The organism is Rubellimicrobium sp. CFH 75288 (assembly GCF_009904055.1).
Lineage (GTDB): Bacteria > Pseudomonadota > Alphaproteobacteria > Rhodobacterales > Rhodobacteraceae > Rubellimicrobium.
Window position 1 is genome coordinate 1 of sequence record NZ_WYDP01000015.1, and the last position, 54,719, is coordinate 54,719.

A 54,719-nucleotide genomic window follows, 5' to 3' on the forward strand; every position below is an offset into this window, starting at 1 on the left:
ACACGATTTGTGCAACAGAGCCCGTCACGATGTCGATGCCGTTGCGGACGATGCGGCCCACGATCAGGTCGCCGCGCATCTCGATGGAGGGCTCGGCCAGCTTCTTGGGCTGCCCGTGGATCTCGCGCCCGTGCGCCACCCCCACCTCCGAGGACAGGAACAGGTAGGGCGAATAGGCGCCCGCCTCGCCGCCGGGCAGCGCAGCGCCGACCATGACGTTGGCCTCGCGATAGGGGCCGAGCCAGTCGGTGTCGTTCATGCGGTAGAGGTGGATCATCACCGCATCGCCCGTGGGCACGAGCGGCTCGGGCAGGAGCGCGGCCACGGCCTCCCGATCGGTGCGGTAGCAGAGCGTGAGCACGTCCACGTCGCGGAACGAGAACGGGAAGCGCGGGATCGTGGGGGCATCGAGCGGTGTGGAGAAGCCGCCCCTGACGATGTCCTCGCGCCGGTTGCCCTGTCGCGGCATGCCGTTCCTCCTCAGGCGCCCGTCGCGTCGCGCAGGGCGGCGCGGACGTTGCGCATGTGCTCGCGCATGGCCTCCTCCGCGCCGGCGGCATCGCGGGCGGCGAGCGCCGCCACGAGACGCTGGTGATCCGCGATGCTGCGCAGGCGCACCGCCTTGCGCTTCTGGAAGGCCTTGCGGCCCTGATCCCCCAAGACCTGCAGGAGGCGCCCGAAGCGGGTCAGGAAGGGATTGCCGGCCGCCTCCAGGATGGTCTTGTGCAGCTCCACATCCGTGTCCGAGAAGAGCTCGGCATCCTCCGGCGCGCCGAGCTGGAGCGCGACGAGGTCGTCGAGCCGCGCGATCTCCCGATCGGTCAGCCGCGGGGCCGCCAGACGGGCGAGCAGGGGTTCGTATTCGATGCGCGCCTCGAAGAGCGTGGCCATGTCCCCCGCGCCGAGGGTCACAAAGAGGTCGAGCGGCCGCAGCGGCCCCTCGGGATCGGGGGTGGTGACGACGGCGCCGGCACCGTGGCGGATCTCCAGCACGCCGAGGATGGCGAGGGCGCGCAGCGCCTCCCGCAGGGTGGGTCGGCTCACGGCGAGAAGGCTGGCCAGTTCGCGCTCGGGCGGCAGGCGGTCGCCGGGCCTGAGCTGGCCCGACCGCATCAGGTCGAGCACGCGCGAGACGACAAGGTCCGGCGTCGTCCGGCGCGGCAGGGGCGCGGTGAGTGCCTCGCGCGGGGAGAGGGCAGTCATGACACGGCCTCGGGCCGGTGGAGGACCCGCTGGAACCAGCCGCGGAACACGGGAACCATGACCGACAGGATCAGCAGGACCCCGAGGACGCCGGACTGGATGTGCCCCGTCAGGTTGGCGAGCGCCATCCCGTTGCGCAGGCTGAGGACGATCAGGATGGCGAGGACCGTTCCCGTGACCGAGCCCACGCCCCCGAAGATCGAGACGCCGCCGAGCAGCACGATGGTGATGATGTCGAGTTCGAAGCCCAGCGCAACATCGCCCCGCACCGCACCGACGCGGGCGGCGAACAGAAGGCCCGCCAGCGCCGCGACGCCGGAGGAGGCGACCAGCACCGCCGTCTTGACCCGTCCCACATCCACGCCGGAATACTCGGCCACAGCCCGGCTGGCGCCGATCACCGTGACCTGGCGGCCGAACACCGTCCTGTGGAGCAGGACCCAGGCCAGGGCCGCCATGGCGAAGAACAGGAGGATGGCAAACGGAAAGGGGCCGATCAGCGGCTTCTGTCCCAGGGCGTTGAACCAGGCCGGAAAGCCCCCGATGCCGCGATCCTCCACGAGGACGCGGGCGAGACCGCGGAAGGCGATCATGGTGGCCAGCGTCACCACCAGCGAGGGCAGGCCCACCCGGACGACCCAGAAGGCGTTGAATCCGCCGCAGGCCAGCCCCAGGAGCAGCACGAGCGGGATCGCGGCGGCGGCCGGAACGCCGGCCCCGTGGAGCCAGCCGAAGCTGCAGGCGGCCAGCCCCATCACGGAGGCCACGGACAGGTCGATCTCGCCGTTGATGATGACAAAGGTCATGGCGAGCGCGACGATGACCTTCTCGATGGACAGCTGGAACAGGTTGACCTGATTGCCCAGCGTCAGGAAGACGGGCGAGGCGAGCGCGTTCCAGGCGTAGAGCAGCACCAGCACGAGGAGGAGGAATCCCTCCCAGCTTGTCAGGCGCTCGCGCAGGGCGGTCATGGCCGGGCCTCGCCCGAGGGGGCCAGGGCGGGGCGGGCTCCGGGAAGGCTGCGCCGGGCCCGGCGGCGCAGCAGACGACGGGTCAGCAGCGCGTCGAGGGCCACCGCGCCCAGGATCAGGAAGCCCAGGACGGCTTCCCGCCAGAATTCGGAAACCAGCGCCCAGCGCACGAGGGAGGTGTCGATCAGGTCGATCAGGGTTGCCCCGATCAGCACGCCCAGGACCGAGCCCGACCCGCCGAAGATGTTGACCCCTCCCACGACCACCGCGCCGACCGAGCGCAGCTCCCATGACAGTCCCGCGACCACCGTGATGTTGCCGAAGCGGCTCAGGAACAGGAAGCCCGCCAGACCCGCCAGAGCGCCGGAGATCACGAAGGCCCGGAACACGGTCGCGCGCAGGTCGATCCCGGCAAAGGCGGCGGCGTCGGGGTTGGAGCCCACGGCGTAGAACTGGCGCCCCGCGCGCGTCCGCGCCAGCACGACATGCGCCACGATCACGACGGCCAGGGCGAGAAGCACCATCCAGCGCAGCTGGATGCCTTCCCAGCTCAGCGCGTTGGCTTGGGCGAAGGCCGGCACCCAGGCGGGCAGGGAGGCCATGGTGATCGAGGCGCCGCCCGAGAACTGGACCAGAAGCGACCGGAAGATGGCCAGCGTGCCCAGCGTCACGATGATCGAGGGCAGGGCGAAGCGGGAGACGAGAAAGCCGTTCACGGCTCCGAGGCAGCCCCCCATTGCCATTGCCACCAGGGGAACGAGGAGCGGCGGCAGGTCCGGAAACGCTCCGAGCAGCCCCCCGGTGGCGTAGGCCGTCGCCCCCACGATGGAGCCCACCGACAGGTCGATGTTGCGCGTGAGGACCACGAAGGCCTGTCCCACAGCGACGGGCAGGATGACGGCGACAGAGGTGGAGATGCGGTTGAAGAGGCGCGCATCCAGATAGTTGGGGATCTGGGTGGCGAAGAAGACCACCGTCAGCGCCAGCACGGCCAGAAGGACCAGCAGCCGGAGCGCGGGTGCGGAGAGCGGGGTCATGCTGCGGCCTCTCCGGCGCCGACGGCCAGGCGCATGACGGCTTCTTCCGAGGTCCGGGCGCCGGGCAGGTCTCCCACGAGACGACCTTCGCGCATCACGAGCACGCGGTCGGCCAGCGACAGGACCTCGGGCAGATCGGACGAGATCACGAGGATCGCCACCCCCTCGCCGGCCAGGTCGCGGAGGATGCGGTGCACCTCGGCCTTGGCGCCGATGTCGATGCCGCGGGTGGGTTCGTCCACGATCAGGATGCGCGGCGCGGTGTTGAGCCACTTGGCCAGCATCACCTTCTGCTGGTTGCCGCCCGACAGCGTGCCCACCGGCACCTCCGGCCCGGCGGCCTTGATGCGCATCGCATCGCGGAAGCGCAGGGCATCGGCCCGTTCGCGCGCGCGGTCGAGCAGCCCCCGGCCATCGCGATAGGCCTCGAGCCGGGGCAGGGTGATGTTGGCTTCGACAGACAGGCCGAGGGCCAGCCCGAGCTTGCGCCGGTCCTCCGGGACATAGGCGAGGCCCAGACGCATGGCGTCGCGGGGCGACCGGATGATGGCGGGTCTGCCCTCGATCTCGACCGTGCCCCGATCGGCCGGCGCGACTCCGAACAGGGCCAGCGCGACGTCCGTGCGCCGCGCCCCGACCAGCCCTGCCAGGCAGACGATCTCGCCTGCGGCCAGTTCGAAGGAGATGTCCTCGAAAACCCCGGTGCGACCCAGCCGCCGGACGGCAAGGACACGTTGCCCGGTCGCGCGGGACGGAGTCCGGGCGAAGCGGCCTTCCATGTCGCGGCCCACCATCTCGGAGACGAGGCCCGCCTGGGTCACTTCGGATCGCGGGCGGGTCGAGACGTGGCGGCCGTCGCGCATCACCGTCACCATGTCGGCCAGGGCGAAGACCTCCTCGAGCCGGTGGGAGATGTAGAGGACGGCCACCCCTTCGGCCCGCAGGGCGCGCGCGATGCCGTGCAGGCGGCCCACCTCGTGTTCGGACAGCGCGGCCGAGGGCTCGTCCATGATGAGGACGCGCACGCGCAGTCCGATGGCACGCGCGATCTCGACGGTCTGCTGCTCGGCCAGCGTCAGCTCGCCGGCCGGGCGCGAGGGGTCGAGCGCCACGCCGAGCCGGGCGATCAGGGCGGCGGCCTCGCGCTCGAGGCCGGCCCAGTCGATCCATGGCGGCCGGTCTTGGTGGGAGATGAAGATGTTCTCGGCCACCGAGAGGTCGGGAAAGACCATCGGTTCCTGGTAGATCGCCGCGATTCCCGCACGCTGGGCCTCCGCGGTGGAGCGGAAGCGGACCTCCTGCCCGTCCACGAGGATGCTGCCCGACGAGGGCGGATGGAGGCCCGTCACCGTCTTGATGAGGGTGGACTTGCCCGCGCCGTTCTCGCCGACAAGCGCGTGGATCGTGCCCGCCCGCAGGGCGAAGGAGACGTCGTCGAGCGCGCGTGTCGGCCCGAACGTCTTGCTGACGCGGCGCAGCTCCAGGAGGGGTGCATCCATGACTGGCTGTCCCGGTGCGGCAGGAGCAGGCCGGCACCCTTCCGGAGCCGGCCCGCCCGAGGCCATTCTGCTATTGCGCGGCAGCCTCGACATTCTCGGCCGTATAGACCGTGAAGGGTCCCATCAGGACGCGCAAACCGTTGTCGCGAGTGGGATCGCGCTCGATCGTGTAGGTTCCCATCCGGCCGGCCTCGAAGGTCTGTCCCTCCGCCGCCTCGATGGCCCCCGTCGCCAGAAGGTAGCCGACATAATAGGCGAGGTAGCCGAGATCCACGAAGCTCCAGAGCGCGAATTGCGGCGCGCAGCCGTTGAGGGTGTAAGACACCATCTCGGCGGGCACGCCGAGGCCAGACACCTTGACGCGGTCGCACAACCCCTCGTCCTGCATCGCCTTGGCGGCCGCCACAATGCCGACGGAGGTCGGCGCCATGATGAGCTCGAGATCGGGATGGGCGTCCACGAGCGCAAGGGCGCGGTTATAGCTCACCTCCGACTGGTCGTCGCCATAGACGGTGTCCACGAGTTCGAGCCCGGCATATTTCTCGTCGGCGGCGAGGGCGGCCTGCATCGCAGCGATCCAGGCGTTCTGGTTGGCCGCGTCGGGCGTGGCCGAAAGGATCGCGAACTGCCCCTCGCCGTCCATGATCGAATGGGCCATGTCGGCCATCACGACGCCGATCTCGGCGAAGTCCACTTGCGCCACGAACAGGCTTTCGCCCTCGCCCGACGGGATCGGGCTGTCCCAGGTCACCACCCGGGTCCCCGCCTCCTGCGCGGCCTGCGCCGCGGGCACGATCTGGTCGCCGGCATTGTTGCTGAGAAGGACCACATCGCGCCCCTGCGAGGCGGCAGTGGTGAGGATCTCGATCTGCCCGGCGACCGAGTTCTCCGGGGTGGGGCCGGTATAGAGCAGCTCGCCCGGATTGCCGAGTTCGGCATGGGCCTCCTGGGCGCCGCGATGGGCCTGATCGAACGGCAGGATGCCGAGGAACTTCGGCAGCAGGACCATGTCCACCGCCTGGCCGGGCCCGGCCGTCGCGGCGTCCTGGGCGATCGCGGGGGCGCCGCAGAACGCGGCCACAGCCAGCGCGGAAAGGGTGAGATGACGCATCGGTGCTCCTCCCTGATCGAGCGTCCGGGCAGGTTCTGACGACCCGCCTCCTCCGGCATAGTGGTCTGACCAATTACCTTGTGTCAACGGATTGCGTCGCGCTTGCCGCGCGTGCCGCCCTGCGCCACCTCTGAGGAGCACCGAGGGAGGACCGCCGTGCCGAGCGACCGCAAGAACCAGCATCTGGACATCGTGCTGGCCGGACAGGCCGCCGGAGGAGGCGAAACGGGTCTCGACGCGGTCCGGTTCGTCCATGTGGCGCTGCCCGAACTCCATCTCGACGAGGTGGACCTGTCCACGACCTTTCTCGGCCGGCGCCTGGACGCCCCGCTTCTGGTCAGCTCCATGACGGGCGGGCCCGAAAGGGCCGAGACGATCAACCGCCATCTCGCCGAGGCCTGCGAGGCCCTGCGCCTGCCGCTCGCCGTGGGAAGCCAGCGCGTGGCGCTCGAAGGGAAGGGAGCGGGCGGTCTGGGCCGCGGCCTGCGCCGTCTGGCCCCTTCCGTCCCGATCCTCGCCAACTGGGGAGCGGCGCAGCTCAATACCGGCTTCGGCCCGGACGAGGCGCGCCGCGCCATCGACATGATCGAGGCCGATGCCCTGATCCTGCATCTCAATCCCCTGCAGGAGGCCGTCCAGCCCGAAGGCGACCGGGACTGGCGGGGGCTTCTGGGGCGGATCGAGGCGCTGGCGCGCACCCTGCCGGTGCCGCTGGTGGTCAAGGAGGTGGGGGCCGGCCTGTCGGGCCCGGTGGCCCGGCAATTGTGGGAGGCGGGGGTCGGCGTGCTGGACGTGGCCGGGGCCGGCGGCACGAGCTGGGCCCTGGTCGAGTCCGAGCGTGCCGCGGATGTCCGGGGCGCCGCCGTGGCCCGGGCCTTCGCCCGGTGGGGCATTCCCACCGCCGAGGCGATCGTCGCCGTTCGGGCGGCCTGCCCCGAGGCGGTGGTGATCGGCTCGGGCGGGATCCGCGACGGGGTGGATGCCGCGCGCGCCATCCGCCTCGGGGCCGATCTCGTGGGGCAGGCGGCGGGCCTGCTGGAGGCGGCTCTCCGGTCGGCCGAGGCGGTGGCCGACCATCTGGGCACGATGATCGCCCAGTTGCGCGTGGCCTGCTTCTGCACGGGCTCCCGGGACCTGTCGGCCCTGCGGCAGGCGGCCCTTCTAGCCTAGCAGGATCTGCGCCGCCCGGCGGCCCGACAGGACCGCTCCCTCCAGCGTCGCCGGCAGGCCGGTGGCGACGTGATCGCCCGCCAGCACGAGGTTGCGCAGCGCGGTCCGGCCCGCCGCGCGGCGCGCCGCTCCGGCGGGCGACTGGTCGAAGGTCGCCCAGCGCTCCCGCAGGAGGCGCGCGGCGAGGGGCGGCTCCTGCAGGCCGAGCGCCCGGGCCGTCTCGTCCCAGAGCCGCGCCAGGGCCTCCTTGCGGCCCAGCGACCAGGCCGGGCCGGCTTCCGCGGCCGAGATCGTCACGGACACCACGTCGTCGCGCAGGAACAGCCACTGGGCGGCTCCCCCCAGGAGCCCCAGGATGGGCGGCGCCCCCTCGGCCGCTCCCGCAGGAAGCCGGAAATGCGCGTTCAGGATGGCATGGCCCGGCTTCGGCAAGACGAGGCCGGGCAGGAGCGCGGCCAGCGCCTGCGGCGGCAAGGCCAGGACGACCCCGTCCCCGGGACCGAGCGGGACCCGCTCGCCCGCGATCCGAAGGACCGTCGCCCGGGTGCCGTCGGTCTCCACCGCCTCGAGCGGACGGCGGAACCGGATCGCGCTTCCCTTCTGCAAGAGCCGCGCGAGCGCCGGATCGACCAGCGCCGCGCCGAGCCCCTCCGGGGCGAGGACCGGCCGGGCCGCTGCGGCCCCGCGGCCGATCGACCGGATCAACGCCGCGCGCAAGAGGCTAGCCGAGGCGCGCTCGGGCGGCGTGTTGAGGACGGCGAGGCAGAGCGGCTCCCAGAAGCCGCGCCAGAGCGGCCCCCGGTCGCGCACGGCACCGGCGACGGTGGCGCGCGGCCCCGCGGTCAGAAGGCCGACCGCCCCGCGCAGGATCTCGCTCGCCCCCGCCCCCGGAGGGCGGCTTGCGGACCCGAGCGCACCAAGCGGCGACCGGGGCAGCCGGATGGTCCAGCGCCTGCCGGTGTCCAGATCGACAAACGGGAACGCGGCCTCGGACAGGGGCCGGAGGCGGTCGGCAGCGCCGATCCGTTCGGCATGGGAGAGCACCGCGCTGTTGGCCGTCAGGATGAGGTGGCTGCCGTTGTCTACCCGACGGCCCAGAACCTCGTCGAAATAGCTGCGACAGCGACCCCCCGCCTTGGGGGACGCTTCGTGCAGGTGGACCTCCACGCCCGCATCGGCCAGGTCGAGCGCGGCGGCCAGCCCGGCGAGCCCTGCACCCACCACATGAACGCGCCTCACGCCCCGACGCTCCGTCCGATCAGGCCACGCGCGGCGCAGGCCAGACCGTCGGCAGCCTTGCGCCAGCCGGGACGGACGGGTGGCGCCGCGCTCCAGTCGGTTTCCATGATCCGCAGAAGCCGCTCGTAGGGGCCCATCATCGCCAGGGCGGGGAGGATCGACCGCCAGCGATGGAGGCGGCCGAGCTGCTCGGCACGGAGGAACTGGCTGCGGGCGAGCCGGCCGAGCCGCGCCCGGGCCTCCGGCAGCGCGGGATGCCGCACCGCCAGACCCGGATCGGGAGGAATCCCGCACGAGGCCAGAAGGGGCGCCGGCAGGTAGAGGCGGCCGCGCGCCGCGTCCTCCTCCACGTCGCGCAGGATGTTGACAAGCTGCATCCCGCGCGCGAGCGCCAGCGCGAAGCAGGTGGATTCGGGACCGCGCCAGGCCCCGAACACCCGCATCGACAGCATCCCCGCAGCACCCGCCACGCAGCGGATGTAGCGGTCCAGCACGGCCGGTTCGGGAGCGACGATGGTGGCCGCGTCCATCCGCATCCCCTCCACCATCAGGTCGAACTCGGCGCGCGGCAGGTCATGGGCGGGAATCGCCCTGGCCAGCAGCCGGCCCACGGCGGTGCGGACGGGGCGGCCCTCGTAGAGGCTGGCGATCTCCTCGGCCCAGGCGTCCAGCGCCGCCTCGCGCGAGGCGGCTGGCAGACACCCGTCGGCAATGTCGTCCACGGAGCGGCAGAAGGCATAGACCGCGAGCATCGCCTCGCGCCGGGACCGCGGCAGAAGCCGCATGCCGATCACGAAGGACGACCCCGACGCCGCCACGAGACGACGCACCTCGGCAACCGGATCGCCAGCAGGCCCGACCGGCTCGCCCCTCGTCAGCAGCAGCCGGCCGGGGGCCGTCATGCGGCGCTCCGCGCTCCGGACGTGGCAGGCCGCAGCGCCGCAACCGCAAGACCCCTCAGACCGGCCCAGGCGAAGGCGGCCCGCGAGGGGGCGATGCGGTCCGCGAGCGGGTCGCCCCGCCGCAGGGCGTAGGCCAGCCCCCGCGCCAGCGTCAGCATCGCCGCGGCCTCGCCGGCCAGCCGGCGGGCGCACAGCCGCGCAGGCAGCGGCTCGGCAGCCGCCAGCAGCGCCTCGGCGCCCGCCAGCGTCCGTGCGATCACCCGTCCCAGAGCGGGCGTGGCGCGCGCGGCCGCCAGATCGGCGGGCCCCACCCCTTCGGCCGCAAGCCAGTCCCCCGGCAGGTAGCACCGGCCGAGCCGAACCTCGTCGTCGCGGATGTCCTGGACATGGTTGAGGATCTGAAGGGCTGCGCAGAGGGCGTCGGCCGGGCCCCGCGTCTCGGCGCCCTCGCCGTGCAGGTCGAGAAGGAAGCGCCCGACAGGCACGGCCGAATGACGGCAATATTCCATCAGGTCCTTCCAATCGGCCGCACGGATTCCCCCGGCATCGCGCCGGAAGGCCACAAGGAGCGCGCGCGCATGGCGGACGGCCTGCTCCGCCCCGAGCGGTCGGAGGGCAGCGAGGAGGGCCGCACCCTGGGCGGCGCCGCCCGGCCTCCCGTCGAGCCCGTCTTCGAAGGATTGCAGCCGGCGCAGCCGCTCCTCGGGCCGCAGACGGGGATCGTCGGCCGCATCGTCGGCAGCCCGGGCCCAGGCATAGAAGGCATGGACGGCAGGCCGCAGATCGGATCGGATCAGCACGGAGCCGACAGGGAAGTTCTCCCCCCGGCTCACCGGTTCCGGTCTCCGCCGCGTCTGTTCGCCACTTTTTTCCCGCTGCGACTGCACCGCATGGCCCTGTGTTCCGTAGAAAGGGGATAATGGTCAACCGGGCAAGGCCCCCCAGGGAAAGATGGAGCATGAGGGAGGTTTGGCAAAGCGGTCTCCGTCTGGCGGCGGCGGCAATGGCTCTCGGACCGGCTGCCGCGGCGGCGGCGGACCTGCGCATCGAGGTGGCGGGCCTGCGCAACACGGACGGGACGATCTTCGTGGCCGTCTGCACCGAAGCCGAGTTCCTGCGGCCCTTCTGTGCGCATGTGGGGGAGGCTCCGGCCGCGGCAGGCGTAGTGACCGTGACGGGAATTCCGCCGGGCACCTACGCCGTGCAGGTCGTCCACGACGAGAACGGCAACCGCCAGCTCGACCGCCCCGGTTTCCTGCCGCTGGAGGGGCTGGGCTTCTCGCGCGACGCGCCCATGCGCATGGGACCGCCACGCTGGGAGGATGCAGCCTTCGACCTGCCTTCCGAAGGCGCGGTCGTGCGGCTGACGATGCGCTACTTCCAATAAGGCGGCAACGGTGATCCAAAGGGGACGACGCGGCGGCGCGCCGCGGGGGACGGGACGGATGATGGGACGGAAGCGGAGCGTGGCCTCCAACAGACCGGCGCGGGTGATCGTGGTCGGCGCAGGGCCCGGAGGCCTCGCCGCGGCCATTCTTCTCGTGCAGGCGGGGGCGCGCGTCACGGTGCTGGAGGCGGCCGCGCGCGTGGGCGGGCGCAGCGCGGCCATCATGGCCGCAACGGAGGCCGGCACCTACCGGTTCGATACCGGCCCGACCTTCTTCCTCTATCCCGAGATCCTGCGCGAGATCTTCGCCGCGGTGGGCCGCGACCTCCACGAGGAGGTGCCCATGGTCCGGCTCGACCCCATGTACCGGCTGCTCTTCGAGGGAGGCGGACGCTTCGACGCCTCGGCCGAGGTGGAGCGCCTGCGCGCCGAGGTCGCCCGCATCCATCCGCCCGATGCGGCCGGCGTGGATCTCTGGCTTGCGGATAACGCCCGCAAGTTCGCGGCCTTCCGCCCGGTTCTGCAGAAGCCGTTCCTGGGCCTCGGCGCCTTCGCCGACCCCAAGCTCGCCCGCGCGCTGCCGCATCTGCGGCCCTGGGCGACCGTGGACGCGGATCTGGGGCGCTTCTTCCGCCACCCGCTCGTGCGGCTCGCCTTCTCGTTCCAGTCCAAGTATCTGGGCATGTCGCCCTTCAAGTGCCCGTCTCTGTTCACCATCCTCGCGCATCTGGAATATGCGCACGGGGTCTGGCACCCCTTGGGCGGGTGCAATGCCGTGGTCGAGGCCATGGCCCGCATCGCCGGTCAGATGGGGGTGGAGATCCGCCTCAACGAGCCGGCCGAGGCGATCCGGTTCGAGGGACGCCGCGCCACCGGCGTGCGGACCGCGCGCGGGTCCGAGCCCGCCGATGCCGTGGTGGTCAATGCCGACTTCGCCCATGCCATCCGCCGCCTCGTGCCCAATGCGCTGCGGCGGCGCTGGACCGACGAGCGGATCGACGCCAAGGCCTTCTCCTGCTCGACCTTCATGCTTTATCTCGGGCTCGACACCGTGCTCGAAGGCGTCGCTCATCACACGATCGCGCTGAGCCGCGACTATGCCGGCAACCTGCGCGCCATCGAGGAGGGCCGCGCGCCCGAGGCGCCCTCCATCTACGTCCAGAACGCGAGCCCCACGGACCCCTCGCTCGCGCCTCCCGGCCACTCGGCGCTCTATGTGCTGGTCCCTGTAGGCAACCTGTCGGGCGGCGAGGATTGGGGCCGGATCGCCCCAGCCTATCGCGAGGCCGTGCTCGACCGTCTGGCGGGCTTTCTCGGCCGCGACCTGCGGCCCCATATCCGGTGGGAGCGGATGGTGACGCCCGCCGACTGGGCCGCGCAGGGCATCCATCTGGGTGCGACCTTCAACCTCGCCCACAATCTGGGCCAGATGCTGCATCGTCGGCCGCGCAACCGGTTCGAGGACGTGGCCGGGGTCTATCTCACCGGCGGGGGGACGCATCCGGGCAGCGGCCTGCCCACCATCTTCGAGAGCGCGCGCATCGCCAGCCGGCTGATCGCGGGCGATCTCGGGCTCGATGCGGGCACCTGGGCGGCGCGGCAGACGGCTTGGCAGGAGGCGGCGGAATGAGCACGGTCGGCATCATCGGAGGAGGGCTCGGCGGCCTCGCGGCGGCCTGCACGCTGGCCGCGCGCGGCCACAGGGTCACGCTTCTGGAAAAGAACGCCTGGCTGGGCGGCAAGGCTGCGCTGCTGGAGGAGGGGGGCTTCCGCTTCGACATGGGGCCCACGATCCTGACCATGCCGCGCGTTCTCGAGCGCGTCTTCGCCGAGGCCGGCCGGCGCCTCGGGGATTATCTCGACCTCGTGCGCCTCGATCCGCAATGGCGCTGCTTCTACGACGACGGCACCGTGCTCGACCTGCGCGGGGAGGAGCGGGCCGCGCGCGAGGCGATCGCCGCGATCAGCCCCCACGACTCGAAGGGCTTCGACGACTTCATGGCCGTCGCGCGGCGCCTCGCCGACGTCTCGGACCGCTTCTTCTTCTGGAAGTCCGTCGAGGACCTGCGCGACACAATGAATGTTCGCGCCAACATGAACCTCTCCACCCTCGCGGACGTGCTCTCGCTGCGGATGCACCGGACAGTGGCTGGCCAGATCAAGCGCAACATCGCCGATGCCCGCGTGCGCCAGATGCTCGAGCATTTCATCCAGTATGTGGGCAGCAGCCCCCTCGGCGCCCCGGCCGTGCTCTGCGGCATCGCGCAGATGCAGATGGGCGAAGGGGTCTGGTACCCGATGGGCGGCACCCGCGCCGTGCCTCTCGCGCTCACCCGTCTGGCCGAGGAGCTGGGCGTGGACCTGCGTCCCGGCACGGATGTGAGCCGCATCGAGACCGAAGGCGGCCGTGCCGTCGCGATCCGCACCGCATCCGGCGAGCGCCTCGCCTTCGACCGGATCGTGTCCAACATGGATTCGGTGCGCACCTACCGCGAACTGGTCGGCGGGGCCGCGTGGGAGAGCTTCCGCAAGGGCCGCCGGCGCGAGCCCGCCTGCTCGGGCGTGGTGCTCTATCTGGGTCTCGACCGGGCCTACGACCACCTCGCGCACCACAATTTCGTCTTCTCGCGCGATCCCGAGGAGGAATTCGGCGCCATCTACGACCGGGGCGAGCCCGCGCCCGACCCGACCGCCTATATCGCCGCTCCCGCCCGCACCGAGCCTGCCGTCGCCCCTCCGGGCGGCGAGGCTCTCTATGTGCTGGTCCATACGCCCTATCTGCGGCCGCATCACGACTGGGCGCGGATGCTGCCCGCCTATCGCCGCGTGATCCTCGACAAGCTCGCGCGGACGGCCGGCATGGCCGACCTGGAGGAGCGCATCGTCGTGGAACGCGTCCTGACCCCGCAGGACATCCATGACCGCTACCGCGTGCTCGACGGCGCGATCTACGGACTGGCTTCGCACGGCAAGGTTCTGGGGGCGTTCAAGCCGGGCAACCGGTCGCGGCAGGTCGCGGGCCTCTATCTCGCCGGGGGCTCGGCCCATCCTGGTCCGGGCATGCCCATGGCGCTGATGTCGGGCTGGATCGCGGCCGACACGCTTCACGCGGACGCCACGCGCAACGCCCCTGCGGAGAGCCATGCCGCCGAGTGACGACCCCGTCGCGCTGCGCTCGGCCCCCGTCGCGGCCTTCTTCGCCCGGATCATGACCCACCAGATGCGCGGCGCCTTTCGCGCCGTGCGCCTGCTGCGGCCGGGCCTGCCGGACCTGCCTGCCGGGCGCCCCCTCGTCGTGGTCGCCAACCATCCCTCCTGGTGGGACCCCGCCTTCTTCATCGTGCTTCATGCACGCCTGTTCGCCGCGCGCGAAGGGTATGGCCCGATGGAGGCGGCGATGCTCGCCCGCTACGGCTTCTTCCGCCGCATCGGGACCTTCGGCGTGCCCGACGGGCGCGCGGGCGCTGCGGCCTTCCTGCGCATCGGCGAACATGTCCTGGCCAGCCCCCGCCGGATGCTTTGGGTGCCCGCCCAAGGGCGTTTCGCCGACCCGCGCGAGCGCCCGCTGGGCCTGCGCCCCGGCGCGGCCCATCTGCTCGCGCGCGTGCCGGAGGCCGTCGCCCTGCCGCTCGCGCTCGAATATCCGTTCTGGACCGAACGCCGCCCCGAGGCCCTCGCCGCCTTCGGGACCCCCCTCGTCGAGCAGGACGATGCCCGCGGCTGGGCTCGACGGCTCGAAGAGGCGGCCACGGCCGCCGCCGACCGTCTGGCCGAGGCCGCCATCGCCAGGGATCCGGCACTGTTCGTCACCCTGCTGGGCGGCCGACGCGGGCCGGGCGGCGTCTGGGGCGGCTGGGAGCGACTGCGCGCGGCCTGGCGCGGCGAGCGCCACAGGCCCGATCACCGACCGGAGGAGCCGTGACCCTGATCGTCCTGTCCGCCGCCTCGCTGGCGCTCGCGACCCTGTTCGCCGTCATGGTGGCGCTCAACCTGCGCCTCTACCGTCCGCCGCCGCGGGCCGCGGCGGCGCCTGCGCGGCTCTCCGTGCTGATCCCTGCCCGCGACGAGGCGGCCAACATCCCCCCGCTTCTCGCATCCGTGCTCGCCTCGCGCGGGGTGGAGATGGAGGTGCTGGTGCTGGACGACGGCTCGTCGGACGGGACGGCCGATCTGGTGGAGGCGGCGGCTGCGCGAGACGGGCGCGTCCGGCTGCTCCGCGGCGCGCCGCTGCCGCCGGGCTGGGTCGGCAAGCCCCATGCCTGCTGGCAGCTCGCCCGCGCCGCGCGCGAGCCGCTGCTCGTGTTTCTCGATGCCGACGTGCGGGTGCATCCGGACGCGCTCGCGCGCCTTGCGGCCTTTGTCGATTCCGAGGGCCTGGGCTTGGCGTCGGGCTTTCCGCGACAGATCACCCGCACCTGGGGCGAGCGGCTCGTCGTGCCGCAGATCATGACCGTGCTTCTGGGCTATCTGCCGATGTTCGCGGCCCGGGGCCGCCCCTCCGATCCGCGCTTTGCCGCCGCATGCGGGCAGATCATGGCCGTGCGGCGTGACGCCTACGAGGCCGCCGGCGGACACCGGGCGGTCGGCGCCCTGCTGCATGACGGGATCGCCCTCGCCCGGGCGGTGCGGCGGGCGGGGTTCGCCACCGACCTGTGCGATCTCTCGCCGCTCGCATCCTGCCGCATGTACGAGGATTGGCGCTCCGTCTGGTCGGGCTTCAGCAAGAACGCGCGCGAGGGCATGGCGACCCCTGCGGGATTGCCCCTCTGGACGCTGCTTCTGGGCGGAGGCCACGTTCTGCCGCTGCTGCTCATCCCCTGGGGCATCGTGGCGCAGGACTGGGCCGCGGCCGGTCTTGCAACGGCGGCGGCGGCCCTGTCCTGGCTGGCGGCCGCCGCGGCGGGACGGCGGACCGGGGCGGACGGCTGGGGCATGGCGCTGCACCCGCTCGGCGTGCTCGTCACGCTGGCGATCCAGTGGAACGCGCTCCTGCGCCGCCCGCGCGCCGTCTGGAGAGGCCGCGCCTACGAGGCCTAGCGGATGAGCCAGCGCAGGAGGCGGTCCATCGCCCGCCCGTAGGGCGGTCGCGCCATCGCCGCGGGCATCCATCGCCCGGCCACCATCACGCTGCGCGGCCGGGTGAGCGCCAGAAACCCCTCCTCGCCATGATAGGCTCCCATGCCCGACTCCCCGGCGCCTCCGAAGGGCAGCGAATGGGCCGCCACATGCAGAAGCGTGTCGTTGACCATGGCACCGCCCGATCGGACCCGCGCCACCACCCCTTCGGCCGCAGCCGTGTCCCGCCCGAAGACATAAAGGGCAAGCGGACAGGGCCGCGCATTGGCAAAGGCCTCGGCCTCGGCCGGATCGTCATAGGGCACGAGCGGCAGGATGGGGCCGAAGATCTCCTCGCGCATCAGGCGCGAATCGGGATCGGGATCGAGGACCGCAAAGGGCCCGAGCCGCGGCGCCTCCGGCATCGGATCCATCAGCGGCACGGTCTGGTAACCCTCGAGCAGCCCGAGCAGCCGGTCGCGGTCGCCGGCGCGCGCCAGGGCGGCATAGTCGGGCCGCGCCGGATCGGGATGGAGCCGAGCCGCGGCGCGGCGCAGCGCCTCCACCATCTCCCCGACCCGGCGGCGCGGCACCAGCGCGTAATCCGGCGCCACGCAGGTCTGGCCGGCCGAAAAGAGCTTGCCCGCCATGATCGACAGGGCGGCGGCATCCATGTCCGCGTCCGGCAGGATGATCGCCGGCGACTTGCCGCCCAGTTCGAGGACCAGCGGCACGAGGTTCTCGGCCGCTGCACGGGCGACCTTGCGGCCCGTCGCCGTGGACCCCGTGAAGAACAGACCGTCGAGCGGCAGGCTCGAGACGGCTGCCGCCACCTCGGGCCCCCCCGTGACCACGCGCACCACGTCGCCGGGCAGGGCCCCCTCGATCAGACGGGCGAGCGCCTCGGCCGTCCGCGGCGTGAACTCGGACGGCTTCACGAGCGCCCGGTTGCCCCCCGCCAGGGCGGTGGCAAGCGGCAGCAGCGCAAGCTGCACGGGATAGTTCCAAGGCGCGAGGATGCCCACCCGCCCCAGCGGCACCCGCTCGACCCGGGCACGGGCCGACAGGAATTCGGGGGGCAGGCGCGGGCGGCGCGGTCGCATCCAACGGCCCAGCCGCCGCGCCGTCCAGTCGATGGAGGACAGGACCAGCCCGACCTCCGCCACCAGCGTCTCGGCCCGGGGCCGGCCGCCGAAATCCGCATCCACCGCCCGTGCCAGATCCTCGGCCGCGCGGCGGGTGGCCGCACGCAGGGCCATGAGCCACGCGCGCCGTTCGGCCAGCGGCGGCACCCTGGGAGAGGCATCGAGCGCATCGAAGGCCGTCCGCACCACCTGGCGGATCTCCGGTCGCGTGTCGGCAACGTCGGGCCCTGCACCGTCCATGCCCGCACCTCCCTTCGGCCTCCTCTCCAATCTGGGGCCGGGGCAGAGCCGCGTCCAGCGGCACCCTTGCCCGGGACGCGGGCCTGCGCCACATCCCTCCCATGCGCGTCTTTGTCGCCATCGACATCCCCGACGCGGTTCAGGATGCGCTGCTGCCGCTCCTGGCCGCCCTGCCCTTCGGCCGGGCTGTCGAGCCGGATGCGCTTCACCTCACGCTCGCCTTTCTGGGCGAGCGGCCCCTGCCGGAGGTCGAGGCCGCGCACGAGGCGCTGGAAACCGTGACCGCCCCGCCTTTCGCCCTTCAGCTCGGGGGGCTCGGCGTTTTCGACGAACGGCGGCCGACCGCCCTCTGGGCAGGTCTGCGCGAGGAAGACGGAGTGCGCCGGCTTCAGGCGCGCGTGCTGTCGGCCCTCCATGGCGCCGGCCTGCGGATGGAGCGGCGACGCTTCCGCCCGCACGTCACCCTGGCCCGCCTGGGCAGTCTGGCCGCGGGCGAGGCCGAGCGGCTGGCGGGTTTTCTCGCGCGTTGGCATGCCTTCCCTTCGCCGGCCTTCACCGTCCGCGACTTCGCGCTCTGGCGTTCGACCCTGCGCCCGGACGGTGCCATCCACGAGGAACTCGCCCGGTATCCGCTCGCCGCTTGAGCCCGCAGCCGGAACCTTCTAGACCGGCAGAGATGACACGGCGCGCGACCCTGCTGGGCTGTCTGGCGGTTCTCCTGTGGGCCCTGCTGGCGCTCCTGACGGTGCGTACGGCACCCGTGCCGCCGCTTCTGCTCAATGCGCTGTGCTTCGGACTGGCCACGGCGGTGGGGTTGATCTGGGGAAGCCTGACGGGAACGCTGGGCCTGCTGCGGACCATCCCGCTCCGGGTCCACGTCTTCGGGATCGCGGGCCTGTTCGGCTACCATCTGCTCTATTTCTCGGCACTGCGTCTGGCGCCCCCGGCCGAGGCAGGGCTGGTCGCCTATCTCTGGCCGCTCCTCATCGTGCTGCTGTCGGGCCTGCTGCCGGGCGAGCGGCTGCGGCCCGGCCACCTGGCGGGCGCGGCCCTCGCCTTCGGCGGTGCGGCCCTGGTCGCCGCGGGGGGGGTGGGCGGCGGCTCCGCGGGGCCGGATCGGGTCTGGGGCCTCGTGCTCGCCTTCGGCTGCGCCCTGACCTGGGCCATCTACTCGGTGGGCTCGCGCGCGCTCGGCCGCTGGCCGACGATCGGCGTGACCGTCTCCTGCGCCGGCACCGCCCTGCTGTCGCTGCTGGCGCATCTGCTCTGGGAGGATCGGGCCTGGCCGGCCGACGGCGCGGGCTGGATCGCGGTCGTCCTGCTGGGCCTCGGGCCGGTGGGAGCGGCCTTCTTCCTGTGGGATGCCGGCGTCAAGCGGGGCAACATCCAGCTTCTGGGCACGGCGTCCTATGCGGCGCCCGTGCTTTCGACGCTCGCCCTGGTCGCCGCCGGCGAGGCGGTCGCGGCCTGGCCCCTGGCGCTGGCCGCGATGCTGGTGGCCGGAGGGGCGATCCTCGCCGCCCGTGCGGGGCGCGGAGCGGAAGCCGACAGGCCCGCGGGCCCCTCCCGCCGGATGCGTCCGCTCAGTGACGGGTGAGGCGGACGATCTCCTCCTTGAGGTGGAGCTTCTGCTTCTTGAGGCGCGCAATCTCGAGGTCGTCGGAGCCGGGGCGTTTCTGCGCGGCCTCCACCGCCTGCGACAGGGCCTCGTGCTTGCGGCGCAGCTCCTCGAGATGGGTCTCCAGGCTCATGGGCTCCCTCCTTGGCTGATCTGGGGTCAGTCGATCACAGATGGGGGCGCGTGTCACGCGGCGGAAGGCCACACCCGCACTGGCCCGCTCCCTGTGCCTGCGCCGCAAGCCGGATCGGCACGGGTCTGCTCAGTCCGGGGGCGGACCCCACGGAAGCGCCGCGCCGTCGCGCAGGACCGCTCGCGCCCAGGGGGTCAGATCCTCGCCGTCGCGCAGATGCCGGGGCGCCGCATGGAGCGCGAGCGGCGCCAGAAGGGCAAAGGGCGCCCGCCCGCCCTTGACCGCGCGGACGAGCACGCTGCGGGGTGGGCGTCCCGGGCGCGGCGCGAGCGGCAGGACGGCGACCGAGCCCAGCGTGCCCGGCAGCGCGCCGAGGAGCGCCGGCAGAGCCTCCACACGGTGGATCGCGCTCAGCGTGCCGCCGGGCCGCAGCCGCCGCGCGGCGAGGGCGAGCCAGGCCGAGATCGGCGCACGCGCACCCTGCGCCGCCTCGCGGCCGGGATCCGCAGCCCGGACGGACGCTCTCCGGTCGAAGAAGGGCGGATTCATCAGCACGCGATCGAAGGCGCGCCCTCCGAGCCCTGGCGGCGGCATCGCCACATCGCCCTCCCAGACCTCCAGCCCGAGCCCGTTGAGCAGGGCATTGCGGCGCGCCAGCGCGGCATAGGCGGGCTGCACCTCGAGTCCCGCCAGCCCGAGCCCCCGGACCCGCACCCCCAGCGCCAGGACCGCCGCCCCCGCGCCGCAGCCCAGATCGAGCGCGCTGTCGCCCTCCCGGGCCGGCACCGAGGCCGCCAGCAGCAGCGAATCCATGCCCGCCCGGAAGCCCCGCCGCGGCTGGATCAGGCGCAGCCGCCCGCCCAGAAGCGCGTCGCAGCTCTCGGCCGAGGGATCAAAGCCCGCGGTCGATGCCGTTGTCCTCAAGGATGGCCACCGCGTCCGCCAGATCCGCCTCCCGCACCATCAGCCGGCTCGGCAACACGCCGAGCGAGCCCTGCAGGACGCTCATGTTGTGGTCGAGCGGGAAGCAGTCTATACCCTCGCCCCGCAAGAGGGCGGTCGCAAAGGCCATCACCGTCGGATCGGTGGTGCGCAGAAGTTCCCGCATGGGGGCAGGCTAGAGCCTCCGCCCCCCCCATGTCGAGAAGGCGCCATGAGCCTCGATCAGCCGAGCCCGTCCCCGCGCACCGCGCCGCACGACCGTCTGGCCAGCGCGCTGGAGGAGGATCTCGCCGCCGTCGGCGCGATCATCCGCGAGCGGATGCAGTCCGAGGCCGCACCGCGCATTCCGGCCGTCAGCGCCCATCTCGTCGAGGCCGGCGGCAAGCGGCTGCGGCCCATGCTGGTGCTCGCGGCCGCGGGTCTTCTGGGCGGCGGGGGAGAGGCGGCCCGACGGCTCGCGGCCGTGGTCGAGTTCATCCATACGGCCACGCTCCTGCACGACGACGTGGTGGACGCCTCCACCCAGCGGCGCGGCCGGCCCACGGCGAATCTCCTGTGGGACAACCAGTCCTCCGTCCTGGTGGGCGACTACCTCTTTGCCCGCGCCTTCGAGCTGATGGTCGAGGTGGGCAGCCTGCCGGTCCTCGGCATCCTCGCGCGCGCCTCGGCCACGATCGCCGAAGGCGAGGTGCTCCAGCTCTCCTCCGCGCGCGACCTGTCCACCACGGAGGACACCTACCTGCGCATCGTCCGCGGCAAGACGGCAGCGCTCTTTGCCGCGGCCACGGAGACCGGCGCGCTGGTGGCCGGGGCCGATGCCGCCGCGGCCGAGCGGATGCGCCGCTACGGCGACGCGCTGGGCATCGCCTTCCAGATCGCCGACGACCTGCTCGACATCGAGGGCGATGCCGGCATCGGCAAGAACCGCGGGGACGACCTGCGCGAGGGCAAGCTGACCCTTCCGGTGATCCGCGCCATCGCCGCCGCCGACGAGGGCGAGCGCGCCTTCTGGCGTCGGGTCCTCGGCCGGGCCGAGGTTGCGGAGGGCGACGTGGACGAGGCCCGCACCCTGATGCGGCGTCACGGCACCCTCGCCTCCGCCCGGGCCGAGGCGGACGCCTGGGCCGCCCGGGCGCGCGACGCCCTGGACGGCCTGCCCGACCATCCGCTACGCGAGATGCTTCTCGACCTCGCCGATTACGTGGTCACGCGCGCGGCCTGAGCCGTCACGCCGCGCGGCACCGGCGCCCCCTCCGACAGGAGCGGAGCCGGCGCCACCCACCAGCCCTGCCGCGCGAGCTGGATCGTGCGGGCGGCCCGCCGCGCCGCGCCCATGTCCGCGGCCAGACCGATGCAGGTCGCGCCGGAGCCCGACATGCAGGCGGCAAGAATGCCGGGGGCCCGCCGCAGGAGCGCGAGCGCCTCGGCCACCGGTGGCGCCAGCGCCTCGGCCGGCGCCTGCAGGTCGTTGCGCGCCGACATCATCCATCCGGCCAGATCCTCCGCGCCCGCCAGCGCGGGCAGGGCCGGCAGCGGCGTGCGCTCGCGCGGCTCGAGCGCGGCAAAGACCGATCCCGTGGGCAGGGCGCATCCGGGATTGACGAGCACGAGGCCGCAGCGCGGCAGGGGCGGCAGGACCTCGATCCGCTCGCCGCGCCCCCTCAGCCGCAGCGTCGCCGGCGCCGCGAGGCAGGCCGGCACGTCCGAGCCGAGAGCCGCCGCCTCGGGATCGTCGGGGCCGAAGGGATCGACCCCCCACAGATGGGCGAGGACGCGAACCGCCGCCGCCGCATCGGAGGAGGCCGAGCCCAGACCCGCCGCATGGGGCAGCGTCTTGACCAGCCTGATGGCCGCGCCGCGCCCCGATACCCCCCGCGCGCGCGCCAGCGCCTCGGCCGCGCGCAGCACCGAGTTGGACCCGTCGGTCGGCACGCCCTGGGCGAAGGGGCCCGTCACCGACAGGGTGATCGTCCGCGCCGCCGTCGCGGTCACCAGATCGCCCAGTTCGGCAAAGGCCACGAGGCTGTCGAGATCGTGGAACCCGTCGGGCCGACGGCCGAGGACATGCAGCGCCAGGTTGATCTTGGCCGGTGCGAGCCCCCTATCCATTCGGCCCCTCCCCGACCACCGGAGCAGGTTCGCGCCCCTCCTCCGCGGGCGCCTCGCCGGCCCCGACCGCCTTGAGCCCGCCCTCCAGCTTGAGGCGGATCCGTGCCGCCTCCTCCGGCTCGGGGCCGAAGCTCAGGGCCCGGCGCCACTGGAAGCGCGCCTCGCGCTCGCGGCCGACCTTCCAGTAGGCATCCCCCAGATGATCGTTGATCACCGGGTCGGTCGGCTCGAGCGCCGCCGCGCGTTCGAGCTGCTCCACGGCCTCCTCGAAGCGGCCGAGCTTGAAGAAGGCCCAGCCCAGGCTGTCCACGATGGCGCCGTTCTGCGGCTCGGCCTCGACCGCGCGCTCGATCATGGCCAGCGCCTCGTCGAGCTTCTCGCCACGTTCCACGAGCGAATAGCCCAGATGGTTCAGAAGCTGAGGCTGGTCGGGTTCGAGGGCGAGCGCGGCCCTCAGGTCCGCCTCGGCGCCCTCCCAGTCGTCCTGGGCCTGCCGGGCGATGGCGCGCGTATAGAGGACGAACCAGCGGACCGGGGATGCCGCGTCGTAGAGCGCGAGCGCGCGGTCGTAGGCCGCCTCTGCCTCGGCGTGGCGGCCCAGCGTGCGCAGCGTGTCCCCGAGCGTCGCCTGCACGTCCGCGCGGCCCGGATGGCTGCGCGAGAGCGCAAGCAGGATCTCGGCCGCGGCCTCGCCCGAGCCCTCCCGCCGCAGGCTCTCGGCGCGGCCGATCTCGGCCGACAGGAAGGCCGGGTCGTCCGGCGGCACGAGAGCAAAGGCCGCCCGTGCCAGCGCCGGCTGCCCCAGCGCCTCGAGCGAGCGCGCCGCCAGAAGGGCCGCATCTGCATGGTCGGGCCGGATCGCCAGCGCGGCGCGGGCATAGAGGAGCGCCGAGAGGGGATCGCCCTGCCCGAGCGCGGCCCCCACCGTGTAGAGCGCCTCGGCGAACCCTTCCGCAGGGTTGCGCGCCACGTCGAAGGACACCGCCTCTCCGGCGGCGAGGCGGTCGCGCAGGTCGAGCAGCGCCGGATCGAGACCGCGGCCGCCCCCCTCCGACAGGATCGCCGCCCCGTCCGCCGGGCGGCCCTGTTCGGCCATGATCTGGGCCAGAGCGACGAGCCCCCGCCGGCTCGGCTGCATCCCCTCGCCCGGCGGCAGGGTCAGGATGGCTTCCGCGCCCGCCCAGTCGCCCAGGGCCGCCAGCGCGAGCGCCTTGTGGGTCAGGCCGAAGGCGGCCAGCCCGTCCTGTGCGGCCAGTTCGTCGAAGGCCGACAACGCCGCCTCCTCGTCGCCGAGCCCGAGCCAGGCCCAGCCCCGCACGAGGCCGCCGCTGAGGGCACCCACCCCCCGCCCGGCCTCGAGCGCGGCCAGCACGCGCCGCCATTCCCCGTCCCGCGCGAGCCGGGTCAGCCGCGCCAGATGGGCCGCATGGCTGCGTGTCCCCCCCTCGCCGAGCCGGCGCGCCGCCTCCACGGCCGCGTCGAGATCCCCCTCGGCCAGCGCCGCGACGACGCTGCCCTCCAGAAGGACCGGATGGGCCGGATCGGCCGCCAGCGCCTCGGCCAGAAGGGGACGCGCGGCCGGAAAGTCGTGCGCGGCCAGAGCCGCGCGGGCCGCCAGATAGGCGCCCGGGCTCGGCTCGGCGGACAGCGGCGGGGCGGCAAGGGCGACGAGGAGGCCGAACACGGCTCCGGCCGTCCGGCGGAAGCGGAAGGGGGTCGGTCCTCGCAAGCGTCGTCCCTCAGGTCTCCTGATCCCGATGGGGCAGGTTACGCGCGCCCCCCGCAGGCGTCCACCGCCGCCCCCCGGCTCCGGGTTCGCAGCGGCGGAAAGCCGCGACCGCCTCCCGGATCACATGTTCGGATAGTTCGGGCCGTCCCCGCCCTGCGGCGTCGTCCAGACGATGTTCTGCGACGGGTCCTTGATGTCGCAGGTCTTGCAGTGGACGCAGTTCTGGAAGTTGATGCGGAACCGCGGCTCTCCGTTCTCGTGCACCACCTCGTAGACGCCGGCCGGGCAGTAGCGCTGCGCCGGCTCGTCGTAGAGGGGCAGGTTGCGGGCGATCGGGACCGACGGGTCCTTGAGCTTAAGATGCGCAGGCTGGCTCTCGTCGTGGTTGGTCCCCGAAAAGGCCACGTTGGTGAGCCGGTCGAACGAGATCACCCCGTCGGGCTTGGGATATTCGATCCGGGGATGCCGGTCGGCCGGCTCGGTGCATTCCGCATCCGTCTTGCCATGCGCGATCGAGCCGAAGAACGACCGGTTGAGCAGCGTCTGGGTCCACATGTCGAAGCCCCCCACCCCGAGCGAGGCCACGAGGCCGTAGCGGCTCCAGAGCGGCTTGACGTTGGCGACCGCGCGCAGATCGCGCCCGATCGCGCCCGCGCGCACGCCCGCGTCATACTCCTCCAGCACGTCGCCCTCGCGGCCCGCCGCAATGGCCGCCGCCGCCGCCTCGGCCGCGGCGATGCCCGACAGCATGGCATTGTGGTTGCCCTTGATGCGCGGGACGTTGACCATGCCGGCCGCGCAGCCCAGCAGCGCGCCCCCCGGGAAGGCCAGCCGCGGCAGCGACTGCCAGCCGCCCTCGTTGATCGCCCGCGCCCCGTAGGCGACGCGCCGTCCGCCCTCGAGCAGACCGCGGATCGCCGGATGGTGCTTCCAGCGCTGGAACTCGCCGTAGGGATAGAGGTGGGGGTTGCGGTAGTTGAGGTGGACGACGAAGCCCACATAGACCTGGTTGTTGTCGAGGTGGTAGATGAAGCCGCCGCCGCCCGCGCCCCGCCCCAGCGGCCAGCCCATCGTGTGCAGCACCCGGCCCGGCTCGTGGACCTCGGGGCGCACCTCCCAGAGCTCCTTCATCCCGAGACCGTACTTCTGCGGCTCGCAGCCCCGGTCGAGGCCCCAGCGCGCGATCGCCTGCTGCGACAGCGAGCCCCGTACCCCCTCTGCCAGGAGGACGTACTTGCCCCGCAGGATCATCCCCGGCTCGTAGTTCGGGCCCGGCGCGCCGTGGAAGCTGCCGTCGGGCACCCGTCCCATCTCGCCCGCCACCACGCCCGCGAGGCGGTCGCCCTCCACCACCATCTCCGAACAGGCCATGCCGGGAAAGATCTCCACCCCCAGCTCCTCGGCCTGCCGGGCCAGCCAGCGGCACACATTGCCCATGGAGACGATGTAGTTGCCGTGGTTGTTCATCAGCGGCGGCATGATCCGGTTGGGCACCCGCATCGCGCCCCCGGCTCCCAGCACCAGGAAGCGGTCGGAGGTCACGGGCACGTCGAGCGGCGCGCCCTTCGCCTTCCAGTCGGGGATGAGCACGTCGAGACCCACGGGATCGAGCACCGCGCCCGACAGGATGTGCGCCCCCACTTCCGAGCCCTTCTCGAGGACGACCACGGACAGGTCGGGGTCGATCTGCTTGGCCCGGATCGCCGCCGACAGGCCGGCCGGCCCCGCGCCCACGATCACGAGGTCGTAATCCACCGCTTCGCGCTCGATCTCGGCCATCGCAAGCCCCGCCCTCTTGAATGTCGGTGTCCTGACGTAGAGACTCCCGTCCGGCGGCGCAATCGCGACGCCACGACGCGGGGCTTGACTTCGCCGCGAGGGCGGGGTTCATGCCCCGTTCGCTTTGGCCGGACGGAAGGACGCCATGGAGAAGATCCCGCTCACCCGCGAGGGCTACGACCGGCTCGATGCCGAGCTGCGCCGCCTCAAGTCCGTGGAGCGCCCCGAGATCATCGCCGCCATCGCCGAGGCGCGCGAGCACGGCGACCTGAGCGAGAATGCCGAATACCACTCGGCCAAGGAGAAGCAGTCCTTCATCGAGGGTCGCATCAAGGAACTCGAGAGCGTCATCAGCCTGGCCGAGGTCATCGACCCGTCCAAGCTGTCGGGCCCCATCAAGTTCGGCGCCACCGTCCGCCTGCTCGACGAGGAGACGGAGGAGGAGCGCACCTACCAGATCGTCGGCGAATACGAGGCCGACATCGAACGCGGCCGGCTCAACATCAAGAGCCCGCTGGCCCGCGCGCTGATCGGCAAGGGGGTGGGCGATTCCGTCGAGGTCCGCACACCCGGCGGCGAGAAGAGCTACGAGGTGGTCGAGATCCGCTACGGCTGAGCGGCGCCCTCAGCGCATCAGCCGGGGCAGCTCGCCGGTCAGGCCCGCCGCCTCGCGGATGAAGGCGCGCCGCAGCGGGCCCATCCGTCCCACCGCCGCCATCCCCAGATCGCGCACGAGCCGCAGCGGACCCCAGTCGTTCGAGAAGAGCCGGTTGAACCCGTCCGTCGCGACCGCGAGCAGCGCCGAGTCGAACCGCCGCCAGCGCGCATAGCGCCCGAGCACCGCCTCCGCGCCGATGTCCTCGCCGCGCGCGGCTGCTTCCGTCAGCACCTCCGCCAGGGCCGCCACGTCGCGCAGGCCTGCATTCAGGCCCTGGCCGGCGACGGGATGGACGGCCCGCGCGGCGTCCCCCGCCAGCGCCACCCGCGGCGCCGTGAAGGCCTCTGCCAGCGACAGGCCCAGCGGAAAGGCGCTGCGCGGCCCCGCAGGTCCGAGACGTCCCAGGAAGCCGCCCAGCACGGCGCGCAGCGCCTCGAGGAACTCCGCCTCCTCCATCCGCATCAGGGTGGCCGCGCGGGCGCTGCGCTCGCTCCAGACGAGGGAGGAGCGGTTCCCCGGCAGGGGCAGCACCGCCACCGGCCCCCCCGGCAGGAAGAGCTGGTGCGCCGTCCCGCCATGGGGCCGCTCGTGCACGAGGCTGGCCGTCACGGCGGTCTGGCCGTAGGGCCGCTCGATCCGCCCGATGCCCGCCTGCCGGGCCGTCGGGCTGCGCCGCCCGTCCGCGCCGACGAGGACCCGCGCCTCGAGCATCCGCCCGTCCCCGAGCCGTGCGGACAGGCCCGCAGGCCCGGCCCGGTGCGAGACGACCGCGCCCGCGATCCGCCGGACCTCCGGCAGTCCGGCCAGCGCCGTCTCGACGGCCTCGCGCAGGGGCGCGTCCTCGATCATGTGGCCCATCGGGCCTTCCTCGATCTCGCCCGCATCGAAGGCGAGGTGAAGCGGCGAGGGCGCCTCGCCGGGACGGCCATCGGCCACGAGGATGCGCTGGATCGGCTCGGCCTGCGCCGCCGGCCACGCGCCCAGCGCGCGCAGCATCCGCACGGAGGCGAGCGCCAGCGCATAGGCGCGCCCGTCGTCGCGGCGGCCCGTCCCGGCAGGCTCCACCAGCGCCACGCGCAGCCCCCCCCGCCCGAGGGCGAGCGCCAGCGCGGTCCCCGTGAGGCCGCCGCCGGCCACGATCGCATCGAAGACCTCGGGCGTCCGGTCGGGGCCGGCGGGCGGAGCGGGGCGTGCGGAGATTCGCGCCATGTCCAGCAGATGGGGCGCAAGGGCGGGATTGTCCATGCGGCCGGCGACGGTCTAGGAGGCGCGGCGGCGGGAGACGGCACGGAGCGGGCGCGGCGATGGACTGGCAGCGGGCGGGCGCGGCGGAGATCGGCCGCGCGATCGAGGCGGGACGGGCCGATCCCGTAGACATCGCCGGGCTGTTTCTGGACGCCGCTGCCTGCCACCCCGACGGCGCGCGCATCTATGCCCGCCTGACCCCCGAACGCGCCCGGGCCGAGGCCGAGGCGGCGCGCATCCGGGCCCGTCTCGGCGCCCGCCGCGGCCCGCTCGACGGCGTTCCGGTCTCCTGGAAGGACCTGTTCGACACGGCAGGCACCGGGACCGAAGGCGGCACGCCCTACCTGCGCGGCCGCGTGCCGGAGCACGACGCCGAACTCGTCGCGCGCGGCGCCGAGGCCGGTCTGGTCTGCCTCGGCAAGACCCACATGACGGAGATCGCCTTCTCGGGACTGGGGCTCAACCCGGCCACGGCGACCCCGCCCAACATCCACGACCCCGCCTGGCTGCCCGGCGGCTCGTCCTCGGGCGCCGCGGCCTCCGTGGCCTTCGGCCTCGCCCCCGGCGCGATCGGATCGGACACGGGCGGCTCGGTCCGGCTGCCGGCCGCCTGGAACGGCCTCGTGGGATTCAAGCCGCCCTGGGGCGCGCTGCCCCTGCGCGGCGCGCTGCCGCTCTGCCCGGGCTTCGACACCGCCGGGCCGCTCGCCCGCTCCGTGGAGGATGCCGCGCTGCTCTGGGAGGCGCTGGGGGGCCCCCGCGTGGACCTGCGCGGCGCCTCGGCCGCCGGGCTGCGCCTGGGCGTGCCGCGGCAGGTGGTCTGCGACGATCTGGAGGAGGCGCCCGCGCGCGCCTTCGAGGCGGCGCTCGCCCGGCTGGGTGCGGCGGGCGCGCGGATCGCGACGGTCGATCTGCCGGCGCTGCCCGCCTGCTATCCGGCGGGGGCCATCCTCTACGCCGCCGAGGCCTGGGCGTCCTGGCGGGCGGTCGTGGAACCCGATCCGTCGCGGATGTTCCCCCCGGTGCTCGAGCGGCTGCTGGCCGGGGCGGACACGGAGGCGGCCGCGTTCCTGGCTGCCCGCGCCGCGCTCGAGGAGGCGCGCCGCGACTCGGTGGAGGTCCTCGCGGGACTCGACGCGGTCCTCTGCCCCGCCTCTCCCATCCTGCCGCCCGACCGCGAGGCCGTCGCCGCCGATTACGCGCTGTTCCGCACCCGCAACCTCCAGGCGCTGCGCAACACCCGCATGGCGAACCTGCTCGGCCTTGCCTCCGTGGCGCTGCCGCTGCCCGAGGCGGGATGCGGGCTGCTGCTGTCCGCACCGCGCGCCGAGGCCCTGCTGCGGACCGCCCGGGCGGCCGAGCGCGTCCTGTCCTGACGGCCGCCGGCCGCGCCCCGCATGGCAGCGCGGCCACAAGCCCCTGCCGCTCCGGGCTCCGTTCTGGACAGGGAGGTGCGGCGGGCGCTAGCCTCCCGGGGCAACGGGGCAGGCGACCCCGGGAATGAGGCAGTGATGGTGGCGGCTCCCGCGCGGTTCTCGGACCTCCCGGACTATGCGTTTCCGCGCCTGCGGAAGCTGCTCGACGCCCACCCCCCGGGCGGCGATCCCGTCCTCATGGCGATCGGCGAGCCCACCCATCCCATGCCGCCCTTCGTGGCCGACGTGCTGCGCGAATCGGTGGAGGAGTTCCGACCCTACCCGCCCAACGAGGGCGCGCCCGACCTGCTCGAGGCGATCGGCGCCTGGCTCGGGCGCCGCTACGGCGTCCGCCTGGGGCCCGAGCGGCTGCTCGTGCTCAACGGCACGCGCGAAGGGCTCTACAACGCCGCCATGGCGCTCTGCCCGGAAACCAAGGGAGGGCGGCGCCCGGCCGTCCTGATCCCCAACCCCTTCTATCAGGCCTACATGGTCGCGGCCCTGTCGGTCGGGGCCGAACCCGTCTTCGTGCCCGCCACCGCGGAGACGGGCCACCTGCCCGATTACGGAGCGCTGCCCGCCGATCTGCTGGACCGCGCCGCGCTGGCCTATGTCTGCTCGCCCGCCAACCCGCAGGGCGCCGTGGCCGACCGCGCCTGGTGGCTCCGCCTTCTCGCGCTCGCCGAGCGGCACGACTTCATCGTGCTGGCCGACGAATGCTATGCCGAGATCTGGCGCGACGCGCCGCCCGACGGGGTTCTCGCCGCGGCCGCCGAAGCCGGCGCCGACCCCGAGCGCGTCTTCGCCTTCCACTCGCTGTCCAAGCGCTCCAACCTCGCCGGGCTGCGCTCGGGCTTCGTGGCGGGCGGCGAGAAGGGGATCGCGGCCATGCGGCGTCTGCGCGCCTATGCCGGAGCCCCGCTGCCCCTGCCGCTCCAGCGCGTGGCCGCGCGCGCCTGGGCCGACGAGGACCATGTGGACGCCTCCCGCGCGCTTTACCGGCAGAAATACGCCATCGCGGACGAGGAGCTGGGCGGCCTGCCCGGCTACGAGCCCCCGGCCGCGGGCTTCTTCCTGTGGCTGCGCACCGGCGACGGCGAGGCGGCGGCGCTGCGGCTGTGGCGCGAGGCGGGGGTCCGGGTCCTGCCGGGCGCCTATCTGGGCCGCGACGACGGGCGCGGCAATCCGGGGGCCGATCGCGTGCGCGTCGCGCTGGTCGCCCCCTGCGACGAGGTGCGGCGCGGCCTGCGGCTGATCCGCGAACGGCTGTGAAGAGGAGGACGACGCGCATGGCCTATCCGACCCGGGATCGCGCCCCCCTCCTCGACGAGGACACCCAGGCCACGATCGAGCGGCGGGGGCGGGAACTTCTGGGCCTGTGCCTGTTCGGAGCCGGACTGGCCGTGGCCATGATGCTCTGGAGCCATGCGCCCGACGATCCGTCCTGGCTTCTGGCCTCCGACGCGCCCGTGCAGAACTGGCTGGGCTCGTTCGGAGCCTCGGTCGCCCATCCGCTGGTGATGGTGCTGGGACGGGCGGCCTGGGGCATCCCGCTCCTGCTCGGGGTGTGGGGCCTGCGGCTGCTCACCCACCGGGCCGACCAGCGCGCGCGTGCGGTGTTCGCGCCCGTGGCGCTGGCCGCCCTCGCGGTCGCCTGGGCCTCGGCCGAGCCGGGGGCGGGCTGGACGGCCAGCTACGGCATGGGCGGGCTCTTCGGCGACACCGCGCTGAGCTTCGTGCTCACGCTGCTGCCCTTCGACGGCTGGCTGACCGGGCTCGCGCTGTGGTCCGTGGCGGCGGGCCTCGTGCTGTGGGTCGCCGGCGTGACGCGGGCCGAATGGGTGGCCGTGCGCCAGCGCGGAACGCTTCTTCTGGTGCTGGGCTATGCGCGGGCCGTCGAGGGCGGGGCGCGCGGCCTCGAGATCGGCGGCCGTCTGCTGCGCGGTGGCGCGGCGCTTGCGGCCGAGGCGCGCGCCCGCGGCACCGAGGGGATGACGCGCGGGCTGGAGCAGGGGGCGGCCTGGCTCGCCCGGCGGCGCGAGGAGGCCGCGGCCGCGCGGGAGGCCGCCCGGGCCGCCGCGACCCGCATGCCGGGTACCGCCCTTCCGCCTCCCCCCGCTCCGTCCGCCTCGCCCCTCGTCCGGCGGGCCCAGGACGGGGCTCGGCGGGCCATGCCCCCGCCCGTCCTGCCGCCGCGCCCGGCCCCGCCGGTTGCCCCGGAGGAGCGCGAGGACGGCGGCTGGCCCGACGCCCCGGACGAGGTTCCCCTCGCCGTCGTGGATGGGGGGGCCGATGCGCTGCCCCCGCTCGTCGCGCCGCCGCGCGCGCCCCAGCCGCCCGCAGGGGGTTTCCTGGCCACGCTGCTGCGGCGCGCCCGGGGCGAGGAGACGGCCGGCGATCCGGCCGGTCCGGAGGAGGACGGGCCGGGCCCGGACCCCGAACGGCTGCGCTCGCGCATCGGCGAGGCGATCCGCGCCCGGAGCCTGCGCCCCCTCCCCGAGGAACCGGAGGCGGCCCCGGCACCGCTCCCGGCCGGAGGGGCGGCGATCCCGTCCGCCCCGGCCCCGGTCGAGCCCGGCCCGCGCGCGCGCCGGCGGGCCCCGGCCGACGGGGGGCCGCGCCGCCCCGCCCCCGCCCCGGCGGCCCCGGCCGCACCGGCCTATGTGCCGCCGCCGCTCGACCTGCTGGCCGATCCGGCCTCGGTCCAGCGCCACCACCTGTCGGACGCCGCGCTCGAGGAGAATGCCCGCGCGCTCGAACAGGTGCTCGACGATTTCGGGGTCAAGGGCGAGATCGTCTCCGTCCGGCCCGGCCCCGTGGTCACCATGTACGAACTCGAACCCGCCCCCGGCCTCAAGGCCTCGCGCGTGATCGGGCTGGCCGACGACATCGCGCGCAACATGTCGGCGCTCTCGGCGCGCGTTTCCACCGTGCCGGGGCGCAACGTCATCGGGATCGAACTGCCCAACGAGCGGCGCGAGAAGGTCGTCCTGCGCGAGATCCTGTCCGCCCCGGCCTTCGGCGATGCCCAGACTCGCCTGCCGCTCGCGCTCGGCAAGGATATCGGCGGCGCGCCGGTCGTGGCCAACCTCGCCAAGATGCCCCACCTGCTGATCGCGGGGACGACCGGCTCGGGCAAGTCGGTGGCGATCAACACGATGATCCTGTCGCTGCTCTACCGGCTGGGCCCCGAGGAATGCCGCCTCATCATGATCGACCCCAAGATGCTGGAACTGTCGGTCTATGACGGCATCCCGCACCTCCTCTCGCCGGTCGTGACCGACCCGCGCAAGGCCGTCGTCGCCCTCAAATGGGTCGTGGGCGAGATGGAGGAGCGCTATCGCAAGATGTCCAAGATGGGCGTGCGCAACATCGAGGGCTACAACGGCCGCGTCCGCGAGGCCCTCGAGAAGGGCGAGACCTTCTCGCGCACCGTCCAGACGGGATTCGACGAGGAGACGGGCGATCCGGTCTTCGAGACGGAGGAGATCCAGCCCGAACTGCTGCCCTTCATCGTCGTCGTGGTGGACGAGATGGCCGACCTGATGATGGTCGCGGGCAAGGAGATCGAGGCCTGCATCCAGCGGCTGGCGCAGATGGCGCGGGCATCCGGCATCCACCTCATCATGGCGACGCAGCGCCCCTCGGTCGATGTCATCACCGGCACGATCAAGGCGAACTTCCCCACCCGGATCAGCTTCCAGGTCACGAGCAAGATCGACAGCCGCACCATCCTGGGCGAACAGGGGGCCGAGCAGCTCCTGGGGCAGGGCGACATGCTCTACATGGCGGGCGGCGGGCGGATCGCGCGCGTCCACGGCCCCTTCGTCTCGGACGAGGAGGTGGAGGAGATCGTCACCCATCTCAAGGCGCTGGGCCCGCCCGCCTATGTGGGCGCGGTGCTGGAGGAGCCGGCCGAGGGCGGAACGCTCTCGGAGGCCGCGCCCAATGGCGGCGCCGAGGGCGACGACGCGCTCTACGACATGGCCGTGCAGATCGTCGCGCGCGACCGCAAGTGCTCGACGAGCTACATCCAGCGCAAGCTCGCCATCGGCTACAACAAGGCCGCGCGCCTCGTGGAACTGATGGAGGAACAGGGCGTGGTCTCGCCCGCCAACCACGTGGGCAAGCGCGAGATCCTGGTCCCCGAGCCGCATTGAGGCCCGAAGGTGCCGCCCGCAGGCATGCGGGGCGGGCGCGTTGCGACGCGCGGCGGCCGGGGAGCTCCGCCTACGGGCCGTGGACGAGCACCTGCGCAGCCGAGCGGCCCGGTGGGATGCGGCGGAACCTCGGGCGCGTCCGAGGCGCCCCACCCCTGCAAAGAGCACGGGCGGCCGCCTGATCGTTGCAGGTCCCGCCCCGGTTAGTCCGCGCCGCCCCTCCGGTCCGCCGGGACGGAAGGATCGGGCGCGTGGGCGCACCCTGCCACGGAGAGGTTAACGAAGCGTTACACCACCGCGCGGGGGTGTTGCGCCGCGCTGCGGCGGGGGGAAAGGCGGCCCCGAGGGTCCGGGCCATCCGTGCAGCCGGCGGGTGTCAGCGGGGAACAGGAGCGCGGTCACCGGGTTTCGACCAGTCGTTATCGCCTGTCGGCTCGGGTCCGGCGCAGAAGCGCGCTATAGGCATCCGACCCAAACGAAAGGACCTGCCATGCAGCGACGCCGTTTCCTCGGCCTCGGTCTCGCCCTCGGGGCGGCGCTGGCTTCGGGGCCCGCCCTGGCCCAGCAGCTCTCGCTCGGCGAGATCAGCGCCTATCTCAACAGCCTGCGCTCGGCGCAGGCGGGCTTCACGCAGGTGAACGCCGACGGCTCCATCTCGACCGGGACCCTGTTCCTCAGCCGGCCGGGGCGCATCCGCTTCGAATATGCCCCCCCCGACCGGTCGCTCTTTCTCGCCTCGGGCGGGCAGGTCGCGGTGTTCGACGGGCGCTCCAACCAGCCGCCCGAGCGCTTTCCGCTGAGCGAGACGCCGCTCTCGATCATCCTGGCCGAGAATGTGGACCTGTCGCGGGCCGGCATGGTGACGGGCCACACGTCCGACGGGACCACGACCACCGTGACCGCGCAGGACCCGCGGCATCCCGAATACGGCTCGATCCAGCTCGTCTTTACCGCCAATCCGGTGGAGCTGCGCCAGTGGATCGTCACCGACCGTTCGGGCCAGCAGACGACCGTGATCCTCAACGACCTGCGGCCGGGCGTGCAGGTGGCCGACCGGCAGTTCAACATGCAGGCCGAGCTGCGCGCGCGGGGGTTCTGAGACGGGCCGTCAGCGGCGGCAGGTGCGGAGCTGGGCGTCGTACATCCGCGCCCGCTCCGCCAGGCCGGCCGCGACGCGCATGAGCCAGGCCTTCTCCTGGTAGCTGCCCCGGCGATAGCCGCCGCGCCCCTCGTGATAGGCGAGATACTGGTTCTCGGTGTCGTGGAGCGGAATGCCCAGCTCCTGCTGGGTGAGCGTCATGTACCAGCCCATGAAGTCGGTCGCGTCGTGGATGTCGTCGCGCCGCGCCCCGCGCCCCCCCCGCTGGGCGAGATACTCGGCCCAGGTGCCGTCGAGCGCCTGGCTGTAGCCCAGGGCCGAACTCTGCCGGCCCACGGGGATCACGCCCAGCGCGTATTGATGGGGCGGCCGCGCATTGGGGATGAACTTCGATTCCTGATAGATGATCGCCATCTGGACGGCCACGGGCACGCCCCAGCGCCGTTCGGCGGCCTGGAAGGCGCGCAGGTAGCCCGGCCGCTGCTCGAGGATGCGGCACGCATTGTCGAGATCGCGCGGGGCCTCGCCCGTGCGCTCGGTCGCCACGCGGCCGCCGCAGGCGGCCACAAGGAGCACCAGCGCCAGCGTGCGCAGTTTGCGGCTCATCGGCTGTCCTGTCTGTCCCCCGGCGGGTTTGCCCCGCCGCTGCTCGGCTGTTCTTGACCCCCACTCTAGCGCGGCGCGGCCGATCGGGAAACGGGGTCGCTGCGCCGGAGGCCCCGCCGGCGGGGCCTCGCCGCCCCGGTGCGGCGGACGCGCCACTGTGGGAGGGAGCGGGACGGACTGTTTCGCGGCCGTTCCATGGCGGAATCTGGACATCTGCGCGCGTTGCGCGCCATATGGAGGAGCCTGGAGGAAGCGGGATGTTCACTGCGCGCGCCAAATATGCCCTGGGCCAGGTGGTGCGCCACCGGACCCACCGCTTCCGCGGCGTCGTCTTCGACGTGGACGCGACCTTTGCGCGCACCGAGGCCTTCTGGCTGGCGATCCCGGAGGACAGCCGCCCCCGCCGCGACCAGCCCTTCTACCACCTCCTGGCCGAGAATGCGCAGGGGCCGTCGCTGGCCTATGTGTCCGAGCAGAACCTGGTGGCCGACTATTCCGGCGAACCGGTGGACCATCCCGACATCCCCGACCTGTTCGGCCCGTTCGAGGACGGGCATTATCCGCTCTGCCTCCAGATGAACTGAACCCCGGCGGTTCCGGCGCCGCGCGTCTGGGTGGGGGCTGACGTCGCGCGGCGCCGGGGCAGCCATGCAGCTACACGCCCCCTTGTCCGCGCCCGCCGGGGCGGCGAGAGGGGCAGAACGGGGCGGGATCGCGGCACCGTGCGAACGCTGCGTTGCCCGCCCGGAAACGCCGCCCCGCGCGGCCGGAGGAGGACCCGAGAACCCCATGCGCGCCGACTATCCCGCCCTGCGCCGGCAGATCGCGGCCCTGACCGAGGGCGAGGAGGATGCGATCGCCCTGATGGCCACGCTGGCCTGCGAGATCCACCGGTCCGACGACCGCTTCGACTGGACGGGCTTCTACCGGGTGGTCGCGCCGGAGCTGCTGAAGATCGGCCCCTATCAGGGGGGTCACGGCTGCCTCTCGATCCCCTTCGGGCGCGGGGTCTGCGGGGCGGCGGCGCGCACGGGCGAGGTGCAGATCGTGCCCGACGTGGACGCCTTCCCCGGCCACATCGCCTGCTCGGCCTCCACCCGCAGCGAGATCGTGCTGCCCGTGCGCGACGGGGCGGGGCGGCTCCTCGGCGTGCTCGACATCGACAGCGACCGGCCGGCCGCCTTCGACGAGGCGGATGCCGCAGGGCTGGCCGCGATCCTCGCCGACACGTTCGGTCGCCTGGGCCGGAGCGGAGGGGCTTGACGGCGCAGCGGCCGTCCGTGAAATCTGAGGCGGATTTTTCACGGAGGGCCGCGATGGCCGAGGGGCTGGGCGCCGACCTGCGCACGCTGCGCCGCGCCCGCGGGCTCACGCTCGAGGCGCTGGCGCAGGCTGCCGGCCGCTCGGTCGGCTGGATGAGCCAGGTCGAGCGGGGCCTGTCGCGCCCCGCGCTCGACGACCTGCGCCGGCTTGCGGCCGCGCTCGGGGTGCCGCCCGACGCCCTGGTGCAGCCCGAGGGCCCGGAGGCCGAGCGGGGCGTGGTGGTGCGCGCGGCTGCCCGCCGCCCCGTGGGGCCGCGCGCCGAGGGGCTGACGGAGGAACTCCTCTCGCCCGACCTGTCGGACGCCTTCGAGGTCGTCCGCTCGGTCTTTGCCCCCTTCGCGCGCCTCTCCGCCCCCGCGCAGCGGCCCACGCAGGAGGTGGGCTATGTGGAGAGCGGCCGGCTCGACCTGACCGTGGCGGGGCGGCTCCACCGGCTGGGTCCGGGCGATTCGTTCCGCCTGCGCGGCGAGCCCTTCCTCTGGGCCAACCCCCATCCCCGGCCCTGCACCGTCATCTGGGTCATCGCCCCCCCGATCTACTGAAAGGGTCTCCGCCATGCTGCCTCCCTCCCATGCCCGGGCCGTCATCGTCGGCGGCGGCGTCGTCGGCGCCTCCGTGGCCTATCACCTCGTGCGCGAGGGCTGGCGCGACGTCCTGCTGCTCGAGCGCCGGCGGCTGACCTCCGGGACGACCTGGCACGCGGCGGGGCTGATCGCGCAGCTGCGCGCGACGGCGAACCTCACGCGGCTCGCCCGCTACAGCCAGGAGCTTTACGGCCGGCTCGAGGCCGAGACGGGCATCGCCACCGGGTTCCGCCGCACGGGCTCGATCACCGCGGCCCTGACGGGCGAGCGGCTGGAGGAGCTGCGCCGCTCCGCCGCCATGGCACGCGCCTTCGGCGTCGAGATCGAGGAGATCGCGCCCGCCGAGATCGGGGCGCGCTATCCCCATCTCAACCTCGAGGGCGTGACGGGCGGCGTCTATCTGCCCCGGGACGGGCAGGGCGACCCTTCGGGCATCACGATGGCGCTGGCGCGGGGGGCGCGCGCCGGGGGGGCCGCGATCCACGAGGGCGTCCGCGTCACGGGCTTCCGCCTCGAGCGGGGCCGCATCGCCGCGGTGCGCTGGGAATCGGGGGACGAGACCGGCGAGACCGCCTGCGAGGCGGTCGTCAACTGCGCAGGCATGTGGGCGCGCGAGGTGGGGCTCTGGGCCGGGGCGTCCGTGCCGCTGCAGGCCTGCGAGCATTTCTATGCGATCACCGAGCCCATCAAGGGTCTGGGCCAGCTTCCGGTCCTGCGCGTGCCCGACGAATGCACCTACTACAAGGAGGATGCGGGCAAGCTGATGGTCGGCGCCTTCGAGCCGCGCGCCAAGCCCTGGGCCCTCGACGGCATCCCGGCCGATTTCGAGTTCACGGAGCTGCCCCCCGACTTCGACCATGTCGAGCCGATCCTCGAGGCGGCGGTCCGGCGCATCCCGCTGCTGGAGCGGGCGGGCTTCCGCACCTTCTTCAACGGGCCCGAGAGCTTCACGCCCGACAACGCCTATCACCTGGGGCCCACGCCGGAATGTCCCAACCTGTGGGTCGCGGCCGGGTTCAACTCGGTGGGCATCCAGTCGGCCGGGGGCGCGGGCATGGCGCTCGCGCACTGGATGGTCCATGGCGAGCGGCCCTTCGACCTGGGCGACGTGGAGATCGCGCGCGCCGAGCCCTTCCAGCGCAACCGCCGCTTCCTGGCCGAGCGCGTCTCCGAGACGCTGGGCCTGCTCTATGCCGACCATTTCCCCTTCCGCCAGAAGGCGACCGGCCGGGGCGTGCGCCGCTCGCCCTTTCACGCCCATCTGGACGCCGAGGGCGCCGTCTGGGGCGAGGTGGCGGGCTGGGAGCGCGCCAACTGGTTCCGCCGCCCCGGCCAGCCCGCCGAGGAGAGCCGCACCTGGGGACGGGGGCCGTTCTTCGACAATGTGGGCGAGGAGCTGCGCGCCTTCCGCGAGGGCGTGGGGGTCTACGACATGTCCTCGTTCGGCAAGCTGCGGGTGGAGGGGCCCGATGCGGCAGCGGTCCTGAACCGGGTCTTCGCGGCCGATCTGGACGTCGAGCCCGGCCGCCTCGTCTATGCGCAGGCGCTGAACGATTCGGGCGGGATCGAGGCGGACGTCACCGTGGCGCGGCTGTCGGAGACCGCGTTCCTGGTCGTCACCGGCGCGGCGCGCCGCCGCGCGGACGAGACGCTGCTGCGCCGCGCGCTGCGCGAGGACGAGCGCGCGGTCGTCACCGACATGACCGCGGCCGAGGGGGTGCTGGCCGTCATGGGCCCGCGCGCACGGGAGGTGCTGGCGCGCGTCTCGCCCGCCGACTGGACCGCGCTGCCCTGGGGTTCGGTGGCGGAGGTCGAATGGGGCTGGGGCCTCGCCCGCGCGCACCGGGTGAGCTATGTGGGCGAGCTCGGCTGGGAGATCTACGTCTCCGCCGACATGGCCGCCCATGCCTGGGAGGCGCTGCGCGAGGCGGGCGAGGGGCTGCTGAAGCCCTGCGGCCTTTATGCGATGAACGCCGCGCGCCTCGAGAAGGGGTTCCGCCACATGGGCCACGACATCACGCCCGAGGACCATATTCTCGAGGCCGGGCTGGGCTTTGCCGTGGGCTGGGCCAAGCCCGCCTTCCGCGGCCGCGACGCCGTGCTGCGCCGCCACGAGGAGGGCCTCGGCCGGCGCCTGCTCGGCTTCCGCCTGCGCGAGCCCGAGCCGCTGCTCTACCACAACGAGCCCATCCTGCGCGACGGGCGCATCGTGGGGCACCTGACCTCGGGCGCCTACGGCCATTCGGTCGGCGGCGCGGTGGGGCTGGGCTATGTGCCCTGCGCGGGCGAGACGGCCGAGGCGCTGCTGGCGAGCGACTGGGCGATCGACGTGGCGGGACGGCGCGTGCCGGCCGAGGCGTCCCTCAGGGCCTTTCACGACCCCTCGGGCGCACGGATGCGCGGCTGAGCGCGGGCGGCGCGGACACGGGCGGCGTGGACAGCGGCGGGCGGGCGCGGCAGAGGGGGGGCATGGACGCCTACGACCCCCCGGACGAGCCGCTGCGCCTGCTGCACGACGACCATGCGATCGTCGTGGTGGACAAGCCGCCGGGCCTTCTCTCCGTGCCCGGCAGGGGCGAGCACCTGGCCGATTGCCTGATCGCGCGGCTGCGGCGGGTGTTTCCGACCGTGCTCCTCGTCCACCGGCTCGACCGCGACACGTCCGGGGTGATGGTCTTCGCGCTGACCCCGCAGGCCCAGCGGCATCTGGGCTGGCAGTTCGAGGAGCGGCGGGTGCGCAAGACCTATCTCGCGCGGCTCTGGGGCGAGACGGCCCAAGCCGAGGGGGTGGTGGACCTGCCCCTGCGGGTGGACTGGCCCAACCGGCCGCGCCAGATCGTGGCCCCGGACGGCCGGCCCGCCCTGACGCGCTGGACCGCCCTCAGGCGCGGCGGCGGCGAGACGCGCGTGCGCCTCCTCCCCGAGACGGGGCGCAGCCACCAGCTGCGCGTCCACATGGCCGCGATCGGCCATCCGATCCTGGGCGATCCCTTCTATGCCGAGGGCCCCGCGCGCGACTTCCCCCGGCTGATGCTCCATGCCGAGACCCTGGGCTTCCGCCACCCCGACGGGGGCCGCCCCGTCCGGTTCCGCGCGCCCGTCCCGTTCTAGAGCAGCCCCGCCCGCGCCATCGCGGCGCGGATCTCCTCGCGCACGGGGGGGCTGGCGGGCAGCAGCGGCAGGCGCACCTCGTCGCGGCAGCGGCCGAGCAGCGACAGCGCGCATTTGGCCCCGGCCACGCCGGGTTCGCGGAAGATCGCCTCGTGCAGCGGCATGAGCAGGTCCTGCAGCCGCAGCGCCTCGGCCCAGTCGCCGCGCAGGCTCGCCTCCTGGAAGGCGGCGCAGAGCCGGGGGGCGGCGTTCGCGGTGACCGAGATGCAGCCGCGGCCCCCTTGCGCGTTGAAGCCGAGCGCGGTCGCATCCTCGCCCGAGAGCTGGACGAAATCCTCGCCGCAGAGCAGCCGCTGGCGCGGCACGCGCGCGAGGTCGCCGGTGGCGTCCTTGACGCCGACGATCGCGGGGTGGCGCGCCAGTTCGGCCATGGTGGCCGGCGTCATGTCCACCGCGCTGCGGCCGGGGATGTTGTAGATGACGAGGGGCAGCCCCACCTCGGCCGCGGCGCGGAAATGCGCGAGCAGCCCCGCCTGGGTGGGCCTGTTGTAATAGGGCGTGACGACCAGCGCCGCATCCGCGCCGGCCTCGCGCGCGGCGCGCACGAGGCGGACGCATTCGGCCGTGCTGTTGGAGCCCGCCCCCGCGATCACCGGCACGCGCCCGCGCGCCTGCGCGACGACCGTGGCCACCACCAGGTCGTGCTCCTCGTGGGAGAGCGTCGGGCTCTCGCCCGTGGTGCCGACGGGGACGAGCCCGTGCGAGCCCTCGGCGATCTGCCATTCCACGAGGTCGCGCAGCGCGTCGAGGTCCACCGCCCCGTCGCGGAAGGGGGTGACGAGGGCGGGAATGGAGCCCTGGAACATGAGCGGTCCTTTCGGGGCGGGGGCGCGGAGCCGGCAGGGCGCCGGCTGTCCGCACCGTGGCCGATCGCGCGCGCTTAGACGGTTTTCCGCCGACTGCCAAGCAAGTCACTTGTTGTTAACCCCCTGGACTGTAGGCTTTGGGCAACTCCCCCGCGAATCCTGCTCTCCGCCACGACCGAGGGATTGCCTGCATGCCGAGTTCGGACCGTTTCGCCGCCGCCTGCCGCCGCCTGGCCGCCCTGATCGTCGTCGCTCTGGCCGCCTGGGGCGCCGCCCCGCCCGCCAGCGCCGAGCAGCCGGCCGTCGCGGCCCTGCGCGAGGCGGTCCGGCTGGCCGATCGCGGCCAGTGGGAGGCGGCGGCCCGCGCGGCCGAGCGCGGCGGGCCGGTGGTGGAGGCGATCATCCAGTGGCGGCACCTGCGCGACGGCGCGGGCACCGCCGAATTCGCCGAATACGCCACCTTCCTGCGCCGCCACCCGGACTGGCCCGGACTCGACCGCCTGCGCGCCAACGGGGAGACGGCGATCCGCGACGCCGCCCCGCCCGAAGCCGTGATCGCCTATTTCGGCGACGCGCTGCCCACGACCGGGATGGGGGCCGTGGCGCTGGCCCGCGCGCTCGAGGCGCAGGGCCGCGCCGGGGACGCCCGTGCCATGCTGCGCGAGGTCTGGCTCACCCAGCCGCTCAACGAATCGGGGCAGGCCCGCCTTCTGGCCGCCTATGGCGACGTGCTCGCCCCCCATCACGCCGCGCGCGCGGACGCGATGCTCTGGCGCTGGCGCACCGCCGATGCGGAGCGGATGATCCCGCTTCTGCCCGACGAGCGGCGGGCGCTGGTCCGCGCGCGGGTCGCCCTGATCCGCCAGCAGGGCGCGGCGGCCGACCGCATCGCCGCCCTGCCGGCAGGGCTGCGCGACCATCCCGGCCTCGCCTATGACCGCTTCGCGCGTATCGCCGAGGAGGGCCGCTGGAGCGAGGCGGCGAGCATCCTGCTCGCCCGGTCCGGCTCGACCGCCGCGCTGGGCGAGCCTGCGCGCTGGGCCTCGTGGCGGGCGCAGACCGCGCGCTGGGCCATGCGGCAGGGCCGCTACGAGGATGCCTACCGGATCGCCTCGCGGCACTTCCTGTCCGAGCCCTCCGAGTCCCATGCGGACCTGGAATGGATCGCAGGCTTCCTGTCGCTGCGCTTCCTCGACGAGCCCGCGCGCGCGCTCGAGCATTTCCGCCGCTCGGAGGCGCAGGTGACCGGGCCCATCTCCACCGCGCGCGCCGCCTACTGGCAGGGGCGCGCCGAGGAGGCGCTGGGGCTGGCCGACGACGCGGCCATCTCCTATGCCCGGGCGGCGACCAACCAGACGGCCTTCTACGGCCTTCTGGCCGCCGAAAAGCTGGGCCTGACGCTCGATCCGTCGCTCACGGGGCTCGAGGATTTCGGCGACTGGCGGAGCTCGGGCATCCTGGCGGGCGAGCTGGGTCAGGCGATGCTGATGCTGCTGGCCGCCGGCGAGCGCAGCGACGCGATCCTGTTCGCCCGCGCGCTGGCCCGCTCTCTCGACCGGCAGGGCATCGGCCAGCTCGCCAACCTCCTCGAGGAGATGCACGAGGCGCATATCGCCGTGCTGGTGGGCAAGACCGCGGCCGAGCGCGGCATCATCGTGCCGGCCGCCTATTTCCCGCTGCATCCCATGGCCTGGCGGGACTGGCCCGTGTCGGGCGAGCTGGCGCTGGCCATCGCGCGGCGCGAATCCGAGTTCAGCCCGGCCGTGACCTCGCCCGTGGGCGCGCAGGGGCTGATGCAGCTCATGCCCGGCACCGCGCGCGAGGTGGCGGGCTGGCTGGGCCTGAGCCACAGCCCCGCGCGGCTCAACGACTGGGAATACAATGCCCGGCTGGGCACGCGCTATCTCCAGATGCTCGAGGGGATGTTCGGCCCCTCGCCCGTGCTGGTGGCGGCGGGCTACAATGCCGGACCCGGACGGCCCCGCCAGTGGATGGCCGAGCGCGGCGACATCCGCCGCGAGGACGTGGACGTGATCGACTGGATCGAGATGATCCCCTTTGCCGAGACGCGCATCTACGTCATGCGCGTGACCGAGTCGCTGCCGGTCTACCGCGCCCGCCTGACGGGCGAGACGGGGCCGGTGGAGTTCACCCGCCTGCTGCGCGGCGAGCCGCCGCGCATCCGGCCCGCGACGCGGCCGCGCCTCGTGGACGCCTCGACGCTGGTGGCGCAGGACCGTCTGTCGGCCTCGAACGTGTCCGCCGAGATCGACGAGGCGGTGGCCGGCGCGGTGGCGCGCGAACTGGCCGAGGAGGTCGCGCGCCAGACGGCCGTGCCCGGCCTGCGGCCCGTCCCGCGCCCCGTGGCGGCCCCGCCCGGCTGAGGCGCCCGCCGGTCGGCCCCGCTGGACTCCGGCGCCCGGTCGCGGGACAAGCGCGACCGGGCCGCGGCGGAGGGAGGCATGGGCGGAGCCTGGGTGGCGGCGATCGACGGGGGCGGGACCAAGACGGCGCTCGCGCTCGCCTCGCGCGCGGGGGGGGTGCGCGTGGCGGCCCCGCGCGGCGGCAGCAATCCGCAGGACGGGCCCGGCTGGCGCGCGGTGCTGGAGGCCGTGCTGGACGAGGCGCTCGGGGCGCCGGGCGGGCTGGCGGCGCTGGTGGCCGGGCTGCCCGGCCATGGCGAGGTTGCCGCGCACGAGCGCGCGGTGGAGGCGCTGCTCGGCGACCGTCTGGGCGGACCGCCGGACGGCCCCCTGCCCTGGGAGGGGATCAACGACGTGGCGCTGGCCCATCTGGGCGCCTTCGGCGGCGCCGAGGGGGTGCTGGTCCTGTCGGGCACGGGCTCCATGGCCATGGCGCGGGGCCCGCTCGGCTTTGTCCGCGCCGGCGGCTGGGGCGACGTGCTGGGCGACGAGGGCAGCGCCGCCGCGATCGGGCGCGAGGCGCTGACGCTGGCCGCGCGTGCGCTCGACGGCCGCGCGCCGGAGGCGGAAGGCTTTGCGCAGGCGCTCTGCGCCCGGATCGGGGCGCCGCCCGGCCCCTTCGGGCCGCTCGAATGGCTGATGGCGCGGGGGGATCGGCCCCGCGCGGCCGTGGCCGGGGCGGCCCGGGCCGTGGATGCGCTGGCTGCGGCGGGCGATCCCCACGCGGCCCGTCTGCTCGACCGGGCGGGGGCGGAGCTGGCCCTGGCGGCCGAGGCTGCGGCCCGGCGGGCCGGACTGCCCGCCCCGTCCCCCTGGGTGCCGGCGGGCGGCGCCTTCGCGAGTGCCCTGCTGCGCCGCGCGGTCGAGGACCGGCTCGGCCCGGCGGGGCGGGCGCGGCTGTCGGCGCTGGGAGGCGGTCTGCTGCGGGCGGCGCAACTGGCGGGCTGGCAGCCCGACACCTTCTGGGCCGACAGGGTCGAGGCCGCCCTGGCCGCGGCCCCGGCCCCCGCGCATCCGGCCTGACCGCCTCAGGCCGGGGCCGCCTCCTCGCTGCGCGGAACGGTGGTCAGAAGCGTCAGATGGGCGATGCCGTGCCGGCGCCGGTCCAGCAGGCGCGTGCCCGGCAGGGGCATCATCGGGGCGCCCTCCTCCCAGACGACGAGCGCGCCGGGCGCGAGCCAGCCCCCCGCCAGCGCCGAGCCCAGCGCGCGCTGGCCCATGCCGCGCCCGTAGGGCGGGTCGAGAAAGCACAGGGTGAAGGGCGGCTCGGCGAGCGGGGGCAGGCGCTGGGCGTCGCGCGCGATGAGACGGGCCCGGTCCGCCAGCCCCGCCCGCGCGAGGTTCTCGCGGATCAGCCGGATCGCGGGGCGTCCCTCCTCCACCAGCGTCGCGGCGGCCGCCCCGCGCGAGAGCGCCTCGACCGACAGCGCCCCCGTGCCGGCGAACAGGTCGAGCACGCGCGCCCCTCCGACGGGGTCGCCGAAACGCCCCCCCTCGAGCAGGCCGAAGATCGCCTCGCGCACGCGGTCGGCCGTGGGGCGCAGGGCCGCGGCCGGGTCGCCCGCCCCCGGATCGGCCAGGCGCAGGCCCCGGAGCGCGCCGCCCACCACGCGCATCGCCTCAGGCCCTCAGCAGCGCCTTGAGGTCCGTGGCCGGATCGGCCAGGACCTCGGGCGCGGGCGAGCGGCCGGCCTCGATCAGCCGCTTGCCGATCATGTAGGCGCGCGGGTCGTTCATCGCGTCCACGGCGAGCAGCCGGTCGCCCCGGAAGTACCAGTGCGAGCGCGGCGCCTGCTCGCCCGCGCCGGCCGACCGGACCACGATGCGGTCGTGCCCGGTTCCCAGCCCGGCGATCTGGAGCTTGCAATCGTACTGGTCCGACCAGAACCACGGCGCGGCGCGATAGGGCGTCTCCGCCCCGAGGATGTTGCGGGCCACCGTCTCGGCCTGGTCGATGGCATGGCCCACCGATTCGAGGCGGATGCGCCCCTCGCCATGCGGAAACGAGGCGCAATCGCCCGCCGCCCAGACATGCGGCGCCGAGGTGCGGCCGTATTCGTCGGTGCGGATCCCGTTCTCCACTGCGATGCCCGCGCTCTCGGCCAGGGCGGTGTTGGGCACGATGCCGATCCCCACGAGAACCAGATCGGCCGCCACCTCGGCTCCGTCCGACAGGCGCGCCCCGCGCACCCGACCCTGCCCGTCGTCGAGCAGCCGGTCGAGACCCGTCTCCTCGCGGATCTCCACCCCGTGGGCGCGGTGAAGCGCCCGGATGTAGTCGGCCGTCTCGGGCGCGGCCACGCGGGCGAGGATGCGCGGCGCCATCTCCACCACCGTCACGCGCAGGCCGCGCTGGGCCGCCACCGCCGCCCCCTCGAGGCCGATATAGCCGCCGCCCACCACGAGGGCCGGCCGGCCGGGGACCATCTCGGGGGCGAGCGCGTCGGCATCGCGGATGTCGCGCATCGTGTGGACCCCCCGCAGGTCGCCCCCCATCGCGGCCGGCAGCCGCCGGGGCGTGGAGCCCGTGCAGAGCACGAGCTCGTCATAAGGGATCTCGGCCCCGGTCACGAGGGTGACGACTCGCCGGCCCGTGTCGATCGCCGCCGCTTCGGCGCCGAGGCGCAGGTCGATTCCGTGCTCGGAGTAGAAGGCCTCGGGGCGCAGGTAGAGCCGCTCGCGCGGCAGCTCGCCGAGCAGGTAGTCCTTGGACAGCGGCGGGCGCTGGTAGGGGGGGTGGGGCTCGGCCCCGATCAGCGTGATCGTGCCGTCGAAGCCCTCGGCGCGCAGCCGCGCCACCAGCGCAAGCCCCGCCTGTCCGGCGCCCACCACGACGACATGGGTCATCCCGCATCTCCCCGCTTGACGGCGCGCACCGTATCCGCCCCATTGGCCCGTGCAACCGGAAAGGGCCGGAAGGGAGACGTGCCATGGCGATCGCGGCGGGCGAGCGGCTGCCCGAGGGACGGGTTCTGCGGATGGGCGAGGGGGGCGTGGAGGAGGTGGCCACGCGCGAGCTGTTCGCCGGGCGCCGCGTGGTCCTGTTCGGGGTGCCGGGGGCCTATACCTCCACCTGCACGAATGCCCATGTCCCGAGCTTCGTGCGCACGAGGCCCCGCCTCGCGGAGAAGGGGGTGGACGCGGTCCTCTGCCTGGCGGGCAACGATCCCTTCGTGCTGCGCGCCTGGGGCGAGGCGACGGGTGCGACCGCGGCCGGGATCGAGATGATCGCCGACCCGTCGGGCGACTGGATCGTGGCCCTGGGCGAGGAGCTGACCAACCCGGCCGTGGGATTTCACCGCCGCTCGCGCCGCTTCGCGGCCCTGATCGAGGACGGGGTGGTGCGGCACTGGGCCGACGAGGAGAGCCCCGGCGCCTGCACCGTCTCCTCGGGGGAGGCGATGCTCGAACGGATCTGAGCGCCCCTCAGCCGCCCTGCGCGCGGGCGTGCTCGACCTTGCACAGGCAGACGATCGCCTCGGTCTGGTCGCGCTGGACCTCGGCCTCGCCGGCGAGGGCGTCGATGCGGGGGGCCATCTCCACGTCGAGGCGCGACAGCCCGTCGCAGGCATGGGTGGTCAGGCGCAGGTCCACCACGTTGTAGACGTTGCGCCAGTCGGGATGGTGCCCCGACTTCTCGGCCAGAAGCGCCACGCGCGACATGAAGCCCCAGGCCTCGGAGAAGGAGCGGAACTTCCAGATCTTGCGGATCGCGTCCGTTTCCGGGTCCGCGCCCCAGCCCGCCTCTCCCAGGGGGGGCAGGAGCCGGTCGCGTTCCTCCTGCGTGAGCCGTTCAACCATCGGTCGTCTCCCGTTCCACGAGAAGCCGGTCGTCCTCCTCGGCCGCGCGCAGGCGGGCGGGACGATCGGCGATGCGCTCCCAATACGCTGCAAGCGCGGGATCGGACGGCAGCGTGCCGAAGAGCAGGCCGAAGCCCACCTGCGAGCCGAGATAGACGTCCACGGCCGAGAAGCGGTCGCCCACGGCAAAGTCGCGGCCGCGCAGATGGTCGCAGAGCACCCGCAGCACGGTGTCGAAATCGCCCCAGCCCGCGCGGCCGCGATGCTCGGGCGCGACCTCCCAGCCGAAGGAGCGGCTGACGATGGCCTGCTCGAGCGGGCCGGCCGCGAACAGGAGCCACCGCCAGAAGCCCGCCCGGTCCCCGGGCAGAAGGTCCGCCTCGGGAAAGGCCTCGGCGAGATAGCCGCAGATCGCGGCCGTCTCGGTCACCACGGCGCCGTCATGGACCAGCGCGGGGACCTTGCCCATCGGGTTGATCGCCCGGTAGGCGGGGTCCTTCATGGGCGCCCCGAAGGCGACGATCCGCGCCTCGTAGGGCTGGCCCGTCTCCTCGATCATCCAGCGGGCGATGCGGCCGCGCGACTGGGGATGGGTGTAGAGGACGAGGGCCATGGCGCGCTCCGGTCCGTTCGGGCGCAGCCTAGCCGGTCCCGGTCCGCCGATCCAGCGGCCGCCCTCACTCGCGTTCGGGGGGCGCCCCGGGTCGCGGGCCGCGGCGGAAGGGCCCGAGGGCGGTCATCACCGCGATCTCGGTGTCCACGGCCGCGCGCTCGCGCACGACGAACTCGGCCACGGCGGCGCGCAGGCGGTCGTCGGCGATCCAGTGGAGCGAATGGGTGCGCACCGGGCGGTAGCCGCGCGCGACCTTGTGCTCGCCCTGCGCGCCAGCCTCCACGCGCGCCAGCCCGTGCGCCAGCGCCCAGTCGATCGCGCGGTGATAGCAGAGCTCGAAATGCATGAAGGGGATCGTCTCGGTGGCGCCCCAGTAGCGGCCGAACAGCGCCTCGCGTCCGATCCAGTTGAGCGCGCCCGCCACGGGACGCCCCCTCCGGGCGGCGACAAAGAGCACCACGTCCTCGGCCATGCGCTCGGCCGCGAGGTCGAAGAAGCGGCGCGTCAGGTAGGGCCGGCCCCACTTGCGCGCGCCGGTGTCCTGATAGAAGCGCCACATCGCATCCCAGTGCGCGGGGCGCAGGTCCGCACCCGCAAGCGCCTCGATCGTCCCGCCGAAGCCCTGGGCCGCGGCCCGCTCGTGGCGGATGGCCTTGCGCTTGCGCGACGACAGGGTGTCGAGGAAGTCCGCAAAGTCGCGATAGCCCTCGTTGAACCAGTGGAACTGCTCGCCCGTGCGGGGGATCAGGCCCAGCGCCGCGCCGGCCTCGGCCTCGGAGCCGGTGCAAAAGGTGAGATGGGCCGAGGACAGGTCGTTGTCCTCCACGAGGCGCACGAGCGTGCCGAGAAGGGCGGGCTGCGCCGTCGCCTCGGTCCCCGGCCGGCACAGGAGGCGGCGGCCGGGGACGGGGGTGAAGGGGACGGCCACCTGGAGCTTGGGATAGTAGCGGCCGCCCGCGCGCTCCCAGGCGTCGGCCCAAGACCAGTCGAAGACGTATTCGCCCTGGCTGTGGCCCTTGACGTAGAGGGGCAGCACGGCGAGGAGGCGGCCGCCCTCGCGCAGCGCGAGGGGGCGGGGCTGCCAGCCCGTGCCGGGCCCGACCGAGCCCGATTCCTCGAGCGCGAGGAGGAAGCGATGCGTCGTGAAGGGATCGAGGGGCCGGCCGCCGTCGGCCGTCTCGGGGGCGGCGCAGGCATCCCAGTCCGCGGCCGGGATCTCGGCCACGGAGGCATGCGCCGTCACCGTGAGGCTCACGCCCGGTAGCCCTCGAAGGTGACGTTGTCGGCCACGAGCCGCGCCAGACGCTCCTGCCAGGGGGCGCGGATGGTCCAGCACAGGATGGCCGCGCCGCGCCGGCGGAGGCGGCGCAGGTCCGGCCGCCACAGGTCGAGCGCCTTGTGGCTGACAAAGGAGGCGCCCGTCCGGTCGTAATGCTTCACGAGGCGCAGCTGGGTGAGGACCGCCTCGGGGATGCCCGGCCAGTCGCGGGCGCGGAAGGGATCGGTGGTCAGGCCGCGCGGCAGGTCCGGGCGCAGCTCGGCCAGACGGGCCACCATGTGCGGGTTGAAGGACATGAGCGCCACCGGCCCCTCGTAGCCGTGGAGCGCACGTGCGGTCGCCTCCTCCAGATGGGCCGGCCCCTCGCCCAGCTCGCCGGTCTGGTCCTTGAGCTCGATGAGGAGCGGCACGCGCCCCCGCACGAGGGCGAGCAGGTCCGACAGGCGCGGGATCGTCTCGCCGCCGCCGCCGCGCAGCGGGATGCGCACGAGTTCGGCCGCCTCGCGCGCGGCGACGGGCCCCGTCTCGTCCGTCAGCCGGTCGAGGTCGTGGTCGTGGAACACCATCGCCTCGCCGTCGGCCGAGGGCTGGAGGTCGAATTCGAGCGGGTAGCCCGCCTCGATCCCCGCGCGCACGGCCGCGAGCGAGTTCTCGGGCCGCCCCTCGCCCCAGAGCGCGCGATGCGCCACGGGGCGGTCGAGAAAGGCGCGCGGGAGCGGAACGACGGGGGCGCTCATCGCAGAAGGAACACGCCTTCCACCTCCACGGCGGCGCCGAGGGGCAGGGCGGAGACGCCGATGGCCGAGCGCGCATGCCGACCCGCCTCGTCCAGAAGGGCCACGAACAGGTCGGAGGCGCCGTTGACCACCTTGGGCTGGTCGACGAAGCCCGGCGCGGAGGCGACAAAGCCCGTGAGCTTGACCACCCGCAGCAGCCGGTCCCAGTCGCCCCCGCAGGCGGCACGCACCTGCGACAGGAGCTGGAGCGCGCAGCTCTCGGCCGCCCTGGCGCCCTCCTCGATCGACAGGTCGCCCCCCAGCGTGCCGCGCCAGACGCCGCCCGAGGCGTCGCGCGAGATCTGGCCCGAGACGTGCAGAAGGTCGCCCGCGCGCACGAAGGGCACATAGGATGCGAGCGGCGCGGCCGGCTCGGGCAGAACGAGGCCCCGGTCCCTGAGGCGGTCGTCGATGGTCATGGTCTCTCCCCCTGCTGCAGCGCGCGGACGGTAGTGCGCTGCCCGCCGCCCGTCCACCGGAGGCGCTCAGGTCTCCCGGAAGGCCTTGGCGAAGTAGTCGGTGAGCGGCTTGAGCAGGAACGACAGGGGCGTGCGCTCGCCCGTGCGGATGAAGGCCTCGACCGGCATCCCGGGCAGGAGCGCCATGCCGGGGGGCAGGCGGTCGTGCTCACCCTCGGCGATCTCGATATCGGCGCGGTAGAAGCTGAGGCGCGAAGCCTGGTCCTGGAAGGCATCGGCCGAGACCTGGGTCACGCGGCCGCGCAGTTCGGGCGTCTGGCGCTGGTTGAAGGCGGGAAAGCGCAGGATGACCTCTTGACCGACATGGACCTCGTCCACATGGATGGGCTCCACCTGGCTCGCGATCACCAGGGGGCGGTCTTGGGGCACGATGTAGAGGACCGGCTCGGCCGCGCGGATGACCGAGCGGGGGGCGAACACCGTCATGCCGTGGACGATGCCGCCCACGGGCGCGCGGAGGTCGAGCCGCTCGAGCCGCAGCAGCAGCGCCCGGCGCCGCTCGGACAGGTCGATCTCGTCGAACTGGAGGTCGCGCAACCGCGAGGATGCCTCCTCGCGCCGGGCCGATTCGAGGCGCAGGATCTCGATCTCGATCTCGGTGATGCGGCCCTCGGCCTGGGCGGCGGCGGCCACGAGCTCGCCCTTGCGCCCCTCGAGCGCGGCCTGTTCGCGCTCGAGCTCGAGCACGCGGCCCGCCTGCGCAAGCCCGCGGTCGAGCAGCGACTGCTGGGCGGCAAGCTCGCGCGCGATCAGGGCGAGCTGGGTCTCGATGGCGGCCTGCTGGGCGCGGATGCCCTCGATCTGGCTGGCGATCTGGCCGCGCCGCCGGGTGAGCTGCTCGACCTCGCGCAGCGCGGTCTCGCGGCGCTGGGCGAAGAGCCGCTCGGAGCCCGCCATCAGCTCCGCGGCGACGGGATTGGTCGATTCGGCCAGAAGCGGATCAAAGGTCAGCCGGTCCGCGCCCGATTCCTCGGCCTCGAAGCGGGCGCGGCGGGCGAGCACCTCCAGAAGCTGCCCCTCCACGACGGCAAGTTCGCTCTCGAGCGCGCGCGCATCGAGCCGCACGAGCAGGTCGCCCGCCTCGACCCGGTCGCCGTCCGCCACCAGGATCTCGGCCACCACGCCGCCGTCCAGATGCTGGACGACCTGGCGGTTCTGGGCGACCTCGACCCGGCCATGGGCGATCACCGCCCCCGTGATCGGCGTGAGACCGGCCCAGAGGCCGAATCCGCCCACGAGGACCAGCAGGCACAGAAGGCCCAAGACCAGGGGCGGCCCGGCCGACCATCGCACGGCCGGCGGTCGGGGATCGGGACGCGCGGTCATGTCACGCCCCCTGCGGGGGTGGGCGCGATCTGCCGGTGGTTGGCGACCGTCTCGCGCAGGACGTCCTCCTTGGGACCGAAGGCGCGGCGGGCCCCGTTCTCGAGCAGCAGCAGCAGGTCGCATTCGGCGATGGCGGCGGGGCGGTGGGCCATGATGAGCACGGCCGCCCCGCGGGCCTTGAGCGCGCGGATCGCGGCGTTGAGCGCCACGGAGCCGTCGTTGTCGAGGTTCGAGTTGGGCTCGTCGAGGACCACCACGACGGGATCGCCGTAGAGCGCGCGCGCAAGCCCGATGCGCTGGATCTGCCCGCCCGAGAGGCGGCCCCCGGCGGCCGAGACGCGCGTGTCGTAGCCCTCGGGCAGGCGCAGGATCATCTCGTGCGCGGCCGCCTGCTGGGCGGCGCGGACCACGGCGGCGTCGTCGGGTTCGGGCGACAGCCGGGCGATGTTCTCCTTGATGGTCCCGTCGAACAGCGTCACGCGCTGGGGCAGATAGCCGATGTAGCGGCCGAGCACGTCCGGGTCGTACTGGTCGAGCGCGGCGCCGTCGAGGCGGATCTTGCCCGCCGCCGGGCGCCAGGCGCCGGTGATGGCGCGCGCCAGCGTGGACTTGCCCGCGCCCGACAGGCCGATGACCCCCACCGCCTGTCCGGGCTCCACGCGGAAGCTGACCATCCGCAGCGTCGCCTGCGTCTCGCCGGGCGGAACCACCGTCACCTGCTCGAGTTCGAGACGGCCGCGCGGGCGGGGCAGGGCGGTGCGCCGCATCTCCTCCGGGACGGCGCCGAGCAGCCGCGCGAGGTTGGTCCAGGCCTCGCGGCCCCGCGCGAGCACCGCCCATTGGCCGACGATCACCTCGACCGGGGCGAGCGCGCGGCCGAGCAGGATGGAGCCCGCGATCATCGCGCCCGCCGTCATCTCGCCGCGCAGGACCAGAAAGGCCCCGAGCCCGAGCATGGCCGATTGCAGGAACAGCCGGACGGCCCGGATCACGGCGCTGTAGGTGCCGCCCGCATCCTGCGCGCCGATGGCCGAGGCGAGCGCACGGGCGCGCGCCTCGTTCCAGCGGGCGAAGGCCGCCTCGCGCATGCCGAGCGACTGGATCGTCTCGCCTTCCTGCCGGATCTGGCTGCCGGCCGCGTCGGCGGCAAAGGCGCTGTGGGCCGCCACCTCGAGCGGGCGACGCGTCGCGGCCTGGTTCATGAGCGCAAGCAGGATCAGCACGGCCGCCCCGACGAGCGCCAGATAGCCCATCCACGGATGGAACAGGAAGATGCCCGCAAAGAACAGCGGCGCAAAGGGCACGTCGAACAGCGCCATCAGCGCCGGCGAGGTCAGCGCGCGCTGGACGGATTCGAGGTCGCGCAGGCCGGTCTGGGCCTCGCGCTCGGCCCGGGCGAGCGAGCCGGCCCGCAGGCTGGCGGAAAACACCCGCCGGTCGAGCCGCGACTGGAACCGCGCGCCGACCCGGCCCATCAGGCGCCCGCGCACGAAATCGAGCACCGCCATGCAGCCGTACAGAAAGGCCACAAGGACCGACAGCGCGATCAGCGTCTCCACCGAGCGCGAACCCAGCACCCGGTCATAGACGTTGAGCATGTAGAGCGGCCCCGTGAGCATCAGCAGGTTCACCGCCAGGCTGAACACCGCCACGGCGACCAGAAGACCGCGGCTTTCCGCCCGGGCCGCACGAAGCTCGGCAAGTCCCCGCGCAAGATGCTCCTCGGCAGCCATCGGCTCCTCCGATCCTCACGGCGGCGCGAGGCGGGCGTGAGGCCCCGGGGGTTCGCGTCCGACCGCAGGACCGCTATAGCAGATGCGACGTCGGCCGACACGGGGGGTCCGTTCATGCCACGCCGTTCCGATCCCGCGCCGGCGGGCCCCGCGCGGCCGGCCCTCCTCTGGGCCCTGGCCCTCCTGGCGGCGGCCGCGGGCTGCACGCCGGCCCCGCCGGGCGAGGCGTTCAACGACCCGTTCGAGGCCCGCAACCGCGAGATCCATGCCTTCAACAAGGCCCTCGACCAGGCGGTGCTGCGTCCGCTGGCGCGCGCGGCCCTCGAGGCCCCGCCCGAACTGACCCAGCCCGTGGTCAACGTCTCGGCCCATGCCGGTCTGCCCGGAACGGTGGTCAACAACCTTCTTCAGGGGGATCTGGAAGGCGCGGCCACCAATACGCTGCGCTTTGCGATCAACACGACGCTGGGGCTGGCCGGCCTGTTCGATCCGGCGGGCGAGATCGGCCTGCGGGAGGTGGAGACCGATTTCGGCGCCACGCTGGCGGCCTGGGGGGTGCCGGAGGGGGCCTATCTGGAACTGCCGGGCATCGGCCCCTCCACCGAGCGCGACGCAGCGGGGCGGGTCGTGGACTTCCTCGTCGATCCGCTCGACCGCCTCGTGCAGCTGCCGCTCGCGCTGCGCGTGGCCGCCAAGGCCGGCGAGGAGGTCGTCGAGCGGGCGCAACTCTTTGGCGTGATCGACGATATTCTCTATCAGAGCGCGGACTCCTATGCCCAGGCTCGCCTGATCTACCTGCAGAACCGCCGCTTCGAGCTGGGCGACACCCGCGACGAGGCGGAGGTCTTCTTCGATCCCTATGAGGAGGAGTTCTGATGCTGCATCTCAGCCGTCGCGCCGCGCTGGCGCAGGGGGGCGCGCTTGCCGCCCTGCTCGCCCTGGCCCCCGCCGCCCTGGCGCAGGATGTGGGGCGCGCCCGCGCGCTGGTGGACGAGCTTGTGGCGCAGGTCAACGCGGTGATCGCGAGCGGCCTGCCCGAGGCGGCCATGATCGACCGCTTTGCGGCGATCTTCCTCGCCTATGCGGACGTGCCCACGATCGCGCGCTACAGCCTGGGCGCCGATGCCCGCGCGCTCAGCGCCGACCAGATGGCGCGCTACACGCAGGCCTTCGCCGCCTATGTCGCGCGCAAGTACGGCTCGCGCTTCCGGGAGTTCATCGGCGGGCAGGTGGTGGTGGAGGACGCGCGCCCCGTCCCCAACGGCATCGAAGTGCGCACGACCGCCTATCTGCGCGGGCAGGCCCCGTTCCGGGTCGATTTCTGGGTCTCCGACCGGTCCGGGCAGCTCAAGTTCTTCAACATGGTGGTCGAGGGCGTGAACATGCTCCTGGCCGAGCGGACCGAGATCCAGGCCATGCTGGACCAGCGCCGCGGCGACGTGGAGCGGCTGATCGCCGATCTGGCGCGGGGCTGACCGGGACGCGGCCCTCCGGCCCGGACCCCGGACGGGGCCTGGCCGGAGCCTGTCCGCGCTCCATATCGGGGCGCAGCCCCCGTCGGAGAACGCCATGCGCTTCAGTCCCCTGCCCTGCCTCGGCCTTGTCGCCCTTCTGGCCGGAGCGGCTGGCGCCGCGGCCCTGCCCTGGGACGGGACCTACCGGCCCACGCTCGGCGCCGATTGCAGCCGGATCGGCGAGGAAGGCGGCGCGGTGCGCATTGCCGAGGGCGAGTTCCACGGGATCGGCGCGGTCTGCGAGATGACCAATCCCGTGGACGTGCTCGACATGGACGCCACCCTCTATGTCATGGAATGCGAAGGCGGGGGCGAGACCTGGACCGAGCGGGCCATGCTGATGCGGGCCGCCGAGGGGGATGCGGTCTTCGTGATCTGGAACGGCTATGCCTTCCGCTACGAACGCTGTCCCGACCCCGCGGAGGAGGCGGCCGACGAG

General features: G+C 73.7%; 53 protein-coding genes (1 of these 53 running past the window's edge). 25 read left to right on the plus strand and 28 right to left on the minus strand.

What is annotated here, in order from left to right:
• The 6 genes from GT358_RS12390 to GT358_RS12415 all read right to left on the minus strand — a co-directional run.
• The coding region (locus tag GT358_RS12390) for an acetoacetate decarboxylase family protein (protein ID WP_166582947.1) at nt 1-469 on the minus strand (469 nt) is incomplete at its 3' end.
• Nucleotides 470-480: 11 nt separating this feature from the next.
• Nucleotides 481-1,203, minus strand: coding sequence for a FadR/GntR family transcriptional regulator (locus GT358_RS12395; RefSeq protein WP_166582948.1), 723 nt, complete (start codon nt 1,201-1,203; stop codon nt 481-483).
• Complete coding sequence (locus GT358_RS12400) at nt 1,200-2,174, minus strand: ABC transporter permease (protein ID WP_166582949.1); 975 nt, start codon at nt 2,172-2,174, stop codon at nt 1,200-1,202. The genes GT358_RS12395 and GT358_RS12400 overlap by 4 nt, the downstream gene beginning before the upstream one ends.
• Nucleotides 2,171-3,211 carry an ABC transporter permease gene (locus GT358_RS12405; protein ID WP_166582950.1) on the minus strand — a complete coding sequence of 347 codons (1,041 nt, stop codon included), beginning with the start codon at nt 3,209-3,211 and terminating at the stop codon, nt 2,171-2,173. The genes GT358_RS12400 and GT358_RS12405 overlap by 4 nt, the downstream gene beginning before the upstream one ends.
• Nucleotides 3,208-4,710 (minus strand): sugar ABC transporter ATP-binding protein, encoded by a 1,503-nt coding sequence (locus GT358_RS12410; RefSeq protein ID WP_166582951.1) that lies wholly within the window; start codon nt 4,708-4,710, stop codon nt 3,208-3,210. The genes GT358_RS12405 and GT358_RS12410 overlap by 4 nt, the downstream gene beginning before the upstream one ends.
• 70 nt (nt 4,711-4,780) lie before the next feature.
• Entirely contained in the window at nt 4,781-5,821 is a 1,041-nt protein-coding gene (locus GT358_RS12415; protein WP_208103510.1) for a rhamnose ABC transporter substrate-binding protein, read from the minus strand.
• Nucleotides 5,822-5,977: 156 nt separating this feature from the next.
• Between GT358_RS12415 and fni the strand changes: the two genes are divergently transcribed.
• Nucleotides 5,978-6,991, plus strand: a complete 1,014-nt coding sequence (gene fni, locus GT358_RS12420) for a type 2 isopentenyl-diphosphate Delta-isomerase (protein ID WP_166582953.1) — start codon at nt 5,978-5,980, stop codon at nt 6,989-6,991.
• On the opposite strand, the gene hpnE is transcribed toward fni, so the two are convergent.
• From hpnE to GT358_RS12435, 3 genes are read right to left on the minus strand one after another with little or no spacing between them, the layout of a single operon-like run.
• Entirely contained in the window at nt 6,983-8,230 is a 1,248-nt protein-coding gene (hpnE, locus tag GT358_RS12425) for a hydroxysqualene dehydroxylase HpnE (protein ID WP_166582954.1), read from the minus strand. The genes fni and hpnE overlap by 9 nt on opposite strands.
• Nucleotides 8,227-9,132 carry a squalene/phytoene synthase family protein gene (locus GT358_RS12430; RefSeq protein ID WP_166582955.1) on the minus strand — a complete coding sequence of 302 codons (906 nt, stop codon included), beginning with the start codon at nt 9,130-9,132 and terminating at the stop codon, nt 8,227-8,229. Before GT358_RS12430 ends, hpnE begins: the two co-directional genes overlap by 4 nt.
• On the minus strand, nt 9,129-9,965 hold the full coding sequence (locus tag GT358_RS12435; RefSeq protein ID WP_166582956.1) for a squalene/phytoene synthase family protein: 837 nt from the start codon (nt 9,963-9,965) through the stop codon (nt 9,129-9,131). The genes GT358_RS12430 and GT358_RS12435 overlap by 4 nt, the downstream gene beginning before the upstream one ends.
• A 125-nt stretch (nt 9,966-10,090) precedes the next feature.
• Here GT358_RS12435 and GT358_RS12440 point away from each other — a divergent pair, with 125 nt between their 5' ends.
• Genes GT358_RS12440 through GT358_RS12460 form a run of 5 tightly spaced genes read left to right on the plus strand, consistent with a single transcriptional unit; the run spans nt 10,091 to nt 15,556 of the window.
• Nucleotides 10,091-10,519: a DUF2141 domain-containing protein gene (locus GT358_RS12440; protein WP_166582957.1), complete on the plus strand. Its 429-nt coding sequence runs from the start codon at nt 10,091-10,093 to the stop codon at nt 10,517-10,519.
• Nucleotides 10,520-10,577: 58 nt separating this feature from the next.
• Nucleotides 10,578-12,149, plus strand: a complete 1,572-nt coding sequence (gene crtI / locus GT358_RS12445; RefSeq protein WP_243730870.1) for a phytoene desaturase family protein — start codon at nt 10,578-10,580, stop codon at nt 12,147-12,149.
• Nucleotides 12,146-13,675 carry an NAD(P)/FAD-dependent oxidoreductase gene (locus tag GT358_RS12450; RefSeq protein ID WP_166582958.1) on the plus strand — a complete coding sequence of 510 codons (1,530 nt, stop codon included), beginning with the start codon at nt 12,146-12,148 and terminating at the stop codon, nt 13,673-13,675. Before crtI ends, GT358_RS12450 begins: the two co-directional genes overlap by 4 nt.
• A complete protein-coding gene (locus tag GT358_RS12455) occupies nt 13,662-14,441 on the plus strand; it encodes a lysophospholipid acyltransferase family protein (protein WP_166582959.1) in 780 nt (259 codons plus the stop codon). Before GT358_RS12450 ends, GT358_RS12455 begins: the two co-directional genes overlap by 14 nt.
• A complete protein-coding gene (locus GT358_RS12460; protein WP_371416287.1) occupies nt 14,438-15,556 on the plus strand; it encodes a glycosyltransferase family 2 protein in 1,119 nt (372 codons plus the stop codon). Before GT358_RS12455 ends, GT358_RS12460 begins: the two co-directional genes overlap by 4 nt.
• On the opposite strand, the gene GT358_RS12465 is transcribed toward GT358_RS12460, so the two are convergent.
• Nucleotides 15,553-16,959 (minus strand): aldehyde dehydrogenase family protein, encoded by a 1,407-nt coding sequence (locus GT358_RS12465; protein WP_166582960.1) that lies wholly within the window; start codon nt 16,957-16,959, stop codon nt 15,553-15,555. The genes GT358_RS12460 and GT358_RS12465 overlap by 4 nt on opposite strands.
• Nucleotides 16,960-17,060: 101 nt before the next feature.
• Between GT358_RS12465 and thpR the strand changes: the two genes are divergently transcribed.
• Both thpR and GT358_RS12475 read left to right on the plus strand, forming a co-directional pair.
• On the plus strand, nt 17,061-17,603 hold the full coding sequence (gene thpR, locus GT358_RS12470; RefSeq protein ID WP_166582961.1) for an RNA 2',3'-cyclic phosphodiesterase: 543 nt from the start codon (nt 17,061-17,063) through the stop codon (nt 17,601-17,603).
• A gap of 32 nt (nt 17,604-17,635) precedes the next feature.
• Entirely contained in the window at nt 17,636-18,556 is a 921-nt protein-coding gene (locus GT358_RS12475; protein WP_166582962.1) for a DMT family transporter, read from the plus strand.
• Here GT358_RS12475 and GT358_RS12480 read toward each other — a convergent pair.
• From GT358_RS12480 to GT358_RS12490, 3 genes are all read right to left on the minus strand, one after another.
• Entirely contained in the window at nt 18,543-18,710 is a 168-nt protein-coding gene (locus GT358_RS12480) for a YdcH family protein (RefSeq protein WP_166582963.1), read from the minus strand. The genes GT358_RS12475 and GT358_RS12480 overlap by 14 nt on opposite strands.
• A 129-nt stretch (nt 18,711-18,839) precedes the next feature.
• Nucleotides 18,840-19,634, minus strand: coding sequence for a tRNA1(Val) (adenine(37)-N6)-methyltransferase (locus GT358_RS12485; protein WP_243730871.1), 795 nt, complete (start codon nt 19,632-19,634; stop codon nt 18,840-18,842).
• The gene (locus tag GT358_RS12490) at nt 19,603-19,818 is read right to left on the minus strand and encodes a DUF2007 domain-containing protein (RefSeq protein ID WP_166582964.1); all 216 of its coding nucleotides are present in this window, start codon (nt 19,816-19,818) and stop codon (nt 19,603-19,605) included. The genes GT358_RS12485 and GT358_RS12490 overlap by 32 nt, the downstream gene beginning before the upstream one ends.
• Nucleotides 19,819-19,863: 45 nt before the next feature.
• On the opposite strand from GT358_RS12490, the gene GT358_RS12495 reads away from it, so the two are divergent.
• Entirely contained in the window at nt 19,864-20,874 is a 1,011-nt protein-coding gene (locus tag GT358_RS12495; RefSeq protein ID WP_166582965.1) for a polyprenyl synthetase family protein, read from the plus strand.
• Here the strand turns inward: GT358_RS12495 and GT358_RS12500 are convergent.
• The 3 genes from GT358_RS12500 to GT358_RS12510 all read right to left on the minus strand — a co-directional run bounded on the left by GT358_RS12500 (nt 20,850) and on the right by GT358_RS12510 (nt 25,269).
• Entirely contained in the window at nt 20,850-21,761 is a 912-nt protein-coding gene (locus GT358_RS12500) for a 4-(cytidine 5'-diphospho)-2-C-methyl-D-erythritol kinase (RefSeq protein ID WP_166582966.1), read from the minus strand. The two genes, GT358_RS12495 and GT358_RS12500, sit on opposite strands and share 25 nt — an antisense overlap.
• Nucleotides 21,754-23,490 carry a tetratricopeptide repeat protein gene (locus GT358_RS12505; RefSeq protein ID WP_208103511.1) on the minus strand — a complete coding sequence of 579 codons (1,737 nt, stop codon included), beginning with the start codon at nt 23,488-23,490 and terminating at the stop codon, nt 21,754-21,756. The genes GT358_RS12500 and GT358_RS12505 overlap by 8 nt, the downstream gene beginning before the upstream one ends.
• 120 nt (nt 23,491-23,610) lie before the next feature.
• Nucleotides 23,611-25,269 (minus strand): electron transfer flavoprotein-ubiquinone oxidoreductase, encoded by a 1,659-nt coding sequence (locus GT358_RS12510; protein WP_166582967.1) that lies wholly within the window; start codon nt 25,267-25,269, stop codon nt 23,611-23,613.
• A 145-nt stretch (nt 25,270-25,414) separates the two neighbouring features.
• Between GT358_RS12510 and greA the strand changes: the two genes are divergently transcribed.
• Entirely contained in the window at nt 25,415-25,885 is a 471-nt protein-coding gene (gene greA, locus GT358_RS12515) for a transcription elongation factor GreA (RefSeq protein ID WP_166582968.1), read from the plus strand.
• Between the two features lie 9 nt (nt 25,886-25,894).
• On the opposite strand, the gene GT358_RS12520 is transcribed toward greA, so the two are convergent.
• On the minus strand, nt 25,895-27,172 hold the full coding sequence (locus tag GT358_RS12520; protein ID WP_243730872.1) for a UbiH/UbiF/VisC/COQ6 family ubiquinone biosynthesis hydroxylase: 1,278 nt from the start codon (nt 27,170-27,172) through the stop codon (nt 25,895-25,897).
• Nucleotides 27,173-27,231: 59 nt separating this feature from the next.
• Here GT358_RS12520 and GT358_RS12525 point away from each other — a divergent pair, with 59 nt between their 5' ends.
• The 4 genes from GT358_RS12525 to GT358_RS12540 all read left to right on the plus strand — a co-directional run bounded on the left by GT358_RS12525 (nt 27,232) and on the right by GT358_RS12540 (nt 33,846).
• Complete coding sequence (locus GT358_RS12525) at nt 27,232-28,548, plus strand: amidase (RefSeq protein ID WP_166582969.1); 1,317 nt, start codon at nt 27,232-27,234, stop codon at nt 28,546-28,548.
• Nucleotides 28,549-28,686: 138 nt separating this feature from the next.
• Nucleotides 28,687-29,859, plus strand: a complete 1,173-nt coding sequence (locus GT358_RS12530) for an aminotransferase class I/II-fold pyridoxal phosphate-dependent enzyme (RefSeq protein WP_166582997.1) — start codon at nt 28,687-28,689, stop codon at nt 29,857-29,859.
• Nucleotides 29,860-29,876: 17 nt separating this feature from the next.
• The gene (locus tag GT358_RS12535) at nt 29,877-32,747 is read left to right on the plus strand and encodes a DNA translocase FtsK (RefSeq protein ID WP_166582970.1); all 2,871 of its coding nucleotides are present in this window, start codon (nt 29,877-29,879) and stop codon (nt 32,745-32,747) included.
• Nucleotides 32,748-33,237: 490 nt separating this feature from the next.
• A complete protein-coding gene (locus tag GT358_RS12540) occupies nt 33,238-33,846 on the plus strand; it encodes an outer membrane lipoprotein carrier protein LolA (RefSeq protein ID WP_166582971.1) in 609 nt (202 codons plus the stop codon).
• 9 nt (nt 33,847-33,855) lie between these two features.
• On the opposite strand, the gene GT358_RS12545 is transcribed toward GT358_RS12540, so the two are convergent.
• Nucleotides 33,856-34,452, minus strand: a complete 597-nt coding sequence (locus GT358_RS12545) for a transglycosylase SLT domain-containing protein (RefSeq protein WP_166582972.1) — start codon at nt 34,450-34,452, stop codon at nt 33,856-33,858.
• Nucleotides 34,453-34,709: 257 nt separating this feature from the next.
• Between GT358_RS12545 and hspQ the strand changes: the two genes are divergently transcribed.
• The 5 genes from hspQ (at nt 34,710) to GT358_RS12570 (ending at nt 39,470) form a co-directional block, all read left to right on the plus strand.
• On the plus strand, nt 34,710-35,036 hold the full coding sequence (gene hspQ / locus GT358_RS12550) for a heat shock protein HspQ (RefSeq protein ID WP_166582973.1): 327 nt from the start codon (nt 34,710-34,712) through the stop codon (nt 35,034-35,036).
• 205 nt (nt 35,037-35,241) lie between these two features.
• Nucleotides 35,242-35,715 (plus strand): GAF domain-containing protein, encoded by a 474-nt coding sequence (locus tag GT358_RS12555; RefSeq protein WP_166582974.1) that lies wholly within the window; start codon nt 35,242-35,244, stop codon nt 35,713-35,715.
• A 53-nt stretch (nt 35,716-35,768) separates the two neighbouring features.
• Nucleotides 35,769-36,317 (plus strand): helix-turn-helix domain-containing protein, encoded by a 549-nt coding sequence (locus tag GT358_RS12560; protein WP_166582975.1) that lies wholly within the window; start codon nt 35,769-35,771, stop codon nt 36,315-36,317.
• A gap of 13 nt (nt 36,318-36,330) precedes the next feature.
• Nucleotides 36,331-38,766: an FAD-dependent oxidoreductase gene (locus GT358_RS12565; protein WP_166582976.1), complete on the plus strand. Its 2,436-nt coding sequence runs from the start codon at nt 36,331-36,333 to the stop codon at nt 38,764-38,766.
• Nucleotides 38,767-38,828: 62 nt separating this feature from the next.
• Complete coding sequence (locus tag GT358_RS12570; protein ID WP_166582977.1) at nt 38,829-39,470, plus strand: RluA family pseudouridine synthase; 642 nt, start codon at nt 38,829-38,831, stop codon at nt 39,468-39,470.
• Here the strand turns inward: GT358_RS12570 and dapA are convergent.
• Nucleotides 39,467-40,336 carry a 4-hydroxy-tetrahydrodipicolinate synthase gene (gene dapA, locus GT358_RS12575; RefSeq protein ID WP_166582978.1) on the minus strand — a complete coding sequence of 290 codons (870 nt, stop codon included), beginning with the start codon at nt 40,334-40,336 and terminating at the stop codon, nt 39,467-39,469. The genes GT358_RS12570 and dapA overlap by 4 nt on opposite strands.
• A gap of 191 nt (nt 40,337-40,527) precedes the next feature.
• Between dapA and GT358_RS12580 the strand changes: the two genes are divergently transcribed.
• Entirely contained in the window at nt 40,528-42,720 is a 2,193-nt protein-coding gene (locus tag GT358_RS12580; protein WP_166582979.1) for a lytic transglycosylase domain-containing protein, read from the plus strand.
• A 78-nt stretch (nt 42,721-42,798) separates the two neighbouring features.
• Nucleotides 42,799-43,782 carry a BadF/BadG/BcrA/BcrD ATPase family protein gene (locus tag GT358_RS12585; RefSeq protein ID WP_166582980.1) on the plus strand — a complete coding sequence of 328 codons (984 nt, stop codon included), beginning with the start codon at nt 42,799-42,801 and terminating at the stop codon, nt 43,780-43,782.
• 5 nt (nt 43,783-43,787) lie between these two features.
• Here GT358_RS12585 and GT358_RS12590 read toward each other — a convergent pair whose 3' ends face one another.
• Nucleotides 43,788-44,375, minus strand: a complete 588-nt coding sequence (locus GT358_RS12590; protein ID WP_166582981.1) for an RsmD family RNA methyltransferase — start codon at nt 44,373-44,375, stop codon at nt 43,788-43,790.
• Nucleotides 44,376-44,379: 4 nt separating this feature from the next.
• The gene (locus GT358_RS12595) at nt 44,380-45,606 is read right to left on the minus strand and encodes an NAD(P)/FAD-dependent oxidoreductase (protein ID WP_166582982.1); all 1,227 of its coding nucleotides are present in this window, start codon (nt 45,604-45,606) and stop codon (nt 44,380-44,382) included.
• 83 nt (nt 45,607-45,689) lie between these two features.
• Here GT358_RS12595 and GT358_RS12600 point away from each other — a divergent pair, with 83 nt between their 5' ends.
• Nucleotides 45,690-46,178: a peroxiredoxin gene (locus GT358_RS12600; RefSeq protein WP_166582983.1), complete on the plus strand. Its 489-nt coding sequence runs from the start codon at nt 45,690-45,692 to the stop codon at nt 46,176-46,178.
• A 7-nt stretch (nt 46,179-46,185) separates the two neighbouring features.
• Here GT358_RS12600 and GT358_RS12605 read toward each other — a convergent pair whose 3' ends face one another.
• The 7 genes from GT358_RS12605 to GT358_RS12630 all read right to left on the minus strand — a co-directional run bounded on the left by GT358_RS12605 (nt 46,186) and on the right by GT358_RS12630 (nt 52,766).
• Nucleotides 46,186-46,560 (minus strand): 4a-hydroxytetrahydrobiopterin dehydratase, encoded by a 375-nt coding sequence (locus tag GT358_RS12605; protein ID WP_166582984.1) that lies wholly within the window; start codon nt 46,558-46,560, stop codon nt 46,186-46,188.
• The gene (locus tag GT358_RS12610; RefSeq protein WP_166582985.1) at nt 46,553-47,173 is read right to left on the minus strand and encodes a glutathione S-transferase family protein; all 621 of its coding nucleotides are present in this window, start codon (nt 47,171-47,173) and stop codon (nt 46,553-46,555) included. The genes GT358_RS12605 and GT358_RS12610 overlap by 8 nt, the downstream gene beginning before the upstream one ends.
• Nucleotides 47,174-47,237: 64 nt before the next feature.
• On the minus strand, nt 47,238-48,428 hold the full coding sequence (locus GT358_RS16730; protein ID WP_371416288.1) for a GNAT family N-acetyltransferase: 1,191 nt from the start codon (nt 48,426-48,428) through the stop codon (nt 47,238-47,240).
• On the minus strand, nt 48,425-49,189 hold the full coding sequence (locus GT358_RS16735; RefSeq protein ID WP_243730873.1) for a glycerophosphodiester phosphodiesterase family protein: 765 nt from the start codon (nt 49,187-49,189) through the stop codon (nt 48,425-48,427). Before GT358_RS16735 ends, GT358_RS16730 begins: the two co-directional genes overlap by 4 nt.
• Nucleotides 49,186-49,647: a RidA family protein gene (locus tag GT358_RS12620; protein ID WP_166582986.1), complete on the minus strand. Its 462-nt coding sequence runs from the start codon at nt 49,645-49,647 to the stop codon at nt 49,186-49,188. Before GT358_RS12620 ends, GT358_RS16735 begins: the two co-directional genes overlap by 4 nt.
• Nucleotides 49,648-49,713: 66 nt before the next feature.
• A complete protein-coding gene (locus GT358_RS12625; protein WP_166582987.1) occupies nt 49,714-51,033 on the minus strand; it encodes an HlyD family type I secretion periplasmic adaptor subunit in 1,320 nt (439 codons plus the stop codon).
• Complete coding sequence (locus GT358_RS12630; protein WP_166582988.1) at nt 51,030-52,766, minus strand: type I secretion system permease/ATPase; 1,737 nt, start codon at nt 52,764-52,766, stop codon at nt 51,030-51,032. Before GT358_RS12630 ends, GT358_RS12625 begins: the two co-directional genes overlap by 4 nt.
• Nucleotides 52,767-52,880: 114 nt before the next feature.
• On the opposite strand from GT358_RS12630, the gene GT358_RS12635 reads away from it, so the two are divergent.
• The 3 genes from GT358_RS12635 to GT358_RS12645 all read left to right on the plus strand — a co-directional run.
• Nucleotides 52,881-53,642, plus strand: coding sequence for a VacJ family lipoprotein (locus GT358_RS12635; protein WP_166582989.1), 762 nt, complete (start codon nt 52,881-52,883; stop codon nt 53,640-53,642).
• Nucleotides 53,642-54,241: a phospholipid-binding protein MlaC gene (locus GT358_RS12640; protein WP_166582990.1), complete on the plus strand. Its 600-nt coding sequence runs from the start codon at nt 53,642-53,644 to the stop codon at nt 54,239-54,241. The genes GT358_RS12635 and GT358_RS12640 overlap by 1 nt, the downstream gene beginning before the upstream one ends.
• Nucleotides 54,242-54,335: 94 nt before the next feature.
• Nucleotides 54,336-54,719 carry the 5' portion of a hypothetical protein gene (locus GT358_RS12645; protein WP_243730874.1) on the plus strand. Its footprint extends 54 nt past the window's final position, so only the first 384 of its 438 coding nucleotides appear in the window; it begins with the start codon at nt 54,336-54,338; its stop codon lies off the right edge, out of view.

Coding starts and splice junctions, on each gene's coding strand:
- GT358_RS12395 (WP_166582948.1), bottom strand. CDS start 1,203: ATGACTGCCCTCTCCCCGCGCGAGGCACTCACCGCGCCCCTGCCGCGC.
- GT358_RS12400 (WP_166582949.1), bottom strand. CDS start 2,174: ATGACCGCCCTGCGCGAGCGCCTGACAAGCTGGGAGGGATTCCTCCTC.
- GT358_RS12405 (WP_166582950.1), bottom strand. CDS start 3,211: ATGACCCCGCTCTCCGCACCCGCGCTCCGGCTGCTGGTCCTTCTGGCC.
- GT358_RS12410 (WP_166582951.1), bottom strand. CDS start 4,710: ATGGATGCACCCCTCCTGGAGCTGCGCCGCGTCAGCAAGACGTTCGGG.
- GT358_RS12415 (WP_208103510.1), bottom strand. CDS start 5,821: ATGCGTCATCTCACCCTTTCCGCGCTGGCTGTGGCCGCGTTCTGCGGC.
- GT358_RS12430 (WP_166582955.1), bottom strand. CDS start 9,132: ATGACGGCCCCCGGCCGGCTGCTGCTGACGAGGGGCGAGCCGGTCGGG.
- GT358_RS12440 (WP_166582957.1), top strand. CDS start 10,091: ATGAGGGAGGTTTGGCAAAGCGGTCTCCGTCTGGCGGCGGCGGCAATG.
- crtI (WP_243730870.1), top strand. CDS start 10,578: ATGATGGGACGGAAGCGGAGCGTGGCCTCCAACAGACCGGCGCGGGTG.
- GT358_RS12450 (WP_166582958.1), top strand. CDS start 12,146: ATGAGCACGGTCGGCATCATCGGAGGAGGGCTCGGCGGCCTCGCGGCG.
- GT358_RS12455 (WP_166582959.1), top strand. CDS start 13,662: ATGCCGCCGAGTGACGACCCCGTCGCGCTGCGCTCGGCCCCCGTCGCG.
- GT358_RS12465 (WP_166582960.1), bottom strand. CDS start 16,959: ATGGACGGTGCAGGGCCCGACGTTGCCGACACGCGACCGGAGATCCGC.
- thpR (WP_166582961.1), top strand. CDS start 17,061: ATGCGCGTCTTTGTCGCCATCGACATCCCCGACGCGGTTCAGGATGCG.
- GT358_RS12475 (WP_166582962.1), top strand. CDS start 17,636: ATGACACGGCGCGCGACCCTGCTGGGCTGTCTGGCGGTTCTCCTGTGG.
- GT358_RS12480 (WP_166582963.1), bottom strand. CDS start 18,710: ATGAGCCTGGAGACCCATCTCGAGGAGCTGCGCCGCAAGCACGAGGCC.
- GT358_RS12490 (WP_166582964.1), bottom strand. CDS start 19,818: ATGCGGGAACTTCTGCGCACCACCGATCCGACGGTGATGGCCTTTGCG.
- GT358_RS12495 (WP_166582965.1), top strand. CDS start 19,864: ATGAGCCTCGATCAGCCGAGCCCGTCCCCGCGCACCGCGCCGCACGAC.
- GT358_RS12500 (WP_166582966.1), bottom strand. CDS start 21,761: ATGGATAGGGGGCTCGCACCGGCCAAGATCAACCTGGCGCTGCATGTC.
- GT358_RS12510 (WP_166582967.1), bottom strand. CDS start 25,269: ATGGCCGAGATCGAGCGCGAAGCGGTGGATTACGACCTCGTGATCGTG.
- greA (WP_166582968.1), top strand. CDS start 25,415: ATGGAGAAGATCCCGCTCACCCGCGAGGGCTACGACCGGCTCGATGCC.
- GT358_RS12520 (WP_243730872.1), bottom strand. CDS start 27,172: ATGGACAATCCCGCCCTTGCGCCCCATCTGCTGGACATGGCGCGAATC.
- GT358_RS12525 (WP_166582969.1), top strand. CDS start 27,232: ATGGACTGGCAGCGGGCGGGCGCGGCGGAGATCGGCCGCGCGATCGAG.
- GT358_RS12535 (WP_166582970.1), top strand. CDS start 29,877: ATGGCCTATCCGACCCGGGATCGCGCCCCCCTCCTCGACGAGGACACC.
- GT358_RS12540 (WP_166582971.1), top strand. CDS start 33,238: ATGCAGCGACGCCGTTTCCTCGGCCTCGGTCTCGCCCTCGGGGCGGCG.
- GT358_RS12545 (WP_166582972.1), bottom strand. CDS start 34,452: ATGAGCCGCAAACTGCGCACGCTGGCGCTGGTGCTCCTTGTGGCCGCC.
- hspQ (WP_166582973.1), top strand. CDS start 34,710: ATGTTCACTGCGCGCGCCAAATATGCCCTGGGCCAGGTGGTGCGCCAC.
- GT358_RS12555 (WP_166582974.1), top strand. CDS start 35,242: ATGCGCGCCGACTATCCCGCCCTGCGCCGGCAGATCGCGGCCCTGACC.
- GT358_RS12560 (WP_166582975.1), top strand. CDS start 35,769: ATGGCCGAGGGGCTGGGCGCCGACCTGCGCACGCTGCGCCGCGCCCGC.
- GT358_RS12565 (WP_166582976.1), top strand. CDS start 36,331: ATGCTGCCTCCCTCCCATGCCCGGGCCGTCATCGTCGGCGGCGGCGTC.
- GT358_RS12570 (WP_166582977.1), top strand. CDS start 38,829: ATGGACGCCTACGACCCCCCGGACGAGCCGCTGCGCCTGCTGCACGAC.
- dapA (WP_166582978.1), bottom strand. CDS start 40,336: ATGTTCCAGGGCTCCATTCCCGCCCTCGTCACCCCCTTCCGCGACGGG.
- GT358_RS12580 (WP_166582979.1), top strand. CDS start 40,528: ATGCCGAGTTCGGACCGTTTCGCCGCCGCCTGCCGCCGCCTGGCCGCC.
- GT358_RS12585 (WP_166582980.1), top strand. CDS start 42,799: ATGGGCGGAGCCTGGGTGGCGGCGATCGACGGGGGCGGGACCAAGACG.
- GT358_RS12590 (WP_166582981.1), bottom strand. CDS start 44,375: ATGCGCGTGGTGGGCGGCGCGCTCCGGGGCCTGCGCCTGGCCGATCCG.
- GT358_RS12595 (WP_166582982.1), bottom strand. CDS start 45,606: ATGACCCATGTCGTCGTGGTGGGCGCCGGACAGGCGGGGCTTGCGCTG.
- GT358_RS12600 (WP_166582983.1), top strand. CDS start 45,690: ATGGCGATCGCGGCGGGCGAGCGGCTGCCCGAGGGACGGGTTCTGCGG.
- GT358_RS12605 (WP_166582984.1), bottom strand. CDS start 46,560: ATGGTTGAACGGCTCACGCAGGAGGAACGCGACCGGCTCCTGCCCCCC.
- GT358_RS12610 (WP_166582985.1), bottom strand. CDS start 47,173: ATGGCCCTCGTCCTCTACACCCATCCCCAGTCGCGCGGCCGCATCGCC.
- GT358_RS16735 (WP_243730873.1), bottom strand. CDS start 49,189: ATGAGCGCCCCCGTCGTTCCGCTCCCGCGCGCCTTTCTCGACCGCCCC.
- GT358_RS12620 (WP_166582986.1), bottom strand. CDS start 49,647: ATGACCATCGACGACCGCCTCAGGGACCGGGGCCTCGTTCTGCCCGAG.
- GT358_RS12625 (WP_166582987.1), bottom strand. CDS start 51,033: ATGACCGCGCGTCCCGATCCCCGACCGCCGGCCGTGCGATGGTCGGCC.
- GT358_RS12630 (WP_166582988.1), bottom strand. CDS start 52,766: ATGGCTGCCGAGGAGCATCTTGCGCGGGGACTTGCCGAGCTTCGTGCG.
- GT358_RS12635 (WP_166582989.1), top strand. CDS start 52,881: ATGCCACGCCGTTCCGATCCCGCGCCGGCGGGCCCCGCGCGGCCGGCC.
- GT358_RS12640 (WP_166582990.1), top strand. CDS start 53,642: ATGCTGCATCTCAGCCGTCGCGCCGCGCTGGCGCAGGGGGGCGCGCTT.